Raw genomic sequence first — 57,671 nt, 5'->3', positions numbered from 1 at the left:
GTAACAAATTCACTGGAATAGTGACCGCGGAACAGCACTGTGAAAATACCGTTGACCGACGCGCGCAGACTGGTAACAGCCGCGGCCTGGGGGTTCCAGCGCTGCAGCCACTCCTTGACGACGGGCAGGTAGCGGGCATTTTCTTCCGCACTATCGATTAGAACGATGGCGTCGACGGTTGCACTGCCATTGCTGCTCGATAAGGCGTAGAAGTCTGGGTTGGCGACGAATGCGTCCAGCGCACTGACCACGGCAGACTGTACATTACCGTTAAAACTCACATTGTCAGGATAGTAGTACTCGAGGTAGTAGCCGGTACGCAGGAAATAGAACAGCTTGTTAATGCTGGAATCTCCACCAGCAGCATAATAATCAGTGGCCATCTGGCGAGCGGCGTCGGCTACAGTGATCATTTTCTGATTGGTAAAACTCGCATAACTGTCGTTGTTACCGTCATAGAGGTCATTGATACAGCTGCCCTCCGACTGCAGGATGTGATCCACCAGTGCCTGGCCACTGTTGTTGGCATAGCCGGTTACATCACAGGTAGACGTGAGTTCAGCAGTTATCAGTGAGAAAGTCTGCAGCTGGAGCGAAGATGTCTGCACCTGTTCTTCAGGGTTGTACCTGGGGTCTACCGGTGCGATGACCTTAGTGTCATTTGCGGTACTGATAGAAGGGTTAGCGGGAGCGGGCGCGGCATATACCTGCATTGAGGCCCCGAGTAGTGTTGCAGCCAGCACTGTGATCAGGCTGTGCAATGGACGTAGTATTTGATTATTTTTCATGTTCTATCTTTCTTTATTCGTTGTTGTTTCATTTCAGCGGCTGTAAAAGGGGCAACCGCTTGTGGATGTCATCAAAAGAGACTCAGCACCTCTCTGTATTTATTTATTGGGTGCAAAAACATAACATCGGACGCAAAATTTTTTGCGTGATGATCCACAGATTGGGCGTTGTTTGGCGCGATAAGCGCTAGGTGTACATGGGCTATGCTCAGACGGGATACGACGAGTGGGAGGAAGGGCCCACTGGAGGGGCCGGGGCTGGCCCCGTGGGCTAACTAAGGAAGGCGTTTGGCCGGGGCTTCTTGAAGAATCACGCACATACCGGACGATTTGTCGCCTATTTGGTTGTTATTTAGGCGCAGCGTCCCTTGTAAGGGTCGGGAATTCCTTTTCCAATCCGGGTGAATTGCCTATCATTCATGAATGGATAGTCAATTTCAGTCTACAAATTCACGGACAGCTAGGGTCGGAAGTATGGATAAGGCAAAAGAGAAGGTTCAGCGTTTTCGCGCGCGGGAGCAGCGTATCCTGGATGCGGCACTGGAGCTCCTCCTGGAGCACGGTGAAGAAAAGGTCACCGTGGAGCAGATCGCTGAGCGGGTAGATATCGGTAAAGGTACCATCTACAAGCACTTCATCTCGAAAACCGAAATCTACATGCGCCTGCTGATGGACTACGAGAAGTCCCTCACCGAGCGCCTGAAGAGTGCTGTGGCCACCGCAGAGCAGGGCGATATCACCGCGCCAGCGCGGGCCTATTTTGAGTCGCGCATGGCGGATCCAGCGCGCGACCGCCTGTTCCAGCGCCTGGAAGAAAAGATTATTGCGCTGAATTTGGCGCCGGAAATGATTGCCGAACTACACGCCTTGAGAAACTCCAACGCTTCTGCCCTGAACCGGGTATTCGAACGTCGTATGGAGCAGGGCGTACTTAAAAAGGTGCCGGCCTATTACTACTACTCCACATACTGGGCACTGGTGCAGGGGGCGGTTGAGCTGTACCACTCGAAGTCCTTCGCCGATGTCATCGAAGATCGTGAAGGTTTGATGGAGTTCATCATGGATGTGGGTGTGCATATCGGTGACATGTCAGGCCGCCGAGCCACAGGCCCCTCATCGGTTGGCGAACAGCCTCAGACGCCATCCTCCACCCCGGGTAGCAGCTTTGGCTGAGCCGCTTTTCAAGCAACTCGAGCAGTTGCAGCAGGAATTCCGTGGCCACCCGCCGGTGGCCAAATGGAATCCTGACCTTTGTGGTGACATGGACCTGGTGATTCAGGCCGATGGCCACTGGATCCATGAAGGGACCGAGATCAAGCGCCAGCCACTGGTAAACCTGTTTGCCAGTATCCTCAAGCGGGAAGGTCGCCACTATTACCTGGTTACCCCAGTGGAGAAGTGGCGAATTCGCGTGGAAGATGTTCCATTCCTGATCACCCAGGCTGCCCGTGAGGGTGACCAGATTCTTTTCACCACCAATACCGGTGATGTAATTCCCCTCGACAGCACCCACCCGCTGGTGCTGCGGCCCTTTGGCGACCCGCCGCAACCGATACCCTATATAGAAGTGCGTGACGGTTTGGATGGCCGCATGTCCCGCGATGTTTATTATCAACTGATCGACTGGGCTGAACCACGCCCGCCCCAAGAGCCTCCTGCTCGCCTGTGCCAGATGTGGCTTAAAAGTAATGGTGAAGAGTTTCTTTTGGGCGAATATTAAGAGCCCACGTAACCCGATGTAATCCCACCTCGATTCTATCTGCCTATAAAATAACCCGCAGAAATATTACAGCAATATATTTGCAGCGCAGAAGAAATATTGCCGAAACAAAAAAGCAATAAAAACTTCACGCTTCTCTATTTTTGAATCAATTTTCTCGTTTTCATCTCTGCGACTTTTATTCGTAACATTTTCGCAACAGTCCGTTCCTATAGTCCCCCTCGTCCAAATTGCTTTGGCCTTAAAAAAATTACTCACGGATTAATTCACTTTATCCTTGTTAGGGGGATCCATGAAACTTGCATCCAACAAGCTGCTACTGGCGGCGGCGATTTCTGCGGTACTGGCTGGTTGTGACAGCGGTGGTATCAACATTGCTCCGGAAAATAATGACAATTCCGTAAACAACGGCGGCACCGACGGTGGTAACGGGGGCAGCACCAACAACCCTTGTGCTTCCTACGAAAAAGCCGGTTCCGTTAAGCAGGGTGCGTTCGACTCTGCTACTGGAAACTGTACATACAACGCTGCATTCGTTGACTCCGGTAACCCGCTGACTGTTGACCTGGTGATCTCCAAGCTGGATAACGGTGGCTCTCACATTTTTGAAGGCAGCCTGTTCGTAGGCAACAACTACGACGACGACACCACTATGGGTGCTGCTGGCATCGCTGAGGGTGGTGACGGTGCGAAACTGACTGTACAGGCCGGCGCAACGGTTGCGTTCCCTAACAGCACCAAGTTCATGGTTGTAAACCGTGGTTCTCAGCTGAACGCTGTAGGCACCGCTCAAGACCCGATCACTTTCACTTCCCTGTCTGACGTAGAAGGTACCGTAGGTCCTGAAGACGTTCAGCAGTGGGGCGGTATGGTTATCAACGGCTTCGGTATCACCAACAAGTGTGCCTACGACGCTGAAATGAAAACCTCAGAGTGTCACGTGCTGGCTGAAGGCGCGGCTGGCAAAGATCAGTCCAATTACGGTGGTGACAACAATGACGATAGCTCCGGTCACCTGGAATATGTTCGCGTTAAGCATACCGGTGCGGAAGTTGCTAACGGCGATGAACTGAACGGTATTACTTTCAGCTCTGTAGGAGCTGGCACCATCGTTAAGAATCTCCAGGTTTACTCAACTTACGACGACGGCATCGAAATGTTCGGTGGTGCAGTCAGTTTCGAAAACTATCTGGCCATGTACGTTCGTGATGACTCCATTGACATCGACGAAGGTTGGAGCGGCTCCATTACTAACGCCCTGGTAATCCAGAGTGAAACCGATGGTAACCACTGTATCGAATCAGACGGTATTGGCTCCTATAAAGACACTAACGATTACACTGCGCTGATCGATGCCGGCCTGAACAGTCGCCCGGTAATTGATGGCTTGACCTGCATCATCTCTGCCCAGTCTGAAGGTACTCACGACCCGGGCGCTGGCTGGCGCTTTAGGGAAGGTATCTTCCCGATGATCACTAACTCCATGGTTATCGGTTCTTTCGCAGCAGACGAAAACGGTGCGGAAGGCAGCAACTACTGTCTGCGTGTTGAAAGCGCTGAAACTATCGCTGCTCTGGAGGCGGGCACCGAAGCCGCCATTACTTCCAACATCTTCGCTTGTGCTGACAAGACCAAGGGTGGTCCGATCGGTGCAGATGATCTGGAAACCTGGGCTACTGCCAACGGAAACCTTTTCGCCAATGTTCCGGCTGATGCTGCCCTGAACCCAACAGCTGCTGTCGACACCGGCCTGCAGCTGCTCGAAGGCCCACTGTCTGTGTTCTCTATCGACACTGCCAGCATGATGGTGAATGACGCGGCAGTGGGGATTTCCTCGATCGAACGCGCTTACCTGGGTGCCCTGAGCGCGGGTGACACTGACTGGACTGTTGGTTGGACCTACGGTCTTCACGACGGCAGCCGCGCTCAGCCGCTGTGGTTTGAACAGCAGTAAGTGCTTGACTGGTCAGGGGTTTGACTTCTGACCTGAAGGGCGCCGCCTTCACAACCTGGAGCCGGCGCCCTGTTTGATTTTGAGTTCAGGAACGATAAGAGGCCTGGGGAATGAAAAAGAACGAAAAGTTTCAGAGAGCGCCGCTGGTATTGGCTATCGCCACGGCCTCAGTCATTGCTCCTAACGCATTTGCGCAGGTAGAAATGGATACTATTGCTGGCCCACAGGCTCAGCAGCTTGAAGAAGTCATGGTTCAAGGGCGCCTGAAGGACTCTGCAGAAATGCTGGTCAGCGAGCGTCTGGAAGAGGAAGTGGTAACCGATTTCCTCGGTTCCGAAATGATTGGCCGGGTAGGGGACTCCACCGTTGCCGCGGCACTGCGCCGTGTGTCTGGTTTGTCGCTGGTCAGCGATAAGTTTGTCTATGTGCGCGGCCTTGGTGAGCGCTATTCCAGCACTACCTTGAATGGCGCTACCGTGCCATCACCGGATCTGACCCGAAACGTAATTCCGCTGGATATTTTCCCGACTTCTGTCGTGGACTCCCTCGCGGTACAGAAGTCCTATTCCGCCGATCAGGCGGCCACCTTTGGTGGCGGTAACGTAAATATTCGTACCAAGGGTATCCCCGACGCGCTGACATACTCCATCGAGATTGGCAGCGGTATGAACTCCGAAACGGACGGTGACGTACTGTCCTACAGCGGCGGTGGCGACGACAACTTCGGTACAGATGATGGCACCCGCGCGCTGCCTGTGGAGCTCCAGCAAGCGCTGCAGCGTTTCAAGGGCCGTCTTGGTGTTCAGGATATTCGCAAAGTCCTGGAGCAGGAAGGGAATGAGTATGGGTCCGCTTCTGAAGCAATCGCAGCAGCACAACAGCTGAACCGCGAGCTGGCCCTGAACCTCAATCGTGATATTGCGATTGAAGAGGACTCCAGTAACCCTGACATGGATGTAAAAGGCAGCGTGGGTAACCGCTTTTACATCAGTGATGACTGGGAGATTGGTTTCCTGGCTGGCGGATCCTACAAAAACCGCTGGCGTGAAGAGGAAACGACCAAGCGCTCTTACGGCTTGCCGGAAGAGGTCGTGGATATTGAAAATACCTCTACGTATTCTGTCGACTTGAGCGGTAACGTAAACGTTGGGATTCGTTTTGCGGATGAACAGGAAGTCTTCCTGACCAGCCTGTATTTGCGCAACACCGATGACGATACCTCTGTGCGCGATTTCTTCAACGAAAACCGTCAGGTGTCCGATGGCCGCGGCTTCCGTGAGTACACGATTAAATACGAAGAACGTGACCTGCTGGTGAACCAGGCCAAGGGTAGCCATTCCGTTGGTCCTGCCACCAAAGCACTGATTCCGGGTGGTCTGCTGAACTGGGCGCCCGAAGAGCTGACCATTGACTGGTTCTACTCTGACGCTACCGCGCAGACCGATATTCCGAATGAGGTGACAGTTAACGCTGATACCGTGACCAATGCGCAGGGCGAAACCCTTGCGTCCAGCGTAAGCACTGGCGTTAACAGCTCCGGCTTCCGTTTTACCGAGCTTGAAGACCAGGTAATCAATTACGGTTGGAGTTCTACACTTCCGCTTGAGTTCTCAAGCTCTACACTCGAGCTAAGTGGCGGTTTTGCGCGCACAGAAAAGGCACGTACCTACAAGCAGACTGAATTCCGACTCGGGGCTCTGTCTGTGGTTGACGCCGGCAGCCTGGGTGGAAGCCTGGATGAAGTATTCGGTGATGAACAGGTAGCTAATCCGGACAACAACTATGTGTTCGACCGCGCTGGCGCAAACAACCAGAGCTACATTGCAGCAACGCTGACCGATGCGGCTTTCGGTAAGGTGGACTGGACCCTGAATGAGACCTGGCGTATGTCTGCCGGTGCCCGTTGGGAGGAGTACAACCAGGTCGCACTGGATTGGAACCCCTACGGATATACTCTGGATGATCCGCAAATTACCACCGATGCCGACGAGCTGATGGACGCGACCTACACGGATGACGCGGTTTACCCGTCTCTGTCCCTGACCTACATGGGGTCTTTGTGGGCGGAAACTTTCCAGCTGCGTTTCGGTGCGAGTAAAACCGCTGTGCGTCCGGACCTGCGTGAGATTACTGACGCAATCTATATCGATCCGATTACGGATGAGCAGATCAAGGGTAACCCCAACGCACGCCCGTCTGAAATCACCAATTTCGATGTTCGCGGTGAATGGTACTTTGACAGTGGGGACAGCCTGACTGTGTCGGCGTACTACAAGGACATCATGGATCCGATCGAATTTTTCGAGCTGGCCTCCAGTGATACCAACACTGCCCGCGAAATTATTAATGCGGAATCCGGTGAGATTACCGGTATTGAAATCGAAGCGCTGAAGGGGCTCGGTTTCATGGGTGAGTTCATGGACAGCTTCTTTGTGCAGAGCAACCTGACCTTTCAGGAGACTGAACTGGTAGCGGGCACTGAAGCGGATGCGCCAACTAACCCGGTGCGTGATATGTCTGGCGCCTCTGAGTATGTCGTGAACATGCTGGTTGGTTTTGACTCCCCGGATGGGGCGCATTCAGCGACTCTTGGCTACAACGTCTTCGGTGATCGCCTGTACCTTGCCGGCCGCAATGGTGCGCCAGATGCGTACGAGCTCCCATTCCACTCTCTGGATCTGACGTATTCCTGGTACCCGACCGAGGAAATTACCATTAAAGCCAAGATGCAGAACTTGTTGGATGAGGCGATTGAGATTGAGCGCGCCGATGTGATCGTGTTTGAAGAGAAGCCGGGTCAGTCCTTCGCGCTGAGCGCTCAGTACAAGTTCTGACGTTTCGCAAAAAGAAACCGAAGCAACCTGGAAGTTGTATAAGTAATAAGCCAACAAGGATTGCTTGATCAGCCGGGCACTGGGAACAGTGTCCGGTTTTTTCGTTGTGGAACCCGCGAAACAAAAAAAGGGCACCTTAGGTGCCCTTGAAAACTGACTGGTGCCCGCTTACATGTTCGGGTAATTGGGGCCGCCGCCACCTTCGGGCGTCACCCAGACGATATTCTGGGTTGGGTCCTTGATGTCGCAGGTCTTACAGTGCACACAGTTCTGTGCGTTGATCTGGAAGCGCTTGCTGTCACCCTCGTCAATCACTTCGTAAACACCGGCAGGACAGTAGCGCTGTGCGGGCTCATCGTAGATTGGCAGGTTGTGGTTCAGCGGAATGTCACTGTCCTTGAGGGTCAGGTGACAGGGCTGATCTTCCTCGTGGTTGGTGTTGGAGATGAACACCGAGGAAAGTTTGTCGAAGCTCAGTACGCCGTCGGGCTTCGGATAGTTGATCTTTTTGCAGTCTGCCGCCGGCTTCAGCTGCGCATGGTCTGCCTTGCTGTCGCTCAAGGTCCAGGGCAGCTTGCCTTTGAACAGGTTGATGTCGATAAAGGCATACGCGGAGCCGATGATGTTGCCCCATTTATGTTGGGCGGGGCCGAAGTTGCGCTGCATGTGCAATTCTTTCCACGCCCAGCTGTTCTTGTAGCGTTCGCTGTAGTCGGTGAGCTCGTCACTGGTACGCTCGGCCGCCAGTGCCTCGGCGACAGATTCCGCCGCGAGCATGCCGGACTTCATGGCAGTGTGGTTGCCCTTGATCTTGGCGAAGTTCAGGGTGCCGGCGTCGTCGCCGACCAGCATGCCACCGGCGAAGGTCATCTTTGGCTGGGACTGCAGACCGCCTTTGACGATGGCGCGCGCGCCGTAGGCCACCCGCTGGCCGCCCTCGAGATATTGCTTGATCACTGGGTGGTGCTTGTAGCGCTGGAACTCGTCGAACGGGCTGACGTGGGGGTTGCTGTAAGCGAGATCGGTAATCAGGCCGACGACCACCTGATCGTCTTCCAGGTGGTAAAGGAAGCCGCCGCCCGCAGAGCCGGATTCATCCAGCGGCCAGCCAGCGGTGTGAACGACCAGGCCCTGCTTGTGCTTGGTGCTGTCGATCTTCCAGATTTCTTTAATGCCGATGCCGTAGTGTTGCGGGTCGCGGTCGGCGTCCAGTCCAAACTTGGCGATCAGCTGCTTGCCCAGATGGCCGCGACAGCCTTCGGCAAACAGGGTGTATTTGGCGTGCAGCTCCATGCCTTGCATGTAGCTGTCTTTTTGTTCGCCGTTCATGCCCACGCCCATATCGCCAGTGGCGATACCTTTTACGGAACCGTCATCGTTATACAGGACTTCGGCAGCGGCAAAGCCCGGGAAGATTTCTACGCCCAGTGCTTCGGCTTGTTCGGCGAGCCAGCGGCACAGGTTGCCGAGGCTAATGATGTAGTTGCCTTCGTTATGCATGGTGCTGGGCACCAGCATATTGGGGACCTTGATAGAACTTTCCGGGCCGCGCAGTACATAGATGTCATCGCCTTCTACCGCTGTTTGTAGCGGGGCGCCGCGCTCTTTCCAGTCTGGGAAAAGCTCGTTCAGTGCAGTGGGTTCGAATACAGCGCCGGAGAGAATGTGCGCGCCGACTTCTGACCCTTTCTCTACTACACAAACGGAAATGTCTTCATTGATCTGGCGCAGCTTGATCGCAGCGGCAAGTCCGGCAGGGCCCGCGCCGACGATGACTACGTCGTACTCCATTGACTCGCGTTCCACAGGTCTCTCCTCATATATGTTTAATTATTCACCGGCCGAATTATGGCAGGCCACCTATAGATTGGCGGATTATATCGGGCATTGCGTGACTGAACCAATTGCGGAAGTCTTCATTTCTGCTGGCCAAGCTGTGTATTTTGCCAGATTTTTAACAGGAAATAGCGCGTATTTATGGCCTGAAATTGATCTTGTGAATGGCTGCTAGGCTTACTATTCAACTATTGATTTTGCCTGATGAAAGGGCCAACATACACGCCGCTCAAACAACTGTTTGAACTTGTGGCTGGCTCGCAGTTGCCTTAAATCACTCGCCTCACTTATCTGGGGCGGGTACGGCAGTGCCGCCGCAGTACTCGGCCGGGAGCCTGCCCGAGTTACCCATGTTGCGCCGGAGCCTAGAGGGCGATAGGGCAGCAACTTCCAAGTAGACTACTGAGACGGGATTTTCATGAAAGTTCTTGTAGCTGTGAAACGCGTTGTCGATTACAACGTGAAGGTCCGCCCAAAGGCGGATGGTTCTGATGTGGACATTGCCAATGTCAAGATGTCCATCAACCCCTTCTGTGAAATCGCCGTAGAAGAAGCGGTACGCCTGAAAGAAAAGGGTGTGGTCAGCGAGATCGTCGCTGTATCCATGGGCCCCAAGCAGTGCCAGGAACAGATTCGCACCGCGCTGGCGCTCGGCGCTGACCGCGGTATCCAGGTCGAGACCGACGCAGAGCTTCAGCCGCTGGCGGTCGCCAAGTGCCTGAAGGCCATCGTAGAAAAGGAAGAGCCTCAGCTGGTTATCCTGGGCAAGCAGTCCATCGATGGCGATAACAACCAGACCGGCCAGATGCTGGCCGCACTGACTGGCATGGGGCAGGGTACTTTTGCTTCTGAGGTCAACGTTGAAGAAGGTTCCGTCAAGGTTACCCGTGAAATCGACGGCGGTCTGCAAACCGTTGAGCTTCAGCTGCCGGCGGTGGTTACCACCGACCTGCGTCTGAATGAGCCCCGTTACGCTTCCCTGCCAAACATCATGAAGGCCAAGAAAAAGCCTCTGGATGTGACCAACCCGGATGAGCTGGGTGTGGACATCGCCCCGCGTACCAAGACCCTGAAAGTTGAGCCGCCGGCCGAGCGCCAGGCAGGCATCAAAGTGGGTGACGTTGCGGAACTGGTCGAAAAGCTGAAAAACGAGGCGAAAGTAATCTGATGAGCATTCTTGTAATTGCAGAGCACGATAACGCCGAACTGAAAGGCGCTACCCTCAATACCATTGCTGCAGCCAAGGCTGTTGGTGGCGATATCGACGTACTGGTAGCCGGCAGTGGCTGTGGCGCTGTTGCTGAAGCCGCGGCAAAAGTCGAAGGCGTTAGCAAAGTGCTGGTAGCGGACAATGCTGCCTACGAACACCAGCTTGCCGAAAATGTCGCCAAGTTGGTGGGAGATCTGGGCAAGAACTACAGTCATATTATGGCCCCGGCGACCACGACCGGTAAAAACATGCTTCCACGTGCTGCGGCACTGCTGGATGTGCAGCCGATTTCCGACATTATTGCGGTGGAAAGCCCGGACACCTTTAAGCGCCCGATTTATGCCGGTAACGTGATTGCCACCGTACAGAGCTCCGACGCCATCAAAGTTGCGTCTGTGCGTACCACTGCATTTGATCCGGTTGCGGCGGAAGGCGGCAGCGCTGCGGTTGAGACTGTCGATATCGTCGACGATGCGGCGGTTTCCAAGTTCGTCGGTGAGGAGTTGGCCGAGTCCGATCGTCCGGAACTCACTGCCGCTCGCGTGGTCATTTCTGGTGGCCGCGGTATGCAGAACGGCGAAAACTTCGAAATGCTCAACAAGGTTGCTGACAAGCTGGGTGCAGCTGTTGGTGCTTCGCGCGCTGCGGTCGATGCGGGCTTTGTGCCAAACGATATGCAGGTCGGCCAGACCGGTAAGATCGTGGCCCCGGATCTGTATATCGCTGTTGGCATTTCTGGCGCGATCCAGCACCTTGCGGGTATGAAAGATTCCAAGGTGATCGTGGCGATCAACAAGGATGAAGAGGCGCCGATCTTCTCCGTTGCGGATTATGGTCTGGTCGCAGACCTGTTTGATGCAGTGCCCGAGCTTGAAGCAAAACTGTAACGTTTGGGTAATATACTGACATCAGAAAGAGGCGGCGCAAGCCGCCTTTTTTATTGGCGAAAGAATTGGACTGAGCATTCCGGCTACTGACTTGGTTTGATCATTTTTTGATCGCTCGGGCCGGCAACATTGCCTTTCTTGGTGCAAGCCCCGAGAATAGGCGTCCAATAAGTAGAACCAAGCTGGCTGTGGTACAGCCGAGACGGGATTCCATCATGTCATTGGTAAAGCGCACTCTATCAACGGCTCTGCAGGGGCCGGCCACGTCAGGTGGTAAAGCTGCGAAGCACAGCCTTCTGGCAACCACGCTGGTGGTTGGTAGCTGGTTGGCGGTCAATGTTATGGCGTATGGACACCTGGCTATGCCTGCCGAATCAGATGGCGGGCTTCTCGCAGACCGCAGTACCCGCAGCGTTGCGGCCTCCAGTCAGAATGTGTCCCTGCCTTCCACGGCCTTTTTCGGTGTGGCCCCAGTGAAAACTGAGGCGGAGCCAGAGCTCGATCTTGCGAATATTCCGATCACCCAGTTGAATCTGGTACTTTCCGGCGTGCTAAGCAGTAGCGTCAATGGTCACGCCAGTGCCCTGGTGGCGGAGCGGGGGAAGCCGGCGGAGCGTATTTTCGTTGGTGAGTCACTTCCGGGTGGCGCCGAGGTCTATTCCGTCGAGGTTGATCATATTATCCTACGACGCAACGGTCAGATGGAAAAGCTGACCTACCCGGATGCCGATGGGCGTCCCAGCGTCCCCAAGCAATATGCGAATTACGCGCGTCAGGCGGCCGAGGTGATCGGTGCCAATTCGTCGTCTGACCGGACGGACAAGCAGCAGTCGATCCGGGAGCGCCTGGAACAACTACGGGAAATGGCGCGTCAGCGCCAGGGCGCGAATCAACGCTAAGAGGGCGGTTTGAGGCGCGCCGCGCACCTTGGGGAAGGGTGTGTTTACAAGACCAACTATTTGCAGACCACAAAAGAATTAGAGCCAAATAAATAATGATGAGCGTGTTTCACCGACGGCTGGTCGCAGCCGCCCTGGGTATTTTGTTGTCGTTTTCGGTGCTGGCTCAGTCTTCCCCGGAGAGGGTTACTCTTTCACTGGATAACGCCGATATCCGAGACCTGATCAACTGGGCGGCGGATTTCACTGGCAAAAACATCATTGTGCACCCGAACGTCAAGGGAAAGGTCACTGTGGTTGCCGGCGACCCCATGACCCATCAGCAGGCCTTTGACGTTTTTATGTCGGTGCTTCAGGTTAACGGTTTCAGCCTGGTGGAGCAGGGCGATGCCTGGAAAGTGGTGCCGGATGCGCTTGCCAAGCAGCAGGCGATCCCGGTCATCGACGACCAGACCCGCGCGCCCGGCGAAGCACTGGTAGTGCGCACCGTTAGGGTTGAGAACATTTCCGCTGCACAGCTAATCGCAATGCTGCGCCCCCTTATCCCTCAAACTGGTCATCTGGCCGCTTACGCTGATACCAATACGTTAATCGTGGCGGATCGCGCCGCCAACATCGATCAGATCGTGCGCCTTATCAGGCAACTCGACCGGGCTGGTGCCATCGACATTGAGCTGGTACCGCTCGCGTTTGCGTCTGCAAAAGAGGTTAAGCAGGTTATCAATGAACTGTTGCAGGGCGGTGGCAAGCAGGCCGGCAACGACGTTCAGCCTTTGCGCATCGCGGTAGATGAGCGCTCAAACAGTATCCTTCTCACCGGTGACCCGGTTACACGCCAACAGCTGAAGAAGGTAATCGAGCGTCTCGACCAGCCTTTGGCCGGCGAGGGCAATACCGCGGTGGTGTATGTGCAATACGCCAGCGCTGCCGATCTGAAGCCCATCCTTGAGGGGATGAGTGGCAGCATCCAGAAAACCGAAAAAGATCAGCAGGTGGCCGATGTCGAAGTCAGCATCCAGGTCAACGAAGAGCTGAACGCGCTTGTTCTTACTGCGCCGCCCTCCCTGCTGGAAACTATGAAAGGGGTGATTGCCAAACTGGATGTGCGCCGTGCGCAGGTTCTGATCGAGGCGATCATCGTTGAGGTAACTGAGGGCACCGGCAATAACCTGGGCGTGAAGTGGATCGCTGGCAATGACGACGATGTGTTCGCCGGCTTCGAAAATGACTTTGCGCAAAATCCCATTATCGACGACGACGGCAATGTGCTTTCCGAAGTAAACCCATTTTCGCTGTCGCCCGCGAACCTGGCGCGCTCGGGTTTGAACTTGGGTTTCCTGAGTGGCACCGATGTGCGGGTGGCAGTCAACGCAATGGCGAGTGAGAACAACGCCAACATTCTGTCCACGCCCACCATCATGGCGCTGGACAACGAGGAAGCCGAAATCCTGGTCGGCCAGAACGTGCCGTTCATTACCGGTGAGCAGCTGCTGTCCGGCAGCAACAACGACCCCTTCACCACCATTCAGCGTCAGGACGTCGGTACTACGCTGAAGGTCACCCCGCGTGTAAACAACAACAATTCCGTAACCCTGGAAATTGAGCAGAAAGTCGAGAACGTGCTTCCGGTTACCGGGCAGGCGGCAGACATCGTGACCAGCAAGCGGGAGATTCGCACCAAGGTGCTGATTGATGACGGTGCGATTCTGGTGCTGGGGGGGTTGATCGAAGACAAGGTCACTGAAATCAATGACAAGGTGCCGTTGCTGGGTGACATTCCCGGGATAGGCCGCCTGTTCCGCAACTCCAAGAAAGATGTGGACAAGACCAATCTCATGGTATTCCTGCGCCCGCGTATCCTGAGCAATCAGATTGCCGGTTACGAAGAAACCCGTAAGCGCTATCGCGATATGCAGGAAAAGCAGCTGCACCTGCGCGACAACACCAGCCGTATCTGGGATTGGAACCGGGGTGAAACACTGCCAGACCTGTTGCCGCCGGCAGCCAGCTACGAAACGGAAGAGGAACAGCTTCCGATGGAGCCCGAGGACGTCAAGTGATGACGGATCTCGCGGTCAAACGTTTACCTTACGCGTTTGCCAAGCGCCACCAGGTGCTGTTGGCTGAGGTGGATGGTACTCCGGTATGCCAGTACGTCGCCCCCTTGAACCCCACGGTGCTGGCGGAAGTGCAGCGGCTCAGCGACGCCCCTCTGGGGGTCGCAGCGGTAGAGCAGGAGGTCTTCCAGGAGGCGCTACAGCGTCAGTATGAGAACCGGGAAGGCGGCAACCTTTCCGATGTGGAAGGCTTGGGTGACGATCTGGATCTCGCTGCCGTGGCCGACTCCCTGCCGGAAACCGAAGACCTGCTCGAACAGGAAGACGATGCGCCTATCGTCAAACTCATTAATGCCATTTTTGCCGAGTCGCTCAAGCAGGGTGCCTCGGATATCCATATCGAGACATTCGAAAAACGCCTGGTGGTCCGCTTCCGGGTGGATGGTGTGCTGCGCGAAGTACTGCAACCGCGGCGTGCACTGGCGCCGCTGCTGGTGTCCCGTATCAAGGTAATGGCGAAGCTGGATATTGCCGAGAAGCGGATTCCCCAGGACGGCCGAATTTCCCTGTTGATGGGTGGTCGTGAGGTAGATGTGCGGGTTTCCACCATGCCATCGTCCGCCGGCGAGCGGGTGGTTATGCGTCTGCTGGACAAGCAGGCGGGCAAAATGGATATGCGCCACCTGGGTATGGCGGAGCGGGATCTCGAGGTCATGATGGACCTGCTGTCTCGCCCCCACGGTATCCTGCTGGTGACGGGGCCAACGGGCTCCGGTAAAACCACCACCCTGTACGCCGGCCTCGCGAGTATCAATCACCGTGAGAAGAACATCCTCACCGTGGAAGACCCGGTGGAGTACAACCTGGAAGGTGTCGGCCAGACCCAGGTCAATACCAAGGCGGACATGACCTTTGCTCGCGGTCTGCGCGCCATTCTTCGTCAGGATCCGGATGTGGTGATGGTGGGCGAGATCCGTGACCTGGAAACCATGCAGATCGCCATTCAGGCGAGTTTGACGGGGCACCTGGTGCTTTCAACCCTCCACACCAATACTGCCCTCGGCGCCGTTACCCGGCTGGTGGATATGGGTATCGAGCCTTTCCTTCTGTCTTCCAGTGTTATCGGCGTGCTGGCGCAACGGCTGGTGCGTGTGTTGTGTCCGGATTGTCGCCAGCCCCATGCGGTGGACAGCTTTGAATGCAAAATGCTTGGCATTGAAGAAAGCGAAGGCGCAACGATCTATCAGCCAGGTGGCTGCGAGAAGTGTAATCACAGCGGCTATCTCGGGCGTGTCGGCATCTACGAGTTGGTGCCAGTGAATGAGAAGCTACGCCAGATGATTCACGACCGCGCATCGGAAAATGCGCTGGTTCAGGAAGCCCGCACACTGGGCCCCAGTATCCGTGACGATGGTGTAGCCAAGGTGCTCGCCGGTATCACTTCCTTGGAAGAAGTACTTCGTGTAACCCAGGAGTCATGAGATGGGTGCATTCGAGTACACCGCACTAAACAGTGGCGGCCGTAAGAATCGCGGTACCTTGGAGGCCGACAGCGCCAAAGCGGCACGCCAGCAGTTGCGTGCCATGGGTCTGATCCCGCTCGAAGTTACGGCAGCTTCTGAATCAAGCAGCGCCGGTAGCGCCAGCTTTCTTTCCGGTAGCCCGGGCCTTAGCGTCAAGGCACTGGCACTGCTCACCCGCCAGATCGCCACATTATTACGTGCCGGCATACCCCTAGAAGAAACCCTTGGCGCCATCGCCAACCAGTCGCGCAACCAGAAGGTCCGCCGCATCGTGCTCGCGGTACGCGCGAAGGTGCTGGAAGGCCACAGCTTTGCCCAGGCCCTGGCCAGTTTTCCGCGCGCCTTCCCCAAACTTTATCGCGCTACCGTAGAAGCCGGGGAGCACTCGGGCCATCTCGACGACGTGCTCGAGCGGCTGGCGGACTATACGGAAAACCAGCAGGTGTTCCGGCAGAAAGTTCAGCTCGCACTGATTTACCCGCTGGTACTGGTGGTGATCTGTGTGCTGGTGGTCACGGGCCTGATGGTTTACGTGGTGCCGGATGTCATTGAGGTATTTACTGGCACCGGCCAGCAATTGCCCTTGGCGACGCGGATACTGGTATCCATCAGCGACTTTATCTCGTCGTGGGGCTGGTTGATACCGCCGGCAATCATCGCATTGGTGGTTGGCTGGACATTGCTATTGCGCCGCCCGGGGTTTCGCTACCGGTTCCATCACCGCTTGCTCGATATGCCGGCAATTGGCTGGTTGGTGCGCGGTGGCCAGAGTGCCCGCTATGTGGGTACGCTGGCGATCCTTACCGGCAGTAGTGTGCCGCTGGTGCAGGCCATGGGAATTGCCAGTGGCGTAATGAGTAACGATTTTCTGAAAGAGCGTCTGCAGATCGCGCAGAAGTTCGTGCGCGAAGGCGGAAGTCTGCGACGGGCGCTTGAAGACGTGGAATACTTCCCGCCAATGATGACCTATATGGTCGCCAGCGGTGAGTCGTCCGGGACACTGGACCAGATGCTGGTGCGCGCCGCAGAAAACCAGGAGCGTGACCTGCAGGGCGCAGTGACCGCGTTCGTGAGTCTGTTTGAGCCCATCATGCTCCTGGTAATGGCGGGCATAGTTTTGTTTATCGTGATGGCAATCATGATGCCGATCATGAATATGAACCAGCTGGTCGTGTGAATAGGGCAGCGGTCGATCGATTTCGGGCGGGTGCCCGGATAACTTTTCTGCGAGGTGAGAAATGAAAAATCTACGCAACAACCGGGGTTTTACCCTGATTGAGATCATGGTGGTTATTGTGATCCTGGGTGTTCTGGGTGCCTTAGTGGTCCCGAATATCATGGGGCGTACCGGTGAAGCCCGAATGAAAGCGGCTACCGTCGACCTGCGTGCGATCTCCACGGCGTTGGATATGTACCGCATGGATAATTTCGTTTATCCGAGCTCCGATCAGGGCCTCGAGGCGTTGGTTAGCAAGCCTTCCGGCTTCCCGGAGGCAAAGAACTGGACCGAGCCCTACCTGAAGAAGGCGCCAAAAGACCCATGGGGCAATGAATACCAATACATCAGCCCCGGCAGCTCTGGTCCATACGACCTGTTCAGCCTGGGTGCCGATGGCAAGCCGGGCGGTGAGGGCGAAGCGGCCGACCTGTTCGCGTCCGAGCTCTGAGGCTAGCCAGAGCCACTCACATGCGCGTTGCAGCCTGCCGCCAACGGGGTTTTACCCTGATCGAACTGCTGGTGGTGATTGTTATCATCGCTTCACTGGCGGGCATGGCGACGCTGTCTCTGAATAATACCGACAGCCGTAACTGGACCGGCGAGGTACAGCGCCTCGCCAATCTGCTGCAGCTGGTGGCCGACCGCGCCTTGATCGACAAGGCCCACTATGGGGTGGTGTTCGAAGAACAGGGCTACCAGGTGGTGCGCTACGACTCCAGTTCAATGAAGTGGCAGGAAATGGACTTTTCCGGCCAACCTGCCGCCGCCAATGCGCGCCGCTTTACCGCCCACGAGCTGCCGCCCACCATGCGTCTTGAAGTTCTCTCGCAGACGGAGCTACCCGGGGCGGAAAGCAAAAACACCAGTTTTGGCGGCACTCGCCGCAGTACCACGGATACCGACAAGGATCGCTCGAGCAAGCGCAAAAAGGACGAAAAAGAGATTCTGCCGCAGTTCGCTGCACTTTCCAGTGGCGAAGTCTTGCCGGTGGAAATTGGGTTTTTCCTGATGAAGAACGGCGATATCGGCCGTGCGGCGATCATTTCATACAGCAGTCTGTATGGCATGCAGCTGGAGTGGCAGAGCGATGAGTATTAGTTTTCGCAATCGTTGCCCGTCTCGCTGCAGCCAGCGGGGATTTACCTTGGTAGAGGTGCTGGTGGCACTGGTCATCTTCGGAGTGATTGCTGCCAGCGTGCTGAAAACATTGCAGGATAGTGTGCGCCAGCAGGCGGCACTTGAGGAGCGCTTGACCGCAAACTGGGTGGCCCAGCAGGCGCTCGCCGAAATTCGGCTGCGCACCGACTGGCCACCGCAGGGGAAAAAGACTGAGAAAGTACTGCTCGGCGATCGCGAGTGGCAAGTAACCGCGGAGGTCAAAAGCACCAACGAGCCGAAGATGCGCCATATCATTGTGCAGGTCGGGCGACCAGAGGCGGAGTCACCGATCCTTACCATCGACTCCTGGATGGCGCAGTCGCTCGGTTCAGGCAGCGGGGGGGGGCGTTCATGATGCGATCCTCAAAGCTGGCCTCCGGTTTTACCCTCATTGAAATCATGGTGGTACTGGTGATCGTGTCGATCATTGGTATCGGCTCCTACTCCCTCCTGGAAACCTTCTTCACCACCGACCGGGTGCTCACCGCCCGTGCCGATGAAATGCGTCGACTCTCCATGGCCATGTATCGGCTGGACGACGATTTGCGCCAGCTCACTGTGCGCCCGGTTAAAAATGCCTACAGCGGTTATGAGCCTGCGTTCCAGGGGGTAACCAATGAATTCGAGTTTACCCGCCTGGGTGCGGCGAACCTTACCGGAGAGCCCCGCGGCAACTTGCAGCGCTTGCATTACGGTATCGGTTACGCCGAAGAGGATGTTGAGGCGCGGTTTGAGCGGGGTGCAGATGACGATACTGCGCTGTTACTGCGGAGCCGCTGGCGTGTACTTGACCGCGGGCCAGATTCCGAACCTATTGCCGAGCCAATCCTGGATGGTGTGGTCGAGCTGAATATGCGCTATTACGACCGCGACACCAAAGCCTGGCTCGCGCAATGGCCGCCGGCGTCGTCCACTACCACTCCGGGTGCGGTCGATCTGCGCCTTCCTCAGGCCGTCGAGGTGACGCTGCTCACTCGCAGCGGGGGCGAGCTGCGGCGTGTGTTCTCGCTACCAGAATACGCGGTGGTTGCCGGTACTGGCGGCTCTGGCAGTAGCAGCGGCGGCGATGACAATCGCGGTGACGGTGATGGGGGCGGTGTCGGTGATGATAGCGGCCGCGATGGCGATGAGGACAATGGCTCGGATGGAGCGCGCGAGGGCCGCGGCGAATGATTGGCGCAAGTCCATATCGTCAGCGGGGCGTCGCGCTGATTACCGTGTTGCTGGTGATGGTGATTGCCGTTGCCGCTGTGACCCACGCGGTGACGCGCAACCGTCTGGCGATTTCCAGAACCAGTGCGATCCTGGCCAACACGCAGCTCGCAGAGTTCGTACACGGTGCAGAGGCCTGGGCAATCATTGCCCTCGAAAGAGATTTTGAAGAAGATCGGGCTGCGAGCGCGGCGAGCGATAATTTGCAGGAGCCCTGGGCGCAAAAGCTGGTCGAGTTTAACCCGGATAATGGGAAGATTCGCATTAAGATCAAGGACTTACAGTCCTGCTTTAATGTGAATAATTTAACAATGGGTCGAGCATCTGGCGGCTCGGAATCTGCGGATAGCAAGGTTTTGCAGCGCCTGGTGCGCAACCTGGGAGGTAGGGCAGAAACCGCCATGGCGATAGAGGACTGGGTCGATCCCGGCGATACGCCACTCACCTCGGGCACTGAGGACAACGGATACCTCGGCCAGGAGTTGGCTCACCGTACCCCGGATACCTTCATTACCGACGTCTCTGAATTAAGTGCCGCTCAGGGTATCGAAAGCGAAGAGTGGGGCGCTATTGCCCCGGAGCTTTGCGCTTTGCCGGAATCGGGTACCAAGGTAAACGTTAATACCGCCTCTCTGGAATTACTGTCAGCGATGTTTCCATCCGCCAATATTCCTGGGCTGATCAATCAGCGCGAGAGTGGCACGCCGTTTACCCAGATGGCAGACCTGTCCGGGTTCAATGTCACCGGCGGGGCGGAACTGGATTTCAACAGCGCGTATTATGTGGCACATATTGCCGTGCAGCTTGGCCTGGAGAATCAGCAGTACTGGGAGTCAACGCTCAAGCTCGATACCAGCACTGGAGAGGTCAAAGTCATTCAGCGCCAGCGGCGCGAGTTTTCCGGGCAGTTTTTGCAGGAATTACTGGGGGATTAATTGAGCCAGGAAGTGAAATTATTAAGGCTGCGAGAGCCTGTTGCCGGGTCGCATACAGGCGATCAAGTGCAGTCAGCAGGCTGCGTGGTGCTGCAAAGCTGGCAGGATGGTGCCTGGCACTCAGTGCCTACGGATATCGCTTTCCAGCATGCCTTTGTCGCCGGCAAGCCTGAGCACGGCTACGCGATACCCGATTCCGAGCCTACCAGCAGTGATACCGCGCAATCCGATACTGGTGCCTTGTCGTTCGAGCCCATGGATCGCGCGGTGCTGCTGGTGCCTGGAAGCTGGGTTTGGAATGGCCTTGAGAGCATTCCCCGCGCAGCACGCCGGCAGAGCAGCGCCGTTGGCTATATGGTGGAGGACCAGCTCGCGGAAGATGTGGAAGACCTGCACTTTGTGTGTGAGCCGGTACAGGGAGACCTGTGCAGTGTTATGGCAGTCGCCAGCGACAAGCTGGCTGCGCTCAAGGGCCAGCTAGAGCGGCTGGGTTGGCCGATTACGGCTGCAATTCCCGAGTACCGTGTGCTCGCCGGCGCAAATAATGCTTCGTCTATCTGGCTGGATGGCGAGCGGGCACATGTCTGGATGGGGGCGGGCAAGGGGTTGTCGGTGTCGCGTCCTCTCGTCGGCGTTATCGCCGAAAGTCTGTTTGTTCCCGAAGCTGCAGAAGCGGAGAGCGCCGGCAACATCGAGGACTCGCCTGCTATTCGGGTTTTTGGCGATGTGACCGACCTGGAGCTCGCCACATTCGAGCAGTTGGGCTCCGTTGAGCGTAACGCCGATGCGCCCGAGACCGAGTTCCTCTCGCAGGTTGGCACCAATGTGCCTGGCAACCTGTTGTCTGGTGATTTTCAGATCACACTTGCCACCGACGCAGGGCCCTGGTGGAAAAAGCCCGCGATCGCGGTCGCCGCTTGTTTTGTGTTGCAACTGGTGTTTTTTGTGGGTGCCGGCACCTATTACAAGATCCAGGCAGGCCGCGCCGATGAGGCAGCTCGAGAGCTATTTAGTGAGATATTCCCCGGTGATCGCCCTGGCGCGGACCTGCGGCGACAGGTCATGGGGTACCTCAACCAGTCGTCTGGTGGTGGTGGTGAATTCGCCGGCCAGCTGCAGCAGTTGAGCAAGGTATGGCAGACCGGCAAATCGGGCGACCTTAAATTGCAGTCTCTGCGGTTTGATGGCAATCGTGGGGAGCTGGTGTTGCAGTTGCGTGCGGCCAACCTCGGCCAGCTGGACTCGGTGGTGGGCAAGCTTAGTGATGGCCAGTACCAGGCAGAGCTGCTGGCGGCCAACGAACTGGAAGATGGTGTTTCGGGGCGTATTCGATTGCGATGAATAGCCTCCTTGGACAGCCGAATGCTGAAAGAATCAGAACAAGTTCACCGAATACTATGAAGCAGATGATTGACCAGTGGCGCCAGAAATGGGCCGGGCTTCCCGCAAATGACCAGCGCGCCCTGGGTATGCTGGGCCTTTTTCTCGGCGCAGTATTTATTGTGTTTGGCTTGTTCAAGCCGGCCCAGGGTTACTTTGACAGCGCCAGAGACGACGCCGAGCAGTCCCGCGAACTGCTTACCTGGATTGAGGAGCAGCGTCCGCAGTTGGAGCGTATTCAGCGTAATAGCGGCGGCGAATCCCGGGCGCAGGGCACACTTCTGCAGCGGGTTACCGCTGCGGCCAACAACCACAAGGTCACCATCAAGCGGTTTGAGCCGGAGGGTGATGGCCGAATCCGCTTGTGGATCGACGAGGCGCGCTACCAGGACCTGCAGCCCTGGCTCAACACGTTACTGCAGCAGCGTTTTGTGATTCGCTCCGTCAGTGTCGATGCGCTCGCGGAAGAGGGCATGGTTTCGGCGCGCCTAACCCTGGAGCGCTGACGGATCGCCTGGCCCGAGGGTTGGGTTCATCAATCCTCCGCTCATCTCGGGGTGTAAATTAAGCTAAAATTCTATTTTATAGGGCTTAATTCGGCATTTTCGTCTGAAGCTATTTATAAACTAGAAGGGTTGTAAGCTCCGTCTTCTGCTGACTCTTCGGTGAGCGCTTGATCTGAAAAGAAAATTCGGCCACGAATGGCGTCATTTTCTCCCTATACTCAATGGTATTGAGAAAATACAGGGGTCTGACCATGCTGCTTCGCCATGCTGAAAGTAATCATCTTGTCGATGTCGCCGACGTCGTAACCTTAACGAATCCCTATGAACTTACTGTCGTCGGGCGGTACCTCTGGGGAGAAGAGGTCCAGGATCCTGAGGTGTTCGACAAGGCACAGCTGCAATTCCTGTCGGGTGAGGCGTTGCCGCGATGCTGGCACGACAGTCGGTATCGGGATCGTGAAGTGCGGCGGATCAAGTGCGGAACACGTATAAGCGACAGTGATTATTATCAGGGTGCCTGACCTTTAGTGGCTGCTGAAACGCGGTCCAATAGATGGGTTCATCATCCCAGTACGCCTTTTGGTTTAACCGCCGCGCGCCTGAAACAGGGGCGCGCATTTGCGCTAAATCCCCCCAAGCGCTCCAGGCCCACATTGCCTTAGTGGCTCACGTAATGCGATATGGGCTGTCAGCGCACGATTCCCAGCCAAAGTCGGCCTCTATTTCGTGGTTTCGTACCAATACCTCCTATACAATACGCGCCAATTTTTCGCCGGAAGGCTCGATTCCGGGCTTTTGCCCGCAGGCTGATCATCGCTCGGAAGCCTGGGCCTGCGGAAAACCGGTAAAAGCTGTAGCGGAAGAGTTGTGTCATGAGCTTTGAGTTGTTTGAAGAGTACTCCCTGATCGTTGGTGTCGGGGGCCTGATTCTGTTCATGGTATTTATCGTTTGGAATCTCGCCAAGGAGTCCAAGGCAGGCCGATTTGGCACTTTCATTCTGTTTATCGCCCTTGGTCTAGGCTTGCTGGGCTTCGTGTTTAAAACTGTGCTGGTTGAAGTCATGGGGCTGGGCCAGTAGGGTCGCAACGACTCCCAAGCCTGTTTCGGAAACAGGGAGCGTTCGCCGGAATTTTTTATGCCGTTATTTGATCATCCCGAACTCAAGGTGCAGAAGGACCGGCGAGTGTGCCGCAATACAGATACGCGTATTGCAAAGTACTCGCGCCGGGGCATGCTGTTCAGCCTTATTGCCTTTGCAGTTGCCGTTGCGATTGGCGAACTTCGCACCATGTCTCCCAAGCTGGTGCTGGTACTGGCCATTGGGCTTGTGCTGTTTACACTCGTTCGTGGCTACTACGTATTCCGCTTTGAGAGTCTGTACGCAACCGGCCCCAAGCGCTGGCGCCACCGCTATTTCCTCGCTTCAACGATCGGTGCGGTGTGGTGGGGGATCATTCTCCTAAGCCATGTGTTCCTCCTCGGCTTTTCACCGGCCACGCAGTTCCTTTGGATCTACACCGTCGTATTTTGTGCCAGCGTGGCGTCCGTGTTTTCCCCGTATCACCGGTTCCTGACCTGGTTTCTTGCCGGATCCCTCGTGCCTGCGGCCCTGCAGGGCTTCATGACGGCCGATATTCTCGGTGCTATTTATGGCGCATTGACCCTGGCCTTTGTTTGGCTGATGGCCCATCAGGCAAGACGAGAGTCGGAAAACTACTGGGACAGGGTTGCCGCCATGCAGGCGCTGCAGCAAAAGGCGAGCAATCTTGCCGCGGCGCGCAAACACTCGGAAGCGGCAGTCGAAGTCACCAATGAATTCCTTGCCAATGTGGGCCAGGAGTTTCGCAGCCAGCTGTCGGACACCCTGGGTGCACTGGCACTGCTCGAGGGTGACAGGCTCTCCGATCGCCAGCGTGAGTGGGTGCGTTTAGCCAAGAATGCGAGTAACCAGCAGCTCAAGCTTGTAGATAATGTGGGCATGTTTACTCGCGTGGCGCGCAAGGATATTCACCTGCGGCGCGCGCCGTTCAATCTTGTACGCACCATGGAGAAGGCGTTCAAGTTCGCGGCCAAGACGGCGCAGCGACAGCGTCTGGAGTTCAATTTCCAGATCAGTGAAGATCTCCCCGTCATGGTGACCGGCGACAATCGCAAGACCGCCCAGCTGATCCGTAATCTGGTGGACTCGGCAACGGTGATCGCACAGAGCGGTGAGCTTTGGGGCGAGGCGACATTCGAGCTGCTCAGTGCTGATGAGGGGCAGCTGACCGTCAAGTTGATAGACAGTGGCGACGGCGAAATCCTGCCGGATGAGTCTGAACTATTTGGCGCATTCTCGCGCATGGATACCACCCAGGTGACAACCGGATTGGGGTTAAATATCGCCAAGGGCCTCGCGGAGGCCATGGGTGGCTACCTGCAACTGTATTCGTCTGATGACGGCAACCGCTATCAGGCGGTGGTCAAGTTCGCCATCGAGCCCAACCAGCGCATTTACCTGCAACCAGACCGCCGCCTGCAGGACACCGAAGTTCTGCTGCTGCATCAGAAAGGCCTGTTTATCGGTGGGATCTCACAGGTCCTGCAGTCATTCGGCATGGAAGTGACCAGCAAAAACTGGGATGACGGCAGTACAGAGCCCATGGACCACCTCATGCAGGCGATGGATCGTGGGCAGCTGGTCGTCCTCGCCCCGGCCATGGGAGATGGTCGTATGTTGAGTGGTGTAACCCAGGTCATCACATCTGCCAGTAGTGAGCCGAAGAAGTTTCCGCTGCTGTGTCTGGGCGGTTATGGCCACAAGCTCGAGTTCGCGCCACTTGCCGCTGCTCTACCAGAGGCACAATATCTGGCGCGCCCGGTCACCCGTAAGGAATTCCACGATGCGGTAGTGCTGCGCCTGTTCGGCGGCATCAAAAAGGCCAGTCGCCGTGTGGCGTGCACCAATGCCGAAGCGAATCGCAAGCGGAAACTGTTACTGATTGAGGAGTCCCGTCAACACCTCGGGGTGACCGAAGAGATGCTACAGACGCTCGGATACCAGGTAGAAGTGGTGGCTGCGGTAGAAGACGCACTGGCGCGTTTACCGGAAAACAATTACGACCTGCTACTGGTCGATTGCCAGCAGAACACCACTCACAGTGCGGAAATCATCGAGCAGTTACGACACTGGGAGAGTGAATACGCTCCCGACGATCGGTTGCCGATTGTGGCACTGACGAGTACCACCGAAGAGCAGTTTGAGGGTCGCTGTCTGGCAGCGGGTATGGATGACTATCTTACCAAGCCGTTAAGCAAAGACAGTCTTGCCGAAACACTGGAACGGTGGTTGGGCGAGTAGGGCGCTGTCATCTGCTCTGGTTAGAACTTGAAAAGGCCTGTCTTGCGACAGGCCTTTCTTTTTGCCTTACTGGTTGATGTCAGCGCTGTGGTTTAGAACTGATATTTAAGCCCCAGTTTCACTCGCCATGTGGATTCCTCGGCCTGGAAGCGATCATAGTTTCTGGTGTTCAATCCCCCGAAAGGCTCGTCGTACACATACTGCCCTTCATCGTTGACGCCATAGGCAAACAAATATTGCTGCGGGTACTGGATATCGTACACCTTACCCCAGTCGTTATTGAGCAGGTTGGCGAAGTTGTCGATCGTGAAATACACCAGCCCGCGATGCTCTGGCATAAAGCCCGGTAATTCCTGGGTAATTGCCAGGTCCATGGTGGTTACCCAGGGCATGTTTGCCGAGTACTTGTCGACGAAGCCTCCGGCGGCACCGGCAACGCCCGCCTGACGAGCAATATCCATGATCTCCGCGTAGCTCAGGCCATTTTCAAAATCCACGTTGGGGTCGTCCGCACCGGAAGGGATATAGGCCAGGTAGACATCGGAGTCATCGAAGTTGGTCTGGTCACCGAGACCCGCATCGCGATAGGCATCATAGGTCCAGGAGAAAGGGCGGCCGGAACGGCGCTCGACGAACAGGTTGAAATTGGTCTCGTAGCCCTGCACGAACTCGGCGCGGTAACCCAGGTTCAATACCAGGCGGTGCTCAATTTCGTAGTAGGCGGTGCCCTCGAGCGGCTGGTTGCGGTTTTCCACCACCTCGTACTGGAAATTGGATTCCGCGGTGGAGCTGGTTCCCGGATTTACCTCGGTAATCTCCTGGTGGGTGTAGGACAGGTTGAAAGAAACACCATTATCAAACGCCTTTTCCAGTGCGGTACTCCAGATGACGCTGCGGCCACCATTGTCGACGTTGGTGAGCTCGAGGTCGTAGTTGTCTTCAAACTCGGTGCCCGCGTAAATATTGTCCCAGACGATGCGGTCACCGATACGCTCGCCACTGTCTACTCGGGAAAGGTCACGCCAGTACACACTGTTTTCACGGTCAACGTAAGTGAGCTCGGTGCTGAGGGAGAAATCTTCAGCAAAACCCGGTACATCAAAGACGTAGTCGGCCCCCAGCTGATAGCGCCAGTCGGAAGGCAGCTCGAAATCCGGGGCAATGCTGTTGGTGCTGCCGGCACCAGGAGCCAGGCTGTCCATGGCAACTTGCGGAATACGAGTAAGGTCGACGTCTGACGAATCTATATCGGTCAGGTACACCGAATCCTTGGTGGTGCCGTCGTTGGTGTAGGCATTCGATACCCAAACAAGCGGCATGCCGCCACTGAAGCGGCCTGCGCCGCCGCGCAGGGTCAGGTCGTCACGCAGGTTCCAGGTAAACCCGATACGGGGCAGGAGAATGTCGCGGCCATCGAGGTTTTCGGTGTTCGAGTAGCCGTAGGTGTCTTCGAAGTTGCTGTTGGCATTTGGTGCGCTATCGATACTGAGGGTTTCGTAGCGCAGGCCGGCAACCAGTTCGAGGCCCGCAGCCGGCTCGAATGTGGCGTCGCCATAGAACGCATAAGTGCGGCCATTGACGTCGTAGGCGATATCTTGAATGTCGTTGGTGTAGGCGTTGCTGTACTGGAAGCTTGCCGGTGAACGACTTTCAAAATCTTCGATACTGTCAAAACTCCAGGTGCCGGAGGCATGGCGGCCGTACAGGTTGTAGTTCCAGGTATCTTTGATTTCAGTACCAAAACGGTACTGCACCTCGTCGGTGTTGTAGATGCCATGGAAGCCCAAGCGCCAAACTTCGTTCTCCAGTACATTCGCGTGGCGGTTCTGGTCGGCACCGGCAACAATAAAGCCTTCTTCGGTGGCGATATTCACCTCGCCCCAGTTGCTGTTTGTCAGTGATGCCTGCTCGTAATCTTTATACGAAAGGTTTACCTCGGTGCTGAATACATCGCTCCAGTCGGAGAATATATGGCTGCTGAAGTAGGTAGTGTCCTGGGCCATGGTCCAGAGGTTGGATGACAGGTTCAGGTTCTCGTCGTCGTCCGTGAAGTTCCGCGCGGAGCGGGTTTCCTGATTACTGTAGGTGAAATCCGCACGGTGATCTTCGCTGATGTTCCAGTCCAGTTTGAACAACAACTTCTCATCGTTATCCGGGACCGGGGCCGAGCCATTTGAGTCTTGTAGGCCGTACACTTCCTGAAGGGCGCTCAGGACACGATCGCGCTCCTCGCGGGTGACATTATGGTTGCTTAGGGTGTTCAGCTCGTAGTTGAATGCAATTTCTTCTTCCCACTTTTCATAGGACGAAAAGAAAAACAGCTTGTCCTGAATTAACGCGCCGCTGAATGTCGCACCGTAGGACTCTTCCTCATTCTCGATATCGAATTTCTCAACTGAGCCGTCTTCCGGCAGGCGATCGTCTTTGGCGGTGCCGGTCCAGGGGACGGTTTCCGCAAACACACTGCCACTGAATTCATTGGTGCCGGATTTGGTAACGACATTGACGTTGCCACCGGAAAAGCTGCCCATGCGAGCGTTAAACGGCGCGTAATCGATAGAGATCTGCTCAACCGCGTCCAGTGAAATCGGTGGGCGGTTGGTCGGGTAACCATTGGACTGCAGGCCAAAGGTATCGTTGATGCCTACGCCGTCAATGGTCAGGGCGTTGTATTTGGGGTTGGTGCCGGCAATACTGAGCTCGTTGCCATCGGGACTCACGACTGCCAGCGGATTTGCCCGCACCACGTCCTTCAGGTCGCGGTTGAACGTCGCCGCGTTGCCGATCTGATCTTCCCCGAAAACGCTGTTGGTGCCGCGGTTTTGATAAGCGACCGTGTTACCTGTGACCACCACCTCTTCGAGATCGTTGACCTGCAGGTTATCGGAATCCAGGTTGATGGGTAGGTTGGTGGGGTTGCCGACACTCAGGTAAACTCCGTTGATGGTTTCCTCTCCAGCTTCAGACTGCACGCGAATGGTATAAGGGCCGCCAACGCGAAGACCGGAAACATTGAAGCGGCCGCTGTCATTGCTCTGAATGACACTGCGGCTATTGGATGGCTGGTGCACCACGGTTACGGTGGCATTTTGTACCGGGGCCCCTGCATCGCTGGTAATAAGCCCGCGAATGGCTGAAGTAGTCTGTTGTGAATGCGCGGCAGGTGCGAAGCTCACAACGGAAATGACCGCAGCAGACAAAAGTGCCTGCGGTAACTGGAAGCCTTTCATAAAACTCTCCTTTTCAGGCCCGGTTGCATCCTATTCGGCGTCTATTCCTGGGCCGTCTATGTGTGTATCTCAAGAAATGAACAGGATCGTGTGATCTGTCAGAAGCCGGGTTAACGGCGCGCACATTGTTGTTGAGAGTTTTTGCAGTGGAGTTAAGGAGATATTTCCGGAATGTCGCAAACAGGTGACAATTCAGCGCAGCACACTCCGGTAGCGAAATTGTCACAGTCGGTGGGTAACGTTTGGACCGCTAAATCCATATATAAACAAGGATGGGGGTAGGGTGTGATCCACTTTAGTTTCAGAACCGCACGTGCCATTTTATATTTTCTCTCGATATTTTGTTCGACACACGCAATGGCGTGGGGGCCGGATGGGCACCGAATCACAGGTGAAATCGCCTGGCAGCTGCTGGAGCCCCCGGTCCAGGTCGAGGTGCGCCGGTTGCTGAACCTGAAGGGCGAAAGCACGCTTGCCGAAGCGGGCACCTGGGCGGACCGTATCCGCAGCGACGACAGATACGACTGGGTGGCACCGCTGCATTACATAAATCTTCCGGTCACGTGGCAGGGCTATAGGAAGTCGAGGGATTGCCCGGAGCACGGCTGTATCGTTGAAGCAATCAAGACCTATCAGCTAAAACTTGCAGATAGATCGTTGGCCGATGCTGAGCGTGGCGAAGCACTGTTGTTCCTTGTGCACTTTGTTGAAGATGTACACCAGCCAATGCACACCGGGCTCAGGGAAGACCGCGGCGGGAATGATATGAAGGTGGAATTCTTTGACGAACCCACTAATCTCCACGCACTCTGGGATACCTACTTACCAGCGCGTTTTATTGATGACTGGAAAGCCTTCGCCCTGAGTGAAGTGGACGGTATGGACCGGAAGGAAGTCCTGGGCGCTGCGCAGGGCGAGCCGGAAACCTGGGTCGAGGAGTCCCACCAACTCGCGCATAGCAATGCTTACACCGGCAATGTTGATCTTGGCGAGGCCTATTACCAAAAAAATAAAGAGGTTGTGTCGCTGCGCCTCCGTCAGGGCGGCGTTCGTCTCGCAGCATTACTGAACGATCTTCTAAAGTAGTGACAATGAGAATGACTTGGCAGGGCGCCAGTCCCTGCCAAGTTATCAAGGTCCTTGCGTATCAAATCGAGCGCTGATCAATTCTCTTGCGGAATTCTTCGCTGCTTTCCTTGCGCTCTGAATAGCGATCGGTGAAGTAATCACGCTTGTCTTTTAGAAGGTAGGTAAACTTCATCAGTTCTTCCATCACATCGACAATGCGATCGTAAAAGGAAGAGGGCTTCATACGATCATCGTCATCAAACTCCAACCAGGCTTTCGGCACGGAAGACTGATTGGGTATGGTCACCATGCGCATCCAGCGTCCGAGAATCCGCATCTGGTTTACCGCATTGAATGACTGGGAACCACCGCATACCTGCATGACCGCTAGCGTCTTGCCCTGTGTCGGCCTAACGCCTTCCAGTGCCAGTGGAATCCAGTCGATCTGGGCTTTCATAATGCCGGTCATGGCGCCGTGCCGTTCCGGTGACGACCACACCATTCCATCACTCCAGGCGGCCAGTTCCCGAAGCTCCCGCACCCTAGGATGATCGGCCTCCGCGTCATCGGGCAACGGTAGTCCGGACGGATTGAATATTTTCGTTTCCGCACCGAGTGCTTGCAGTATCCGCTGTGCTTCTTCTGCGGCAAGGCGGCTGAAAGAGCGTTTGCGAAGCGACCCATAGAGCAACAGGATCTTTGGTGGTGTCTGATCGATGGGCGCAAGCAGTTGTTCCTGGTCCGTTGCCTTGAAGCACTCGGGATCCAGGTTTGGCATCTCTTCAGTGTTCATTTTGCACCTCACGTTGACCTTTATGCGCTATCTCGGCTTGCCCCTCGCTCGACTTGAACCAGTGTCGAGTGCGATTGGCAAACCATACCAGTGACAGCATTACGGGTACTTCTACCAGCACACCGACAACCGTCGCGAGTGCCGCCCCTGAGTTAAGACCAAACAGGGATATCGCCACGGCAACCGCCAATTCAAAGAAATTGGAGGTGCCGATCATGCAGGCTGGCGCCGCAATGTTGTGGGGCAGCCTCATACTGCGTGCAGCGGCGTAGCTGACAGCGAAGATTCCGTAGGTTTGTATCAACAGCGGAATGGCGATAAGGATGATCGCGAGTGGATTGTCGATGATGGTTTGTGCCTGAAAGCCAAATAGCAATACAACGGTCGCCAGCAATCCGGCGATGGAGAGCGGCTTGACCGTGGCCAGAAAGTTGTTCAGGCGGCTGTGATCATTGGCGGAATCCAGGGCACGGCGGGTGAGCGCTCCAGCAACTAAAGGCAGTAATACGTACAGCACTACCGACAACAGAAGGGTGTCCCAGGGTACCGCAATATCGCTAATCCCCAGCAGCAGTGCGGCGATCGGCGCAAATGCAAAGATCATGATCACGTCGTTGACCGAGACCTGCACCAGGGTGTAATTGGCATCGCCGCGGGTTAATTGGCTCCAGACAAAGACCATTGCCGTACAGGGGGCCACACCGAGCAGAATCATGCCCGCGATATATTCCTGCGCCGTTTGCGGGTCAACCAGGTCGGCAAAAATGACCCGGAAAAACAGCCAGCCGAGGGCAGCCATGGTGAATGGCTTTATAAGCCAGTTGACGACCAGCGTAAGCGCGAGCCCCTTGGGCTTGTCACCCACGTGCCGGATTGAGGAGAAGTCAACCTGCACCATCATCGGGTAGATCATCAACCAGATAAACAGCGCAACCGGCAGGTTGACATGGGCCACTTCCATGGCGGCGATGGTCTGAAACAGCTCGGGGGCCAGATTGCCGAGCAACAGGCCGGCAAGAATACACAGGCCTACCCAAAGGGAGAGGTAGCGTTCAAAAATGCCCATGATCAGTCTTCCTTGGTCGCTAGTTGGGTCAGGGACTCGAGAAGCGTATTGCCATGCTCGCGGTCTATGTCAATTTCGAGCATACGTTGCACGCGATTGATAATTTCTTTGATGGTTTCCCGGAAAGCCTCGGCCTTTTCCTCATCAGTACCTTCGAGTTTTGATGGGTCGGCAAGTCCCCAGTGTACCTTCAGCGCATCACCAAGCCAGATGGGGCAGGCTTCGCCAGCGGCACTGTCACACACGGTGACAGCAACATCGGGCACCCAGCCATCGAGGTTATCCCAGGACTTGCTGGAAAGTCCTTGCGTGGAAATTCCCTGCTCAGCCAGATATTTGAGTGAGAGTGGGTGCACTTCACCGGAAGGTTGGCTGCCGGCACTGCGTGCTTCCAGCCGCCCCTGACCGTACTGATTGGTGATTGCCTCACTGAGAATACTGCGGCAGCGGTTGTGCGTGCAGATATACAAAATTTTCATGGCGGTTTCTTTCCTGACAATAGCCTGACTTATGTCTTGAACTGTTTTATCTGGCGGTAGCGTTAACAACAGTGCCCGTCACGCACAGGGCGCGACTGCATCTGTGCGAGCGCACGTTTGTTGTCGGCAATAAATTCCGGGTTCCCGGTGAGGGTGGTTTCCATCACGAGCCTTGCCCATTCCGGCAGGGCGGGATTGAGACGGTAAAAAACCCACTGTCCCTGGCGCCGGTCACTCAATAATTCACACTGGCGCAGCTGGGCCAGGTGACGGGAAATTTTCGGCTGACTCTGATCCAGCGCTTCCATCAACTCACAGACACAGAGTTCACCCTCGTGGGCAATCAGCAGGAGGCTGCGGAGTCGGGTCTCGTCGGCGAGGCATTTGAAGAAAGCGACTGGGTTCAAGGTTTATCTCCATTGTGGCTGCGCGCAGGATATATGAAAAATCGAATATATGAAATCCCATATATGCGTGTTGAATGGAGGTTCAAGTGGTCCGTACATGGGGCTGAGCGGTACCGGGAGAGGCGCCTTTCAATGCGGGCGAGGAGGGTGAGCAGAGGGAAAAAGCGGGAAAGAGAGAGAGGCGGAGAGCACTCCGCCTCAATAGACTCAGATGTCGAATTTCGCCCAAACCGGGGCATGGTCAGAGGGACGCTCCATACCACGGATATCGTAATCGATACCGGTATCGACACATTTATCCGCCAGGCACTGGGATGCGAGGATCAGGTCGATACGCAGGCCGCGGCGAGGCTCGCGGTCAAATCCGCGGCTGCGATAGTCGAACCAGCTGAACAGATCGTCAGTTTCCGGATGCTGCGCGCGGAAGGTGTCCACCAGTCCCCAGTTGTGAATCTTCTCGAGCCACTCGCGTTCTTCCGGAAGGAAGCTGCATTTCCCGTCCCGTAACCAGCGCTTGCGGTTCGCGTCACCAATACCGATATCGAGATCCGTGGGAGAGATGTTCATGTCACCAATAACCAGAACAGGCGCCTTGCTGTCACATTCTTTGTTCAGATAGGCGTCCAGGTCGGCGTAGTACTTCTGCTTGGCAGGGAATTTGATCGGGTGTTCACGATTCTCGCCCTGGGGAAAATAGCCATTCAGTACGGTGAGGGGCTGGTCCGCCCCAATATCGAATTGCCCGACCACCAGGCGGCGCTGGGCATCATCCGCGTCGGTAGGAAAGCCATACTGCTTTTTGATAAACGGGTAGCGGGAGAGGAGGGCCACGCCGTAGTGGGTTTTTTGACCGAAGTAGATCACTTCATAACCCAGGTCGCGAATCACATCGACTGGAAAATCCTCGTCGGTGACCTTGGTTTCCTGCAAGCCGATAATGTCGGGTGACTGGCTTTCCACCAGTGCTTCCATCTGGTGCAGGCGTGCACGGATGCTGTTGACGTTAAAGGATACGACTTTCATTTTCCCTCCCCGGAAATCTTAAAAGCCGAAGCCCGCTATTCCAGAGAATACCGGGCCTCGGGTCAAATCAATTTTGTAATTGATGTTTGGCCAGTGCTATCGCTGGCTCTTGGTGTTACTCAGCTCAGGTCGTTCAGTCGAAATTAGCAACCTGGGGTGAGCTAGCGTGCTTTTTTAGGCCGATAAAATCCGCCATGATGTAGCCCGCTTCGTTCAGTACCGGATCATCTTCAAGCGTAATTTCAACCGGGCCCCCGACGGGCGCGACATCTTCGGATTCGCTCTTTTCATACGCCTCAAAGCTTTCGTATGGCTCAAGCCCTTTCGCTGCGCGTCGCTGGTTTTCCAGCGCGAGCATATCCTGATTCATTTGCTCGCGCTCCTGAATACGAGCTTCTTCATTCAGTGAAACGGTCTTGCGATTGGCGCGTTCGGTCTGGTGATCAAACTGTGCGCGCAGGTAGATAAAGTCCGGGTCTACCTCGGTACGCTTGTTATGTTTGCGTACCAGCTCTGGCACCAATTCCTTGAGATTGAAGTACTTGGCATGACGCACCGCGTGAATGCGATCCCAGGGCAGGGCAGTATCGTAGGCACTCTCACCGACGCTTTCACTGTCGATCAGCTGCGGCATATCGATGTCCGGGGAAACACCAGCGTGCTGGGTGCTGTCACCGGAAACACGATAGAACTTGGACTGGGTGATTTTCAGCTGGCCTTCTTTCAGGGGTGCCATGGTCTGTACGGTGCCCTTGCCGAAAGACTGGTTGCCCACCACAAGACCGCGGTTGTAGTCCTGAATCGCGCCGGCAAAAATTTCCGAGGCGGAGGCAGACAATCGGTTGATCAGTACTACCAGCGGGCCACGGTACATGGCGCGGGAGCGCGAGCGGTTGTGGCGAGAGATCTGTTCATTGGCATGGCGGATCTGCACCACTGGACCCTGGTCGATAAACAGGTCGGTGAGCATGGTGGCCTCCTGCAGGGAGCCGCCGCCGTTGTTGCGCAGGTCCAGGATAACGCCGTCTACACCTTCTTTCTGCAGCTCGTCCAGCAGGCGGGCTACGTCGCGCGTGGTGCTCTTGTAATTCGGGTCGCGGCGACGGTAGGCCTCAAAGTCGATATAGAAGGTTGGCAGGTTGATCACGCCAACCTTGTAGTTCTGCTCGCCATCGGAAAATTCAAAGATCGCCTTCTTGGCTGCCTGGTCTTCGAGTTTTACCTTGCTGCGCTTGATGGTAATGGTGCGATGGCTGCCGTCGCCACCGGTAGGAATGGTTTCCAGGCGCACAAAGGTGCCGGCGGAGCCGCGAATAAGGTCCACTACGTCATCCAGGCGCCAGCCGACCACGTCCACCATCTCGCCTTCCTGGTCCTGACCAACGGCCACGATCTTGTCGTTTGGCTTGATTTTGCCGGTGCGATCAGCCGGTCCGCCGGCGACGAGGCGGGCGACTTTGGTGTATTCATCTTCCATCTGCAGTACGGCACCAATGCCCTCCAGGGAGAGGGACATGCTCATATTGAAGTTTTCCAGCGAGCGAGGAGACAGATAGTTACTGTGCGGGTCGTACAGGCGGGTGAGGGAATTCATGTACAGCTCGAACACGTCGTCCGAGTTCTGCTGGCCGAGACGCTTCAGCTGGCCTTTATAGCGGCGCTTCAGCAGATCGGCGATTTCGTCATCACTTTTATCTGTGAGTCGCAAGTTCAACACGCTGGACTTCAGGCGCTTGCGCCACAGGTCATCCGCGGCGCTAATGGACTGGGGCCATTCGCTTTTTTCACGGTCCAGCTCCAGTGACTCAACTTTGGTGAAGTCGAATTTGGGCAGGCCGTTTTCCAGCTGGGAAAGAATATTGTTCAGGCGGTCGGATACCCGCAGCCGGTAGCGGTTGTAGATCTCGAACCCGCGGTCGACATTGCCGGCCCTGAGGTCGTCATCCAGTGTGTTGCGCCACTGGCGGAATTCGCTGATGTCAGACGAGAGAAAATAGCTCTTCGTTGGGTCGAGACTATCGATGTATTCGTCCCACAACCCGGTGGACATTTCGTCCCCGACCTTCATCTTGTTGTAGTGCAGCATTTCGAGCTTGCTGACGATCTCGCGGGCGGTGCCGCCCTGGTCCTCGTGAGGCTTGAGATCTTCATTTTCCGCCAGGGAAACTGGCGAGATAAGAACCAGGAGAGAGAAGGAAAGGCCGGAAATCAGGGCGGCTATTCGATTGCTAAGCATAAGGAGTCTCTTTATACGTCCTACATCAAGGCGTCCCACTGTCAGTTTGAGCCGGGCGCGGTGTCCCGGAGCAGTGGCGACTTATAGCTTAGGACAAGTATAAAGGCTGAAAGCTCCGAAAGGCATGAATTGCATCATTAACGAGGCGAAAGGTGTCCAGATTGCGGTGGGTGAGGGGACGTTTTTGCCGTCAATGCCCGATCTCAGGGCCATTGGCGCGCCTAAATCGCCAAAACGACAACTTTGAGCTGGTCAAAAAACGCACTGCCGCGAAAAAAACGACGAAAAACATCAAAACTGCGTTCAATAGAGTGGCGTGGATTCGGCTCAATGGTGAAGAGCATGGGGTGGTTGGCCCCGGTTACCGCTCTGAATCCGCCGTAGAGGCGCACTTCGCGGTATTGCGCAGGTGCACAGAGGATTGCAGCATCTCCCGCATGGCGAGTATCTGTTTCTCACCGACTTCCAGCAGGTTGTACGCGTCCGGGTTCATCAGCCAGTCCTGCAGCAGGCCAAGTACTGCGGCGTGAAGAATCGGAACCGCCAGGTCAATATTCAGGTCTGCCGGCAGTTGTCCGACTTCTACGGCTGCGGTCACCAGGCTGCGGAGACGCCTTGTGCCTTCATCGTGCCCCTCTGAACAACGTTGGTGAATCTCGCCGTTTTCCGCCACCCACTCACAGCGCAGCAGGATGATTGAGAAGATCCGACGCCACTGTTCGTTGACCATCACCTCACGGTACATGTATTGCCAGCGGTTCTGCAGTTCCCCCAGCGGATCCTTGCAGCCTTCGAGTGGAGCCTGGCAGAGCGACTCATCTGGTAGCTGAATGCGATCGGCCAAGGCGCTGAACAGGTCCGCCTTGTTCTGAAAATGGCCGTATACCGCGCCCCGGGTGACGCCCGCCAACTCGGCGATTTCCGTCAGGGAAGGGCGCGAGACACCGCGGCGGTCGAATACCTCGATGGCGGCATCGAGGATACGTTCGCGGGTTTCCAGTGCGTCTTCTTTTCTGCGTTTGGCCATGAAAGTAGATCTCGGGTTCTCTATCACTCGCTCTTGACCAGCCCCCTGAATTGTGGACCGACCAGCTCAATCTGGTGCCCAGTTTAGTTCATATACATTCATGAATAAATAGTTGATATTCATTCATGCATGTATTTAAAATGCGCACATTGGCCAGATAAGTCACGTAAGTCTGGCGTTTCGTTTGTTTTTGACCGGGCAATTCAGTCAGCCCGTCACTTTTTCAGTCATCGGCACCCCGGCAATTGGGGTGCCGATGCTGTTTTTTCATGGATTCAAATTTCAGTGGTGCCGGGCCTGGTGCCGCATTGGATGTAAGAACGAGGTGTTCATGTTGCGCAAGAAGAAGTCGTTGATCTCCGGCAGCCTGCTGCTTGCCGTGGCACTGTTGTCCGCCTGTGGTGATAAGCAGCAGGCCATGCAAGGACATACGCCCCAGGTCACCGTCGTTACCCTCTCGAGTGAGCCGGTAACCCTGACTCGCCAGCTGCCAGGCCGCACCAGCCCATACAAAGTTGCAGAAGTGCGACCACAGGTTGACGGACTGGTAAAAGAGCAGCTGTTTAAAGAGGGCGGCATGGTCGACGCTGGCTCCGCGCTCTATCAGTTGGATGATGCACGCTATCAGGCCGACCTGGACAGCGCCAAAGCCTCTCTCGAGCGTGCACAGGCAGCGTTCAACGTGGCAAAGCTGAACGCCGATCGCACCAAAGACCTGGTAAAGACAGGTGCAGTGAGCAAGCAGGACAACGACACCGCGATTGCGACACTGCAGCAGGCGAAAGCGGATGTGGCGGCGGCCAAGGCGGCCGTGGAGCGCAGCCGGGTAACGCTGGATTTCGCTCGTATCAGTGCCCCGATCAGCGGCCGCATCGGAATCTCTTCCGTGACCCAGGGGGCGTTGGTCACCGCGAACCAGGCGGCCGCTCTGGCCACGGTGCAGCAATTGGACCCGATTTATGTGGACTTGACCCAGTCGGTGAGCGAGCTGCTGAGCCTGCGTCAATCTGTGGCGTCCGGCGACCTGCAGAGCGCCGAGAACCTGCCAGTGGAGATCCTGCTGGAGGACGGCACCGAGTACCCCCACGCTGGAAAACTCGAATTCTCTGAGGTGAGCGTCGATCCCACCACAGGCAGCGTTCGCCTGCGCGTGGTGGTGCCCAACCCGGACCACCTGCTGTTGCCCGGCATGTACGTGCGCGCCTCTGTCGGTAGCGGCCAACGCGAAAATGCTGTGCTTGTGCCGCAACAGGGCGTCGCGCGCGACCCGAAAGGCAATACCACAGCGATGGTGGTGGGTGAGGGCAATACCGTAGAGGCCCGTCCGGTGAAAGTATCGCAGACAGTGGGTAGCGCCTGGTTGGTGGAGAGCGGTCTCAAGGCAGGCGACCGCGTGATCGTTGAGGGGCTGCAGAAGATCCGCCCGGGTGTCGTGGTCAATCCCGGTGAAATCGCAGAGCCCGCGCCGGTAGACCTGCCGGCACCGAGTTTGTCTGCGCAAAATGCGAATGAAAAAGCACAGAGCAACGCCAGCAAGGGGTAATCAGCAATGGCAGGATTTTTTATCGATCGCCCGATTTTTGCCTGGGTGATCGCAATTGTCGTGATGCTGTTTGGCAGCCTTGCGATCAGCAAATTGCCGGTCGAGCGCTACCCGGATATTGCACCGCCGGTGGTTTCCATTACCGGTGCCTATCCCGGCGCCTCGGCCAAGGTTATTGAAGACTCCGTTACCCAGGTGATCGAGCAGAACATGAAGGGGCTTGATGGCCTGTTGTACATGTCTGCCACCAGCCAGTCGATTGGTACCGCAGAAGTCACCCTGACGTTTGCCAATGGTACAGATCCGGATATCGCTCAGGTTCAGGTGCAGAACAAGCTGCAGCTGGCCATGCCGTTGTTACCGGAAATCGTTCAACGCCAGGGGCTGACCGTCGGCAAGGGCCGTGCCGGATTCCTGATGGTGGCGGGCTTTGTGTCGACCGACGGCAACATGAACAAAGAGGATATTGCGGACTTCGTGGTATCCAATGTGGTTGACCCGCTCAGTCGGGTGCCCGGGGTAGGTAGTATCCAGGTATTCGGTTCCAAATACGCGATGCGTATCTGGCTGGATCCGAACAAGCTCGATGCCTACAAGTTGACCCCCAACGATATCATCGCTTCTGTGCGTAACCAGAACTCGCAGGTGGCTATCGGCAGCCTCGGCGGCACGCCCGCAGTGCAAGGCCAGCAGCTCACCGCGAGTATTACCGCCCAGAGCCGTATGCAGACACCGGAAGAGTTTCGCAATGTGGTGTTGAGGGCAAACCCGGATGGCTCGGTACTCAAATTGGGTGACGTGGCTCGGGTGGAAATGGGTACAGAGAGTTACGACTTCCTAACCCGTTACAACCGCGCGCCGGCAACCGGTGTGGCCATCTCTCTCGCTACAGGCGCAAACGCACTGGAGACAGCGGCTGCGGTGAAAGAAAAGCTGGCGGAGTTGAGCCCCAACTTCCCGACGGGCCTTAAGACCGTGATTCCGTTCGATACTACCCCGTTTGTGGAAGTGTCGATTAAAGGTGTCATCCAGACTCTGGTGGAAGCGGTCATCCTGGTTTTCCTGGTGATGCTGCTGTTCCTGCAGAATTTCCGCGCAACCATCATCCCCACCATTGCAGTACCGGTTGTACTGCTCGGTACCTTTGGAGTGCTGTCCGTACTCGGCTTCTCCGTGAACATGCTCACCATGTTCGCCATGGTGCTCGCGATTGGTCTGCTGGTAGACGATGCAATCGTTGTAGTGGAGAACGTCGAGCGGGTGATGCATGAGGAAAACCTCTCACCGAAAGAGGCCACCAAGAAGTCCATGAAACAGATTACCGGCGCCCTCATCGGCATTGGCGTGGTGCTGTCCGCGGTATTCGTACCGATGGCATTTATGGACGGTTCAACCGGTATTATTTATCGCCAGTTCTCCGCAACCATCGTGGCCGCCATGACCTTCTCGGTAATCGTGGCCATCGTGCTGACGCCGGCACTCTGCGCCACCATGCTGAAGCCTGGCTCCCATGGCAGCAAGAAAGGGTTCTTCGGCTGGTTTAACCGTAACTTTGATCGCAGTGCGGCCTCTTACCAGCGCGGTGTGCGCGGGGTTCTCGCCCGCAGCGGACGCTTTATGGTGATCTTCGCACTGCTGAGCGCGCTGATGGTGTTCCTGTTTGTGCGCTCACCCAGCTCCTTCCTGCCGGAAGAGGACCAGGGTGTGCTGTTCTCACTGGTGCAGACGCCGGTTGGCGCTACGCAGGAGCGCACCATGGAGTCGGTGGAGAAGCTGGAAAACCACTTCCTCAACAACGAAAGCGAGCTGGTGGAATCGGTATTCTCGGTACAGGGTTTCAGCTTTGCCGGTAGTGGCCAGAACAACGCCATGGCCTTTATCAAGTTGAAAGACTGGGATGAGCGCGAAGAGGAATCCGAGCAGGCCAAAGCGGTTGCCATGCGCGGCATGGGTGCCCTGAGCCAGATCAAGGATGCGATTGCCTACGCCTTTTCACCGCCGGCCCTGCCGGAGCTGGGTACCTCAGCAGGATTTGCCATGTACCTGCAGGACAATGCCAACCAGGGGCATGAGGCGCTCGTCAAAGCGCGCAACCAGCTGTTGGGCATGGCCGCCCAGAGCCCACTTTTGGCTGGAGTGCGCCCCAACGGCCAGGAAGATACACCGCAGTTCAAACTCAAGGTCAACAATGCCAAGGCAGCGTCCCTGAGTGTATCTATCGGTGATATTAATAACACCTTAGGCGTTGCCTGGGGTGGTCAGTACATCGATGACTTTATCGATCGCGGTCGTATCAAGCGTGTGTACATGCAGGCTGACGCTCCTTTCCGGATGAATCCGGAGGACTTCCGCCTGTGGTCCGTGCGCAATAGCAACGGTGAAATGGTGCCGGTATCCTCCTTTGCCACCTTTGACTGGGACTACGGGTCTCCACGCCTCGAACGCTACAACGGTGTGCCGGCGGTGCAGATTCAGGGGCAGGGTGCGCCCGGGGTAAGTTCTGGTGACGCCATGGCAGAAATGGAGCGCCTGGTAAGCCAGTTGCCGGAAGGGTTTGGTCTGGAATGGACCGCACTGTCGTACCAGGAGCAGCAGGCTGGTTCGCAGACCACGCTGTTGTATGTTCTGTCCGTGCTGATCGTCTTCCTGTGTCTGGCTGCACTCTACGAGAGCTGGACCGTGCCGACGGCGGTATTGCTTGTCGCGCCGCTGGGTATTCTCGGTGCGATTGTGGCGAGTAATCTGCGCGGCTTCGAGCGTGACATTTACTTCCAGGTGGCCATGCTGACGACCGTAGGCCTGACCAGTAAAAACGCCATCTTGATCGTAGAGTTTGCCAAGCAAAACCTGGAAGCGGGTATGGAGCTGATCGAAGCCACCATGGCCGCCGTACGCGACCGCCTGCGCCCGATCATCATGACTTCTTTGGCCTTTGGTCTCGGTGTACTGCCGCTGGCAATTGCCTCAGGTGCTGGTTCCGGTGCTCAGCAGGCTATCGGAACCGGCGTCCTTGGCGGGATGATCGTGGGCACATTACTGGGTATTTTCTTTATCCCGCTGTTCTTTGTGGTAGTGCAGAAGTTGTTCGGCAGAAAAGCAGCCCAATCCGATAGCAAGGATATCGTCGGCAAGTTGGGTATTGAGACCGAAAAATCTGAGCAATATTCAGAGACCGCTTAATCGGATTTAACCAGTCTGTAAACCTTGGCCGGGTGGTGCGTAAGCAGCCCGGCCTTTTTTGTTTCTATTTTTTGCTTCTGTAGATCCAGGTCGAGATCAGCGGACAATAGCAACGGATTTGACTTGCGCCCATACCGGAGAATTTTCCTCAAGCGCCAGCTGGTGTAGCGACCGGCGAGTAACTCGGGCGATGATGTGCGTATAGCTGGCTATTGTGTCAAACCGTTGCGGGACAATTCGTACCAGCACCATCGCAGGGTCTGCGTCGGGTGTGATATCCCGTACCCGCATCGGTAGTCGATTAAGGATGCTGGACTGCTGATCTTCAGTGCGGGTCAAGCTGACATCCCGGGCGAGAATTCGAATCCGGATCCGCTCACCAAGTGACTCGCCACTGTCGCGGACCCAGAGTTCAGCGCCGGCGACACGCGCGCGTAACAGGTTCCACCTGGTGTCGCGATCAATAACTTCCGCTTCGAGGAGTACGCCAAGGTCGTCCCCGAGATGTACCGGGAAGTCGGCGCTTGACATCAATTCCGTCGCGGACCCAGCTTGCTCGATTCTTCCGTCCCTCATTAGTAATAAATGGTCCGCAAGCCGTGCGATTTCCTCTACCGAGTGGCTGACATACAAAATGGGAATGTCGAGGGACCTATGCAGCTTTTCCAGATACGGCAAAATCTCCCGTTTGCGCGCCTGGTCCAGCGCAGCCAGCGGTTCGTCCATTAGTAAAAGTCGCGGTTTTACCAGCAATGCCCGGGCGATGGCGACACGCTGCTGTTCGCCGCCAGACAAGGTATCGGGACGCTGCCCGAGTAGCGCCGTAATACCCATAAGTGCAACGATTTCATCGTACTCTTCGTTACTCACTTCCGTGGAAGCGCGCTTGCGGGCAAAGGCGAGATTATCTTTGGCGCTGAGATGCGGGAAGAGGCTCGGCTGCTGGAATACGAAACCCAGTGGACGTTCGTGAACGGCGAGGCTTCGGTTTGGATTGCCTGATTGTTGCCAGGGGGTACCGTTGACGGTAAGGCTGCCAGTTACGCAGGGCTGTAAGCCAGCGATACAGCGTAGGAGAGTCGTTTTGCCAGATCCCGACGGTCCGAAAATCCCAGTAACCCCGCTACCTGGAATTTTGAAATCAACATCCAGAGCGAAATTCTCGGTCCCACCATCCTGTTGTCTTAGCGGCAGATAAAAATTACCCGTTATTGTGTTGCTCGAGAGCTCATTGCGGGCCATAGCGCCATCCATCTGCGGACTTGCGTCGCTGTAGTAAATACAGTGCAAGTAATACGGAAAACGAAAACACCAGCATGGCGGCAGATAACCAGTGCGCCCGAGCATATTCGAGCGCTTCCACATGATCGTAAATCTGTACGGACACTACCCGGGTTTCACCCGGAATATTGCCACCAATCATCAAAATGACACCAAACTCACCGACGGTATGGGCAAAGCCCAATACGGTTGCGGTGACGATTCCCGGTTTGGCCAGAGGCAAGGTGATATGCCAGAAGCTATCCCAGGGGCCGGCACGCAATGTCGCCGCGACTTCGCCCAGATGCCGACCCTGTGCCTCTATGGCATTTTGAATGGGCTGTACGACGAACGGTAGAGAATAGAGCAGGGAGGCAATCACCAGGCCGGTGAAGGTGAATGGGAGTGTCCCAAGCCCAAGGGACTCGGTCAATTTACCCAGTGGGCCCTGGGGGCCCATAAAAATAAGCAGGTAAAATCCGAGAACGGTGGGCGGCAATACGAGAGGAAGGGTCACAACGGCACTTACTGGGCCCTTCCACCAGGAGCGCGTTTTTGCCAACCAGTAAGCAAGAGGCGTTCCCAGGACTAATAGAAGAAGCGTTACTGTGGTTGCCAGTTTCAGGGTTAACCAGATGGCGGCAAGATCGGCGTTATTCAGCATTTATGTTGTTATCAATTTTTTGCGCAGTGCGATAGCCATAGGCGCGGATGATCGCGCGCGCTTCAGCACTCTGTACAAACTCCCAGAACTCGTTCATCGCTGAAGAATCTAAGCCCCGCTGCAGAATCACGGCATCCTGCCGGATGGGGCTATAAAGATGCTCTGGAACAACCCATACAGAGCCCTTGGTTGTACTGCCATCTTGCAGAAGCTGCGACACGGCCACCAGCCCGAGGTCTGCATTGCCGCTTGCGACAAACTGATAGGTCTGGGAAATGTTCTCGCCCTGGACCTGGCGGCGGCGCGTACTTTCTTCGAGACCGAGTTGCTGTAACACCTCTACCGCCGCCGCGCCATAAGGTGCGAGCTTCGGGTTGGCGATCGCAAGTCGGTTGTAGCTACCGTGGCTCAGCACTTCACCATTTGAATCCACAAATTTCGATTTACTCGACCAGAGTGCGAGTTTACCTTCAGCATAGGTAAAGCGGCTACTGGCTTCAGCCAGCCCCAGTTCCACCAATTGTGCCGGCTTCGCTTGATCAGCAGAGAAAAACGCCTGAAAGGGCGCACCGTGGTAAATCTGGGCGAAGATTTTTCCCGTTGAGCCGAAAGCCAGCTTTACCTGGTGGCCACTGCGTTGCTCGAATTGCCGGGCAATCTGTTGCATGGGCGCGGCGAAATTTGAAGCGACAGCAATAGTGAGTTGTTCGGCGCGCGCAACCAGGCTGAATAGCATTGCCATTAGGAGTGATGCGGACTTCAGTATCCGGCGCCGTCGCAAACGGTGAATCTCATCTGGCCTAGGTTGGATCTGCACGCCTGACTACCTTTTCTCGACTATTCAATGCCGCTTGGCCGTAGCGCTATATGGTCATGTATAAACCAGGCATGTTCAAGCCGCAGCCCCGCCGTTGATGTCTCGTCAGACCCAAGGGCTGAGCGCAGCCCAAAAGGGCTACAGTGTGCGTTTTGCCAGCTTCACACCGTGGGTAATCCTCTCGCTGGGGTGCAGTACAATCGTCTCCCCGGGAGAAACACCGGATAAAATTTCTGCGACGCGTCCATTCTGGTGGCCGATTTCGACTTCCGTGCGCACCGCGCGATCCCCTACGACCTTGAACACTGCCCATGCCTTCTGGTGGCGAAACAGTGCACCGGCGGGTACCTGGACGACATCGTCCGCGCGCCAGATTTCGATGGCGGCATCAACGCGATAACCGTGGCCGAGCCTTGCCCATTGTTCCCGTGGATCAATAAAGTCCACGATCACATTGACCCGCTGCTCCTCGATTCCCAACGCGGAAATCTTGGTGAAGCCATAGGGTTCTACCAGGCGCACACGCCCGTTCAGCGCTTTGTCGCCGCCCCAACTGGTGATCGCAACGGGTGCCCCTTGTTCCACACGGACGGCGTCGCGGGAGAGCAGGTCGATCACGATTTCCAGCTGCCCCGGATTACCTATTTCCAGTAATGCGGTGCCCACAGGTACCACTCGTTCGCTTTCCTGTAATAGCTGAAGAACCCGGCCGCCTACGGGAGCGGTGACTTTTACCAGGTTGTCGTCGTCAATTTTGGGGGTATCGCGCCGTGGGGCGATAAGGGTAGCGCGCGCGTTGTCCAGCTCGCCCTCGCTCACACGTTCTGCGGCACGAGCGGTATCCAGTGCGGCTACGGCACTGTCCAGTGCAAGCTCAGTGCGCTCCAGTTCTACCTTGGAGATATGTCCTTTTAGCGACAGCTTTCGTGCGCGCTTGGCGTCGGCCTGGGCGAAAGCCAGCCGCGCCTCGGCATCCCGGCGTTCCGCCTTGGAGAGATTCAGCGCGGCCTCGGCGCTGCGAATGGCCGCCTCAGCCTGGTTGCGGCTGCGCTCATCGAGAAATTGGGGATGCGTGGGTAGGAGTTCCGCGATGGTAGTCGACCCGGCCTCAACGGTATCGCCCACTTCACTCTGGATACGCAACAGGTAGCCGGTGACCGGCGCTGAGACTACAAAGACATCGTGCACCCGGGTGTAGCCCTCATCTGCTACAGATACCTGCATGGGGCCGCGAGTAACCTGTGCCATGTCGACGGGTACCGGCTGGGGCAAAAAGGCGTACACGAAAAAGCCCAAAACACCGACCAGTATGCCGATACCCGCGATACGCTTGAACAATTTGCGCCCCATGTTACTCCCGTGTCTTCAGCACCGCGATCAGGTCCAGTCGCTGGATTCGTCGATGCACCAGAATACCCGATGCCAAGGCGGACAGTATCACGACCAGCGCTGCATAGCCGTATGTAGAGGGATTGATGATCAGTGGGATTCTGAATAATTCGGTATCGAACGACTGCACCAGCGTCCAGGCCAGCAAATAGCCAAGCAGAGCACCCAGGGGCAGTGCCAACAGTGTCAAAATGGCGAGTTCACCGAGCAAAATATAAGACACCTCGCCACGGGTTAGTCCGAGTACCCGCAGGCTGGCCAGCTCACGGCCTCGCTCGGACAGCGAAATCCGCGCGCTGTTGTACACCACACCCAATGCAATGAGGCCGGCGAACAGGGTGTTAAAGAACACGAATGTCCCCAGGCTTTCCTGTAGTGTTTCGTAAAAGGCATTCTGAGCCTGTTCTTGCAGGCTAACACCCGCGACCACCGGCGTATTCTTCAGTGCCTGATAAAAGGCATCGGTATAGTTGGGATCGATCAGCAGGTAGCTGCCGGAAATGACAAGGTCTTCCTTGAGTATCCGATTCATAAAGGCCAGATCCATATAGGCGGCGGTGCCCATATAGGTTTTAACGATACCGCTCACGACAACGTCCAGCTCTGGACGGCGTCCAGTGCGAACCTCCATCCGCAGCTCTTCACCGGCACGAATATTCAGTAGTTCCGCCAGTTTGTCTGACAGAACGATACCGGTTGGGGGCAGGGAAACCGGCTGTAAATCGGTGTCAACCAGGCGACTGAGTTCCGCCTCTGGCCGCAGGCCGATAATCCCTTCGCGGCGACTGTGTGTACCGTTGCGCAGTACCACGGGTATCGCGCGGAACGGTTCCGCGCTCATCGCTCCGGGCGCATGCAGCACATCCTGGATGGCGCGGATGTTCCTCGGTTCTACAAAGTTGACAGTAACATCCTGTCGATCGATCACATTGAAGCTGATATCCACCATATAAAGCATCGCATCCAGCGAAAAACTTGAACCGATCAAAAGCCCCATGGACATGGCGATGCCAATCGACGCCATTGCCGCACGTCGTGGCCAGCGGTACAGATGGCGCATGATCATACGGGAGGGTTGATCAACCTTTTGCGCCAGGCCCTCTAGCCAGCGTGAAGAACGACTGTAATCCGGCGGTGGAGGCGGCACCATGGCCACTGCCGGATCCAGGCGCACCACCCGTAGTACGGCACCAAAGGTACCGCCGGCGGCGATGAGAAGACTAAACCCGATGGCTACCAGATAGACATCGGGCGGGGCGTCGAATAGCAGGAAGGGAAACTTGAAATAATCCATATACATGCGTGCCAGTCCGTGTCCGAGCCACAGTCCCAGCGCAATACCAATCAGGATCCCCAGGGCGGTGATGGCGCCAATCAGCTTGAGGTAGTGCAGGGCGACATCATGGTTACCGTAGCCGAATGCCTTCAGCAGCCCGATCTGCTCCCGTTCGGTGTCCACCAGTCGCCCGATCACCACATTTAACAGGAAGGCGGCCACCAGCAGAAAAATCGGTGGCAATAGACGGCCCATGGTTTCCAGTTGCTGAATTTCATTGGTCAGGAACTGGTCGGAAATCTGCTGGTCACGGCCATAAGCGCCGGTAGCCCCGTAGCGTGTGAGCAACAGGTCCAGCTGATCCAGTAATGCTTCCTCGTCTTCAGTGCCCGAGGTGAGCAATACGACTTCATTGAAAGCGCCGTCAAGATCGAACGCATGACCGAGGGCCTCCCGGTGCATCCACAATACGCCAAAGCGTTTTTTATCCGGTACGATTTCGCCGGGAGAAATGGCGTAAACGTACTCCGGTGCCAGAGCAACGCCGGTGATGACGAGCTTTTTCTTGGTGCCATTGAGAATTGCGTAGAGATGATCCCCTGGCCCAAGGTTGTGTGCTTCGGCGAAGGCTTCCAGTGCAAGGACCTCTTCTTCGCGTACCGGATCGGGGTAGCGTCCAATACGTAAAACGAAGTCGTTGATATGGGGGCCGCGAATCGCGGGAAGGGACTGGATCTCTCCGGTAATTGGCGCAGACGCGCCCTCGACATCCAGAATGACACCCGCGCGGATACGGGTTTCGGCCCGGCGCACTCCGGGCAATTCGGTGATCTGTTCCAGCAAGGCATCGGGGGCCCGTTTTACCGGAGCCCACACATCGGCAAAACGGTAGCGTTCATAATAGGCAGCGCGGGTGTCTGCCAGCGAGGCGAGCATACCCTTCGACATCAGGTACATTCCAACACCGCAACCGATCACCAGCGCAATGGCCAGTGCCTGGCCTTTGATGGCCCAGAGGTCGCGCACCAGCTTGCGATCGAGCGGGCTCAGGAATTCAATCACGGCGACGCTACCAGCTCAGTTCCGCTGGGGCACAGGGGTGTGCGTTGATTTCCGTGTGCTGGATTTGCCCGTCGGCCATGCTCAGTACACGGTCTGCCATTTGCGCGATCGCCGCGTTATGGGTAATCACCATGGTGGTTGTGCCCAGTTCGCGATTGACCCGGGTGATGGCTTCCAGGACCACGATCCCGGTTTTACTATCGAGGGCACCGGTAGGCTCGTCACAGAGCAGTACCCGGGGTTGCTTGGCGATGGCGCGGGCAATCGCGACCCGCTGTTGTTCACCGCCCGATAACTGGGCGGGAAAGTGATCCATCCGTTTGCCCAGCCCCACCAGTTCCAACGCCTGCTCCGGGGGCATCGGATGTTGCGCGATTTCCGTTACCAGGGCGACGTTTTCCCGAGCGGTGAGGCTCGGGATCAGGTTGTAAAACTGAAACACAAAGCCCACGTATTCACGGCGAAATTGCGTTAGATGCCGATCATCAAAGGCGGTGAGTTCTTCGTGATCGAAAAACACCTTTCCAGCACTGGGTGAATCCAGCCCACCTAGAATATTGAGCAGCGTGGATTTTCCGCTGCCGGAGGGGCCGAGAAGCACGACCATTTCGCCACGGGGCACCGAAAGGCTTACGCCACGCAGAGCGTGAACGGTGGACTCTCCACTGCCGTAGGTTTTGGTGAGGCCTTCGGCGCGAATGGCGGTGAGATTATCGTTATTCATGTAGGGAAACCAACTCCCTGGGTGATCCATTTCACAGCACAGTTTGATGAGCCTGTCCGGAGCCACTCGCGATTTTATGCGCTTTGGCGCCGAAAGGCCCCAGAGTTCAATGGAGTTCGCTCCGGGCGTACTCAGTGCTTCTATTCTAGAGGGAAATTCACGGCATGAAATAAACGGCAATGAATCCTGTTGCGATCAATTGTGAGAGAGACTGAACATGGCGGAGACAGCGGCCAGTGCTATTCCTGTTGGCACTATCTCCGAAGTCCACGGGCCAGTGGTTGTTATCCACTGTGCGTTGCTCCCTCCGTTGCGTCAGGCGCTCAGAGCTTCCGTGAATTCCGATACCTATCTATTCGAAGTCCATCAGCATGTCGATCAAAGCCATGTCCGCGCGATTACCCTGCATCGTACCGCGGGGCTGAGGCGTGGGTTGCCAGTATTTGATACCGGCGCGCCGCTACACGTACCGGCGACACCCGACTGCCTGGGGCGTCTGTTGAACATTTTCGGTCAGCCGTTAGATGGTGGCGAGCCCCTGGAGCCACGTGAATTCCGCAATATCCACACGACGCCGGCACCGCTCTGGGATGTAGTGGGTACCGGCGATATCCTGCAGACAGGGATCAAAGTCATCGACCTGCTGTGTCCGTTTGTGCGCGGTGGCAAGACCGGACTGTTTGGTGGTGCCGGGGTGGGGAAGACGGTGCTGGTGATGGAATTTATGCACGCCGTGGCTTCCCTGCACAGCGGGGTATCGGTGTTTGCCGGCGTTGGCGAGCGCATTCGTGAAGGTCACGAATTGTGGCATGAAATGCGCGAAGCCGGCGTAATGGAACAGACATTGATGTGTTTCGGGCAGATGGACGAGTCCCCCGGCGTCCGCTTTCGCATCGGTCTTTCCGCGCTGGCTTATGCGGAATATCTACGCGACACGATGCAAAAGGAGGTGTTGTTCGTGATGGACAACATCTTTCGGTTTGTACAGGCGGGCAGCGAGATATCCAGCCTCCTTGGGCGCATGCCCGCCACGGTAGGCTACCAGCCCACCCTGATCAGTGAAGTGGCCGAGCTCCAGGAACGGATTCTCTCTACCCGAGAAGGGGCCGTAACCGCCGTGCAAGCGGTGTATGTACCCGCGGATGATATGACGGACCCAGCGGTGAGTGCCATTTTCAGCCATCTGGACTCGTCGGTGGTGCTGTCGCGGGAGCAAGCGGGCAAGGGCATTTACCCGGCGGTAGAACCGCTGCTTTCCAGCAGCCGCATGATGGACCGGCACACCCTCGGCGATCGGCATTACGCGGTAGCGGAAGGCGTACGAGAACATCTGGCGCGGTACCGTGAGTTGGAAGACATTATTGCGATGCTCGGCATCGAAGAGCTGTCCTCCCGGGATCGCTTGATTGTACAGCGCGCGCGCAAGCTCCAGCGTTACCTCACACAACCCTTTCAGGTGATCACCTCGCAGACCGGAATTGCCGGTGTGTCCGTGCCGCTGGAAACCACGCTGGAGGATTGCGAGGGCTTTCTCCGTGGCGACTACGACGAAGTCTCGGAAGAGGGGTGCTATATGCGGGGCGGTATGCGGGAACAAAAGCGGTGAATACGTTCACCCTGGAGTTGCTTGCCGCCACCGAGCAGCAGCAGATTGACGGCGTGGTTTCCTTTGTGGGCGAAGATGCTTCCGGCAGCTTCGGGATTCTGCCAGGACACGAGCGGGCAATGACGGTGCTGTTATTCGGGCTGGCGCGCTTTCGCAGTATGGACAGTGACTGGCAGTATCTGGCGATCCCTGGAGGGCTGCTCTATTTTGTCGATAACCATCTGCAAATATGCACCCGGCACTATCTGATCGACAGCGATTATGAACGCATCTCCCTGACGCTGCAGCAGCAACTGCTGGCAGAAGAACGGGACCTGCATCAGATGAAGGAGGGGTTGCGGCGCATGGAAGAATCCGTATTGCGTCGGCTTTGGGAACTGGGACGCCCGGGCGGGGAATAAACCACACAAACTGGATTGCCATGGCCAGCGATAAAAGGAATAGAGACGAAGAGCTGCGTGAACAGGTCAAGCGCCAGGCCAGAAGGATGAAACAGGCCGAGCACGACCGCCGCACGTTGCTGGCGCAGACCATTTATATCGGCACCCTGGGGCTGGTATTCGTGTTACCAGTAGTGGCGGGTGCCTATCTGGGACGCTGGATCGACGAGCTGGCCGCGGGCTATTCCACCCGCTGGACACTCAGCCTGATTTTTCTCGGCGTGGTGGTGGGTGGCGTCAATGTCTATCTGCTGATCAGGGACTGAGGGTAAATTGCAGTGAATGGCGGCGAATTGTCTCCGGCGGTAGTTTTTACTATCGGAGCGCTGCAGCTCACCAGCACGACGCTGACCACACTGGGTATTGTTGCAGTACTTGGCGTTGTAGTTTGGTTGCTCTCGCGTCGCTTACGGAATCAGCCGGGGGCGATTCAAACATCCGCGGAAGCGGTATTTCTGGCGATAGAAGACTCTATCCGTGCGGTGGCGCCGGATCATGTAAAGTTGTTGCTGCCCTTTGTCGGCACCTTGTGGATTTTCCTGGTGGTGGCCAATCTCACCGGGTTGATACCCGGTCTGCATTCTCCCACGCGGGACTTATCCGCCACTGCCGCCCTGGCGATACTGGTATTTCTTTCAGTGCACTGGTTCGGTATCCGCGACCAGGGGCTGCGCCGCTATCTGCGTCACTACGTTTCGCCAAACCCTATACTGCTACCGTTCCATATACTCAGTGAGATTACCCGCACCGTGGCCCTGGCAGTGCGTTTGTTCGGCAACATGATGAGCCTGGAAATGGCGGCTTTGCTGGTCCTGCTGGTGGCGGGTTTCCTGGCTCCGATCCCGATACTTATGCTGCATATCGTAGAGGCCCTGGTTCAGGCCTACATTTTCGGCATGCTGTCGCTGATCTATGTGGCCGGTGGCCTGCAACTGCAGCAGCTTAAACAGGCATCGCAAGGCAATAATGAAATAGGAGAAAACCGTGAGTGATATGACCTGGTTTACCGGACTGTCCACGGTGGCCGCAGTGATCGGCATTGCCATCGGCGTACTCGGTCCGGCTTTTGCCATGGGCCGTGCCATCAGTAGTGCTCTGGAAGCCATGGCGCGACAGCCGGAGGCGGAGAAGTCCATCATGCGCACCCTGTTTATCGGCCTGGCGATGATCGAGTCTCTGGCGATTTACGTGCTGGTTATCATCCTTATTGTCCTGTTCCGCAACCCGTTGCTGGAATACATCGCCAAGGGATAGAGCTGCGCCCCATGGAACTCAACTGGACGACCTTCCTGCTCGAGATCCTCAACTTCCTGGTATTACTGTGGTTACTCAAGCGGTTTTTCTACAAACCGGTACAGGCGGCCATCGTGCGCCGCCAGGCGGCGATACAGCAGCAGCTGGATGATGCGCAGAAAATGAAGGAGGACGCACAACAGTTGCAGCAGTCCTATGAACAGGATCGTGCGGCGCTCGAACAGATACGTGAAGAGGCCCGGGCAAAATTGCAACGTGAGCTCGATGACGAACGCAAGCAGCAGGAACAGAAGCTGGCGGAGCTATTTGAGGAAAAGCGGCAGCAAGCCGAAGTCGTCGAGCAGCGCCAGCTGCGGGAGTCGCAGCGCCGGCAGGAACAGCAGGCACTGGAGCAGGGCAGCCGCTTTGCGACGCGGCTCCTGCAGGCGGGTGCGGGGCGGGAACTTGAATCGGGATTGCTGGATATTTTGCTCGACGGGCTGCGCAAGTTACCGCCTGAGCAACGCGCGACAGTGCAGCAGACCCTTTCCGAACAGCACGGCCCCGTAGAGGTGATGAGTGCCTTTCCGTTATCCACCGATGATCGCGAGCGTATCAACGACACCCTCACTGAAATATTTGACAGCGAGGTTCCCAGCCATTTTCTGGAAGATTCCGATCTGATGGCGGGGCTCCGCATTGCCATTGGCCCCTGGGTGGTGGGTGCCAATCTGCGTGATGAGCTGGAGGCATTTGCCCATCTGGAAACGGTGGGTCCCAATGACTGACAGTTTGCTGGAGCGCCGGGAGAACTGGCTGAAAAAATACCGACCACGGCTGCGCATTTACGAGCAGGGGCGGGTGGTATCGGTGGGAGACGGGATCGCGTGGGTAGCGGGTTTGCCCACAGCGGCCATGGACGATCTGCTGGACTTTGATGACGGTAGCCGGGGACTGGTGTTCGACCTGACCGGTGATCTTGTCGGGGCGATTTTACTGGAAGAAACGGCGGGACTCACCGCCGGCACCAACGCGCGACTACAGGGAAAGCCGCTCGGTATCGCAGTGGGTGACGCGCTGCTTGGACGCATTATCGATCCCCTCGGCAATCCACTGGATGACGGCGGCATTCCGGAGTGCAGTGGCTGGCGGCCGCTGGAGCAGGGTTCTCCCGGGATTGTTGCGCGGGACTTTGTCAGCCAACCGCTCTACACCGGTAGCAAGGTACTGGACACCCTGATTCCCATCGGCCGCGGCCAGCGGCAATTACTGGTGGGAGACGAGGGCCTGGGGCGCAGTTCGCTGGCCCTGGATACGGTGATCAACCAGCGCGAACAAGGCGTGCATTGTGTCTATGTGCTGATCGGCCAGAAGCGTTCCGCGGTGGTAAACACCATTGAGTTGCTCCGGGACTACGGTGCCCTGGATTACACGACGCTGGTGGTGGCGGAGGCCAGTGCTCTGCCGGGCCTGCAACATCTGGCACCATTTGCCGGTTGCAGCATCGCCGAATACTGGATGCGCAGGGGGCTGCATACCCTGGTGGTGTACGACGACCTTTCCACCCATGCAAAGAATTACCGGCAGCTTTCGCTGCTATTGCGGCGGCCGCCCGGTCGTGAGGCCTATCCCGGGGATATCTTTTCGGTGCATGCGGGCTTGCTGGAGCGGGCCACCAGCCTCAACGCGGCCAATGGCGGCGGTAGCATGACGGCACTGCCGATTATCGAGACCCAGCAGGGTGAGATTGCCGCCTATATCCCCACTAATCTGATCTCCATTACCGATGGCCAGGTGTACCTGGACCGTGAACTGTTCGCCGGCGGTTTCCGGCCGGCAATCGATATTGGTAAATCTGTATCCCGTATTGGTGGTCGCGCACAGCATTCGGCGATCAAAAAGGAGGCGGGAAGGATGAAGCTCGATTACCTGCAATTTCTCGAACTGGAAATGTTCACCCGCTTTGGCGCCAAACTGGAAGAGAGCATGGAGAAGGCCATCCATCGCGGACGCATACTGCGTGAGATTTTGAAGCAGGAGCGACTGTCACCGCTGCCGATCGAATTCCAGCTCGCATGGATGGTGGCGTTTAACGATGGCTTGCTAGACACGCTGGCACCGGAACAGGTCCCCGAACAAATGGAGGAATTACAGCGGCGTGTCGCGAGATCCGGGTTGAGCCTGGAAGAGGAACGCGGTCACTGGCACCGCCTGGTGCAGAGCTGTCTTGGGAAAGAGACCGGGCCCCGGGAAAGTGTATGAGCCGGCGCCGCGAGCTATTACATCAATGCAAAAAGCTGGGTGAAGCGCGGGAGATTGTCTCGTCGATGAAATCCCTGGCGTTTATGGAAAGTCGCCGCCTGGACAATTTCCTCGACATTCAGCGACAGGTGGTAAAGACCATGGAAACGGCGGCAGCGGATTTCTTGCACTTCCACCCGCAGCCGCTGACTGGCGCCGACGGATCCGGTACGCCAGCCCAGCACCTGTTTCTATTGCTGGGATCGGAGCGCGGCTTTTGTGGCAACTTTAACGAAAGCCTTGTGGGCGTGCTGGATGACGTCTTTGCGAAGCAGGTCGAGAATCAGGAAGGTATCGGCGTGATTGCTTGCGGACAAAAGCTCTACGGCAGGCTGGAAGGGCATCCACATCTGATTGCCGGTATTGATGGTGCGGCAGTGCTGGACGAAGTCACCGGCACCCTGAACCGGCTGGTGGACACGCTGAACGATCTTCAGCGCGGCGAAAACACACTGACACTGACGGTGCTTTATCACGATCCGGATCGGGAATCCGTGGTTGTGCGCGATTTGTTACCCCCTTTTCAGAAACTGCCAGCCCACAATACGGGATTGAACGGGTCACCCCAGTTGAACCTCCCTCCAGCCCAATTCCTGATAGCCCTGGTGGATCAGTATCTATTCGCCACCCTGCACGAGATTCTCTATGTATCCCTGATGGCGGAAAATCTGCAACGTATGCAACACCTGGAAGGCGCGGTGCGCTACCTCGACCAGAATCTGGATTCGCTTCAACGCCGGGGTAATCAGTTACGGCAGGAAGAGATTACCGAAGAGATCGAGGTGATTCTGCTCAGCGCCACCAGTGTCGAGCCACCGAAACCGGGTTGATAAGTAGATAGTCTGCGGCAGGGCCGTGTGACGGGCAACGGCCCTAAAAAGATACGGGAAGGCGATTTATACAAGCAATTGTGGGAAAAGAAGCATGATTATGCCGAGCAACAGCATCACCAGTCCACTGATACATTTGAGCCAGCGACCGCCACGGTGGGATAACTTCCGGCTACCCAAAGCTATTACCGCAAGGCTCACCATCAGCGCGTCGTCAGCGATGTACGCAAGAATATAGAGACCCAGGTAGCCGTAATATGTGGGGCCGCTCAGATCATGCTGTGCGAGGACCGCGGTATAGAATGCCGGCAGTCCGGCGGTACACAGCAGCTCGATGAAGTTCACCAGCACCGCGAGTAGCGCGACACCAATCATTGATGCAGCGAGCCTGTCTGTGCGCAACACATTGCGTATTCGCGCGTAAATCCCGGGTTTGGCGGATTCCGGAATGGCCAGGGTGTAGCTGCGGTTGTCGTCGAAAAAATCCCGTAGATTGACGAGACCGATGGCGATGGCAATGGCTGCGAGCAGCCACCGTAGCCATTGGTAAAAGCCCACGAGCAGAAACAGATTGAGCCAGGCGACCATAAATGCGTAGTAGATGGCTCCGCTGACGAAAACAAAGGTTCCGGCGATCAATGCCATGCGACGCCGATCCTGTAACCGCACCAGAATAGACAACAGGAACAGCAGAACCCACATGGCGCAGGGGTTGAACCCGTCCACCAGTCCCAGGGCAATGGTGAACAATGGGAGGCCGAGCCGGTCGGCACTCAGGCCGCCAAACCCGACTTCTTCAGTCTTTCCCGGCGGTGCGGAGCCTCCGGCAATCAGTCGTTCGAGTTTCGGTCCGGTGTCTGCCGCGCTGACGAATCCCACCAATACGCGCCCCTCGACCACGAAGGTGGGTACCCCCGGAGGCCACTCGCCCACACGGCGGGAGTGTCGTTCAAGGTCGTCTGCCGCGCGCGGGTCGGTATCCAGGGACCGATAAACGATCCGCAGGTGGGGGTAGCGCTTTTTAAGTCGTGGCAGATACTTTTTGGCATCCGCACAGTGAGGGCAGCCGTCGCGTACAAAAATCTCGAGTGTCTTGGTTGGGCTTGAGGGTGCATCGGCCAATCCAGGAGTGGATGCCAGTGTCAGGGCCAGGACCAGAAATAGTGAAAAGCTCACGGTCACGAGTAAGAGAAAACTACCGTTTGGCGGATGTCGCGTATTCATCGGGCATCTTTTACTGGAGTCGGAATGTACAGTGCTATACACAAACCATAGTCAGTGCCGGGCATCGCTCAGGGTAAAGTAAAGCTCCTCTTCCTGGGCGAAGTGCAGTCGCACGATTGCGATCAGGCTCAGCAGTACACGTCGCAGCTCCTGTAGCTGTAGGTCATCCGGCGGCTCGTCGGCGAGCTCCTCTGCCAGCTGTTCATAGCGGCGGGCAAGGCGGAAGATTTCCCGGTGAGTGTGGCTCATCGCTCCCATCGGATCGAATCCACGTACCATTTTCGCCAGCGCGGGATACAGATTCTCCTCATCCTCGCGCTCATGGGGTAGAAGTTCTTCTCTGATCACCGAGGCCACGGTTTGTATTTCCTCGTTGATATCTGTGCGGGGTTTTTGATTGCTATTGGCGCTGCCGTTAAAGAAATGGCCCGCGGCCTCCAGACGATCAAGCACTGGTTGCAGCTCACTGTGCTGGCGTTGCAGGTGCGCGACAAGCCCCGTGGGCAGTCGGGCTTCCGGCTCGTTTTCCGGAGCCGGGCGCAGGGCACGCAGCGCGTTGAGAATCACGGCTACGTCGATGCCTTCCTGTACCAATGCTCCCAGTACCGGCGGCAGGTAGCCGAATGCGGCGACCAGCATCGCCAATATCGACAAGGCCATACCGGCGACCACGCTCTGTACGGCAATCTGGCGGCCGCGACGGGCGATACCCAAACCATCTGGCAGGCGGTCAAGCCTGTCTACCAGCAGTACCACATCTGCCGCCTCCGACGATGCTCCGGCACCGCGGGCGCCCATGGCAATGCCCACATCCGCCGCCGCCAGGGCGGGGGCATCGTTGACACCATCGCCCACCATGCCGGTGTTACCGCGTCGACACTCGGACTTGACCGCCGCCACCTTGTCGGCGGGCGACCGCTCGGCGAGCACAGCGTCAAACCCCAGGGAGAGTGCCACCGTTTCCGCCACATCCTGACGATCACCGCTCAGCATGATAGTGCGATGAATACCCGCCCTGTGTAGCGCCCGCAGTGCCCGCGGCGTATCGAGGCGAATCTGGTCTGCCAGTAACAACACCCCGGCCATACGTCCGTCAATACTGACGAAAGCACCAGACAGGCCCCGCTGGGCCATATGCCGCAAGCGGGATTTGGTCCAGCGATCAGTACTGGCGCCGTCCAGTATTAGTGCAAGGCTGCCCACGGCAACGCGGTGTGTTTCCACTTCACCGGTGAGTCCTTCGCCCGGTTCCTCGGTTACCCGTTGCGGGATACTGAGGGTGAGGTTTCTTCTTCGAGCTTCCGCCACCAGGGATTGTGCCGTGCTGTGCTGGG

49 protein-coding genes (2 of these 49 only partly in view) are annotated in these 57,671 nt (G+C 56.5%); 31 read left to right on the top strand and 18 right to left on the bottom strand.

What is annotated here, in order from left to right:
* Window positions 1-788, bottom strand: the 5' portion of a protein-coding gene (locus tag LC059_RS07335) for a M9 family metallopeptidase (RefSeq protein WP_226703151.1). Its footprint begins 1,750 nt before the window's first position; 788 of the gene's 2,538 nt are visible here — the first part of the coding sequence; its start codon is at window positions 786-788; its stop codon lies beyond the left edge, outside the window.
* Between the two features lie 474 nt (window positions 789-1,262).
* On the opposite strand from LC059_RS07335, the gene LC059_RS07330 reads away from it, so the two are divergent.
* The 4 genes from LC059_RS07330 (at window position 1,263) to LC059_RS07315 (ending at window position 7,296) form a co-directional block, all read left to right on the top strand.
* Window positions 1,263-1,961 carry a TetR/AcrR family transcriptional regulator gene (locus tag LC059_RS07330; RefSeq protein WP_226703150.1) on the top strand — a complete coding sequence of 233 codons (699 nt, stop codon included), beginning with the start codon at window positions 1,263-1,265 and terminating at the stop codon, window positions 1,959-1,961.
* Window positions 1,954-2,508 (top strand): DUF1285 domain-containing protein, encoded by a 555-nt coding sequence (locus tag LC059_RS07325; protein ID WP_226703149.1) that lies wholly within the window; start codon window positions 1,954-1,956, stop codon window positions 2,506-2,508. The genes LC059_RS07330 and LC059_RS07325 overlap by 8 nt, the downstream gene beginning before the upstream one ends.
* Window positions 2,509-2,800: 292 nt before the next feature.
* Window positions 2,801-4,462, top strand: coding sequence for a serine/threonine protein kinase (locus tag LC059_RS07320; protein ID WP_226703148.1), 1,662 nt, complete (start codon window positions 2,801-2,803; stop codon window positions 4,460-4,462).
* 110 nt (window positions 4,463-4,572) lie between these two features.
* Window positions 4,573-7,296, top strand: coding sequence for a TonB-dependent receptor domain-containing protein (locus LC059_RS07315; protein WP_226703147.1), 2,724 nt, complete (start codon window positions 4,573-4,575; stop codon window positions 7,294-7,296).
* 168 nt (window positions 7,297-7,464) lie between these two features.
* On the opposite strand, the gene LC059_RS07310 is transcribed toward LC059_RS07315, so the two are convergent.
* On the bottom strand, window positions 7,465-9,087 hold the full coding sequence (locus LC059_RS07310) for an electron transfer flavoprotein-ubiquinone oxidoreductase (RefSeq protein WP_226703198.1): 1,623 nt from the start codon (window positions 9,085-9,087) through the stop codon (window positions 7,465-7,467).
* A gap of 463 nt (window positions 9,088-9,550) precedes the next feature.
* Between LC059_RS07310 and LC059_RS07305 the strand changes: the two genes are divergently transcribed.
* The 16 genes from LC059_RS07305 (at window position 9,551) to LC059_RS07230 (ending at window position 25,459) form a co-directional block, all read left to right on the top strand.
* Window positions 9,551-10,300 carry an electron transfer flavoprotein subunit beta/FixA family protein gene (locus LC059_RS07305; protein ID WP_226703146.1) on the top strand — a complete coding sequence of 250 codons (750 nt, stop codon included), beginning with the start codon at window positions 9,551-9,553 and terminating at the stop codon, window positions 10,298-10,300.
* Window positions 10,300-11,229, top strand: a complete 930-nt coding sequence (locus tag LC059_RS07300) for an FAD-binding protein (protein ID WP_226703145.1) — start codon at window positions 10,300-10,302, stop codon at window positions 11,227-11,229. The genes LC059_RS07305 and LC059_RS07300 overlap by 1 nt, the downstream gene beginning before the upstream one ends.
* A 215-nt stretch (window positions 11,230-11,444) precedes the next feature.
* Window positions 11,445-12,128 (top strand): type II secretion system protein N, encoded by a 684-nt coding sequence (locus LC059_RS07295; protein WP_226703144.1) that lies wholly within the window; start codon window positions 11,445-11,447, stop codon window positions 12,126-12,128.
* Between the two features lie 95 nt (window positions 12,129-12,223).
* Window positions 12,224-14,188, top strand: a complete 1,965-nt coding sequence (gspD, locus tag LC059_RS07290; RefSeq protein WP_226703143.1) for a type II secretion system secretin GspD — start codon at window positions 12,224-12,226, stop codon at window positions 14,186-14,188.
* Window positions 14,188-15,666: a type II secretion system ATPase GspE gene (gene gspE / locus LC059_RS07285; RefSeq protein ID WP_226703142.1), complete on the top strand. Its 1,479-nt coding sequence runs from the start codon at window positions 14,188-14,190 to the stop codon at window positions 15,664-15,666. Before gspD ends, gspE begins: the two co-directional genes overlap by 1 nt.
* Before the next feature lies 1 nt (window position 15,667).
* Entirely contained in the window at window positions 15,668-16,885 is a 1,218-nt protein-coding gene (gspF, locus tag LC059_RS07280; RefSeq protein WP_226703141.1) for a type II secretion system inner membrane protein GspF, read from the top strand.
* Window positions 16,886-16,946: 61 nt separating this feature from the next.
* Complete coding sequence (gspG, locus tag LC059_RS07275) at window positions 16,947-17,375, top strand: type II secretion system major pseudopilin GspG (RefSeq protein ID WP_226703140.1); 429 nt, start codon at window positions 16,947-16,949, stop codon at window positions 17,373-17,375.
* Between the two features lie 20 nt (window positions 17,376-17,395).
* Window positions 17,396-18,025, top strand: a complete 630-nt coding sequence (locus LC059_RS07270) for a prepilin-type N-terminal cleavage/methylation domain-containing protein (protein ID WP_226703139.1) — start codon at window positions 17,396-17,398, stop codon at window positions 18,023-18,025.
* Window positions 18,015-18,440, top strand: coding sequence for a type II secretion system minor pseudopilin GspI (gene gspI, locus LC059_RS07265; protein ID WP_226703138.1), 426 nt, complete (start codon window positions 18,015-18,017; stop codon window positions 18,438-18,440). Before LC059_RS07270 ends, gspI begins: the two co-directional genes overlap by 11 nt.
* Complete coding sequence (gene gspJ, locus LC059_RS07260) at window positions 18,437-19,258, top strand: type II secretion system minor pseudopilin GspJ (RefSeq protein ID WP_226703137.1); 822 nt, start codon at window positions 18,437-18,439, stop codon at window positions 19,256-19,258. The genes gspI and gspJ overlap by 4 nt, the downstream gene beginning before the upstream one ends.
* Window positions 19,255-20,232, top strand: a complete 978-nt coding sequence (gspK, locus tag LC059_RS07255; RefSeq protein ID WP_226703136.1) for a type II secretion system minor pseudopilin GspK — start codon at window positions 19,255-19,257, stop codon at window positions 20,230-20,232. The genes gspJ and gspK overlap by 4 nt, the downstream gene beginning before the upstream one ends.
* A gap of 66 nt (window positions 20,233-20,298) precedes the next feature.
* The gene (gspL, locus tag LC059_RS07250; RefSeq protein WP_226703135.1) at window positions 20,299-21,573 is read left to right on the top strand and encodes a type II secretion system protein GspL; all 1,275 of its coding nucleotides are present in this window, start codon (window positions 20,299-20,301) and stop codon (window positions 21,571-21,573) included.
* A 56-nt stretch (window positions 21,574-21,629) separates the two neighbouring features.
* Window positions 21,630-22,118, top strand: coding sequence for a type II secretion system protein GspM (gene gspM / locus LC059_RS07245; protein WP_226703134.1), 489 nt, complete (start codon window positions 21,630-21,632; stop codon window positions 22,116-22,118).
* 251 nt (window positions 22,119-22,369) lie between these two features.
* Window positions 22,370-22,639 (top strand): acetyltransferase, encoded by a 270-nt coding sequence (locus tag LC059_RS07240; protein WP_226703133.1) that lies wholly within the window; start codon window positions 22,370-22,372, stop codon window positions 22,637-22,639.
* 351 nt (window positions 22,640-22,990) lie between these two features.
* A complete protein-coding gene (locus LC059_RS07235) occupies window positions 22,991-23,197 on the top strand; it encodes a DUF2788 domain-containing protein (protein ID WP_226703132.1) in 207 nt (68 codons plus the stop codon).
* A gap of 57 nt (window positions 23,198-23,254) precedes the next feature.
* Window positions 23,255-25,459, top strand: a complete 2,205-nt coding sequence (locus tag LC059_RS07230) for a hybrid sensor histidine kinase/response regulator (protein WP_226703131.1) — start codon at window positions 23,255-23,257, stop codon at window positions 25,457-25,459.
* Between the two features lie 92 nt (window positions 25,460-25,551).
* Here LC059_RS07230 and LC059_RS07225 read toward each other — a convergent pair whose 3' ends face one another.
* The gene (locus LC059_RS07225; RefSeq protein ID WP_226703130.1) at window positions 25,552-28,689 is read right to left on the bottom strand and encodes a TonB-dependent receptor; all 3,138 of its coding nucleotides are present in this window, start codon (window positions 28,687-28,689) and stop codon (window positions 25,552-25,554) included.
* Between the two features lie 357 nt (window positions 28,690-29,046).
* Between LC059_RS07225 and LC059_RS07220 the strand changes: the two genes are divergently transcribed.
* Window positions 29,047-29,775 (top strand): S1/P1 nuclease, encoded by a 729-nt coding sequence (locus LC059_RS07220; RefSeq protein WP_226703129.1) that lies wholly within the window; start codon window positions 29,047-29,049, stop codon window positions 29,773-29,775.
* Window positions 29,776-29,836: 61 nt separating this feature from the next.
* On the opposite strand, the gene arsH is transcribed toward LC059_RS07220, so the two are convergent.
* From arsH to LC059_RS07185, 7 genes are all read right to left on the bottom strand, one after another.
* The gene (arsH, locus tag LC059_RS07215) at window positions 29,837-30,550 is read right to left on the bottom strand and encodes an arsenical resistance protein ArsH (protein ID WP_226703128.1); all 714 of its coding nucleotides are present in this window, start codon (window positions 30,548-30,550) and stop codon (window positions 29,837-29,839) included.
* Complete coding sequence (gene arsB, locus LC059_RS07210) at window positions 30,540-31,616, bottom strand: ACR3 family arsenite efflux transporter (protein ID WP_226703127.1); 1,077 nt, start codon at window positions 31,614-31,616, stop codon at window positions 30,540-30,542. The genes arsH and arsB overlap by 11 nt, the downstream gene beginning before the upstream one ends.
* A gap of 2 nt (window positions 31,617-31,618) precedes the next feature.
* Window positions 31,619-32,095: an arsenate reductase ArsC gene (locus tag LC059_RS07205; RefSeq protein WP_226703126.1), complete on the bottom strand. Its 477-nt coding sequence runs from the start codon at window positions 32,093-32,095 to the stop codon at window positions 31,619-31,621.
* A 62-nt stretch (window positions 32,096-32,157) separates the two neighbouring features.
* Window positions 32,158-32,502, bottom strand: coding sequence for a metalloregulator ArsR/SmtB family transcription factor (locus LC059_RS07200; RefSeq protein ID WP_226703125.1), 345 nt, complete (start codon window positions 32,500-32,502; stop codon window positions 32,158-32,160).
* 207 nt (window positions 32,503-32,709) lie between these two features.
* Window positions 32,710-33,525, bottom strand: coding sequence for an exodeoxyribonuclease III (gene xthA / locus LC059_RS07195; protein ID WP_226703124.1), 816 nt, complete (start codon window positions 33,523-33,525; stop codon window positions 32,710-32,712).
* Window positions 33,526-33,658: 133 nt separating this feature from the next.
* On the bottom strand, window positions 33,659-35,761 hold the full coding sequence (locus LC059_RS07190; RefSeq protein ID WP_226703123.1) for a carboxy terminal-processing peptidase: 2,103 nt from the start codon (window positions 35,759-35,761) through the stop codon (window positions 33,659-33,661).
* Window positions 35,762-36,122: 361 nt separating this feature from the next.
* Entirely contained in the window at window positions 36,123-36,788 is a 666-nt protein-coding gene (locus LC059_RS07185) for a TetR family transcriptional regulator (protein WP_226703122.1), read from the bottom strand.
* Window positions 36,789-37,119: 331 nt separating this feature from the next.
* Here LC059_RS07185 and LC059_RS07180 point away from each other — a divergent pair, with 331 nt between their 5' ends.
* Both LC059_RS07180 and LC059_RS07175 read left to right on the top strand, forming a co-directional pair.
* Complete coding sequence (locus LC059_RS07180; RefSeq protein ID WP_226703121.1) at window positions 37,120-38,331, top strand: efflux RND transporter periplasmic adaptor subunit; 1,212 nt, start codon at window positions 37,120-37,122, stop codon at window positions 38,329-38,331.
* 6 nt (window positions 38,332-38,337) lie between these two features.
* Window positions 38,338-41,511: an efflux RND transporter permease subunit gene (locus LC059_RS07175; RefSeq protein WP_226703120.1), complete on the top strand. Its 3,174-nt coding sequence runs from the start codon at window positions 38,338-38,340 to the stop codon at window positions 41,509-41,511.
* A gap of 96 nt (window positions 41,512-41,607) precedes the next feature.
* Here the strand turns inward: LC059_RS07175 and modC are convergent, their stop codons facing one another.
* The 6 genes from modC to LC059_RS07145 all read right to left on the bottom strand — a co-directional run bounded on the left by modC (window position 41,608) and on the right by LC059_RS07145 (window position 48,703).
* Entirely contained in the window at window positions 41,608-42,753 is a 1,146-nt protein-coding gene (gene modC / locus LC059_RS07170) for a molybdenum ABC transporter ATP-binding protein (RefSeq protein WP_226703119.1), read from the bottom strand.
* Window positions 42,740-43,435, bottom strand: coding sequence for a molybdate ABC transporter permease subunit (gene modB, locus LC059_RS07165; RefSeq protein ID WP_226703118.1), 696 nt, complete (start codon window positions 43,433-43,435; stop codon window positions 42,740-42,742). The genes modC and modB overlap by 14 nt, the downstream gene beginning before the upstream one ends.
* Window positions 43,425-44,177 (bottom strand): molybdate ABC transporter substrate-binding protein, encoded by a 753-nt coding sequence (gene modA, locus LC059_RS07160; RefSeq protein ID WP_226703117.1) that lies wholly within the window; start codon window positions 44,175-44,177, stop codon window positions 43,425-43,427. Before modA ends, modB begins: the two co-directional genes overlap by 11 nt.
* Window positions 44,178-44,390: 213 nt before the next feature.
* Entirely contained in the window at window positions 44,391-45,602 is a 1,212-nt protein-coding gene (locus tag LC059_RS07155) for an efflux RND transporter periplasmic adaptor subunit (RefSeq protein WP_226703116.1), read from the bottom strand.
* Between the two features lies 1 nt (window position 45,603).
* Window positions 45,604-47,979, bottom strand: coding sequence for an ABC transporter permease (locus tag LC059_RS07150; protein WP_226703115.1), 2,376 nt, complete (start codon window positions 47,977-47,979; stop codon window positions 45,604-45,606).
* Window positions 47,980-47,986: 7 nt separating this feature from the next.
* Window positions 47,987-48,703: an ABC transporter ATP-binding protein gene (locus LC059_RS07145; RefSeq protein WP_226703114.1), complete on the bottom strand. Its 717-nt coding sequence runs from the start codon at window positions 48,701-48,703 to the stop codon at window positions 47,987-47,989.
* A gap of 217 nt (window positions 48,704-48,920) precedes the next feature.
* Here LC059_RS07145 and atpD point away from each other — a divergent pair, with 217 nt between their 5' ends.
* From atpD to LC059_RS07105, 8 genes are read left to right on the top strand one after another with little or no spacing between them, the layout of a single operon-like run.
* Window positions 48,921-50,309 carry a F0F1 ATP synthase subunit beta gene (gene atpD / locus LC059_RS07140; protein ID WP_226703113.1) on the top strand — a complete coding sequence of 463 codons (1,389 nt, stop codon included), beginning with the start codon at window positions 48,921-48,923 and terminating at the stop codon, window positions 50,307-50,309.
* Window positions 50,306-50,710, top strand: a complete 405-nt coding sequence (locus LC059_RS07135) for a F0F1 ATP synthase subunit epsilon (RefSeq protein ID WP_226703112.1) — start codon at window positions 50,306-50,308, stop codon at window positions 50,708-50,710. The genes atpD and LC059_RS07135 overlap by 4 nt, the downstream gene beginning before the upstream one ends.
* A gap of 20 nt (window positions 50,711-50,730) precedes the next feature.
* Complete coding sequence (locus LC059_RS07130) at window positions 50,731-51,015, top strand: AtpZ/AtpI family protein (protein ID WP_226703111.1); 285 nt, start codon at window positions 50,731-50,733, stop codon at window positions 51,013-51,015.
* Window positions 51,016-51,027: 12 nt separating this feature from the next.
* Window positions 51,028-51,741 (top strand): F0F1 ATP synthase subunit A, encoded by a 714-nt coding sequence (locus LC059_RS07125; RefSeq protein WP_226703110.1) that lies wholly within the window; start codon window positions 51,028-51,030, stop codon window positions 51,739-51,741.
* Between the two features lies 1 nt (window position 51,742).
* The gene (atpE, locus tag LC059_RS07120) at window positions 51,743-52,003 is read left to right on the top strand and encodes an ATP synthase F0 subunit C (RefSeq protein ID WP_226703197.1); all 261 of its coding nucleotides are present in this window, start codon (window positions 51,743-51,745) and stop codon (window positions 52,001-52,003) included.
* 11 nt (window positions 52,004-52,014) lie between these two features.
* Window positions 52,015-52,770, top strand: a complete 756-nt coding sequence (locus LC059_RS07115) for a F0F1 ATP synthase subunit delta (RefSeq protein ID WP_226703109.1) — start codon at window positions 52,015-52,017, stop codon at window positions 52,768-52,770.
* Window positions 52,763-54,244 (top strand): F0F1 ATP synthase subunit alpha, encoded by a 1,482-nt coding sequence (locus LC059_RS07110; RefSeq protein ID WP_226703108.1) that lies wholly within the window; start codon window positions 52,763-52,765, stop codon window positions 54,242-54,244. Before LC059_RS07115 ends, LC059_RS07110 begins: the two co-directional genes overlap by 8 nt.
* Window positions 54,241-55,113 carry a FoF1 ATP synthase subunit gamma gene (locus LC059_RS07105; protein WP_226703107.1) on the top strand — a complete coding sequence of 291 codons (873 nt, stop codon included), beginning with the start codon at window positions 54,241-54,243 and terminating at the stop codon, window positions 55,111-55,113. Before LC059_RS07110 ends, LC059_RS07105 begins: the two co-directional genes overlap by 4 nt.
* A 66-nt stretch (window positions 55,114-55,179) precedes the next feature.
* Here LC059_RS07105 and LC059_RS07100 read toward each other — a convergent pair whose 3' ends face one another.
* Together LC059_RS07100 and LC059_RS07095 are read right to left on the bottom strand one after the other, a co-directional pair.
* Complete coding sequence (locus tag LC059_RS07100) at window positions 55,180-56,337, bottom strand: glutaredoxin domain-containing protein (RefSeq protein ID WP_226703106.1); 1,158 nt, start codon at window positions 56,335-56,337, stop codon at window positions 55,180-55,182.
* 51 nt (window positions 56,338-56,388) lie between these two features.
* Window positions 56,389-57,671: the 3' portion of a heavy metal translocating P-type ATPase gene (locus tag LC059_RS07095; RefSeq protein ID WP_226703105.1), read on the bottom strand. Its footprint extends 1,096 nt past the window's final position; only the last 1,283 of its 2,379 coding nucleotides appear in the window; the start codon falls outside the window, past its right edge; it ends in the stop codon at window positions 56,389-56,391.

Origin of the sequence: Microbulbifer elongatus, assembly GCF_020524885.1 — a bacterium.
In the GTDB taxonomy this organism is placed as follows: Bacteria; Pseudomonadota; Gammaproteobacteria; order Pseudomonadales; family Cellvibrionaceae; genus Microbulbifer; species Microbulbifer elongatus_A.
Note: the sequence above shows the minus strand (reverse complement) of the source record. Positions and strands in the feature narration are given on the sequence as shown.

Bases quoted from the DNA above. Each gene is read 5' to 3' on its own strand.
- LC059_RS07190 (WP_226703123.1), bottom strand. From the start codon at position 35,761: ATGCTTAGCAATCGAATAGCCGCCCTGATTTCCGGCCTTTCCTTCTCT.
- LC059_RS07300 (WP_226703145.1), top strand. From the start codon at position 10,300: ATGAGCATTCTTGTAATTGCAGAGCACGATAACGCCGAACTGAAAGGC.
- LC059_RS07295 (WP_226703144.1), top strand. From the start codon at position 11,445: ATGTCATTGGTAAAGCGCACTCTATCAACGGCTCTGCAGGGGCCGGCC.
- arsB (WP_226703127.1), bottom strand. From the start codon at position 31,616: ATGGGCATTTTTGAACGCTACCTCTCCCTTTGGGTAGGCCTGTGTATT.
- modA (WP_226703117.1), bottom strand. From the start codon at position 44,177: ATGGCAATGCTATTCAGCCTGGTTGCGCGCGCCGAACAACTCACTATT.
- LC059_RS07320 (WP_226703148.1), top strand. From the start codon at position 2,801: ATGAAACTTGCATCCAACAAGCTGCTACTGGCGGCGGCGATTTCTGCG.
- LC059_RS07220 (WP_226703129.1), top strand. From the start codon at position 29,047: ATGGCGTGGGGGCCGGATGGGCACCGAATCACAGGTGAAATCGCCTGG.
- xthA (WP_226703124.1), bottom strand. From the start codon at position 33,525: ATGAAAGTCGTATCCTTTAACGTCAACAGCATCCGTGCACGCCTGCAC.
- LC059_RS07205 (WP_226703126.1), bottom strand. From the start codon at position 32,095: ATGAAAATTTTGTATATCTGCACGCACAACCGCTGCCGCAGTATTCTC.
- LC059_RS07130 (WP_226703111.1), top strand. From the start codon at position 50,731: ATGGCCAGCGATAAAAGGAATAGAGACGAAGAGCTGCGTGAACAGGTC.
- atpD (WP_226703113.1), top strand. From the start codon at position 48,921: ATGGCGGAGACAGCGGCCAGTGCTATTCCTGTTGGCACTATCTCCGAA.
- LC059_RS07115 (WP_226703109.1), top strand. From the start codon at position 52,015: ATGGAACTCAACTGGACGACCTTCCTGCTCGAGATCCTCAACTTCCTG.
- LC059_RS07270 (WP_226703139.1), top strand. From the start codon at position 17,396: ATGCGCGTTGCAGCCTGCCGCCAACGGGGTTTTACCCTGATCGAACTG.
- gspJ (WP_226703137.1), top strand. From the start codon at position 18,437: ATGATGCGATCCTCAAAGCTGGCCTCCGGTTTTACCCTCATTGAAATC.
- modC (WP_226703119.1), bottom strand. From the start codon at position 42,753: ATGGCCCGCAATGAGCTCTCGAGCAACACAATAACGGGTAATTTTTAT.
- modB (WP_226703118.1), bottom strand. From the start codon at position 43,435: ATGCTGAATAACGCCGATCTTGCCGCCATCTGGTTAACCCTGAAACTG.
- LC059_RS07235 (WP_226703132.1), top strand. From the start codon at position 22,991: ATGAGCTTTGAGTTGTTTGAAGAGTACTCCCTGATCGTTGGTGTCGGG.
- atpE (WP_226703197.1), top strand. From the start codon at position 51,743: ATGACCTGGTTTACCGGACTGTCCACGGTGGCCGCAGTGATCGGCATT.
- LC059_RS07105 (WP_226703107.1), top strand. From the start codon at position 54,241: ATGAGCCGGCGCCGCGAGCTATTACATCAATGCAAAAAGCTGGGTGAA.
- LC059_RS07110 (WP_226703108.1), top strand. From the start codon at position 52,763: ATGACTGACAGTTTGCTGGAGCGCCGGGAGAACTGGCTGAAAAAATAC.
- LC059_RS07185 (WP_226703122.1), bottom strand. From the start codon at position 36,788: ATGGCCAAACGCAGAAAAGAAGACGCACTGGAAACCCGCGAACGTATC.
- LC059_RS07305 (WP_226703146.1), top strand. From the start codon at position 9,551: ATGAAAGTTCTTGTAGCTGTGAAACGCGTTGTCGATTACAACGTGAAG.
- gspE (WP_226703142.1), top strand. From the start codon at position 14,188: ATGACGGATCTCGCGGTCAAACGTTTACCTTACGCGTTTGCCAAGCGC.
- LC059_RS07240 (WP_226703133.1), top strand. From the start codon at position 22,370: ATGCTGCTTCGCCATGCTGAAAGTAATCATCTTGTCGATGTCGCCGAC.
- LC059_RS07315 (WP_226703147.1), top strand. From the start codon at position 4,573: ATGAAAAAGAACGAAAAGTTTCAGAGAGCGCCGCTGGTATTGGCTATC.
- gspI (WP_226703138.1), top strand. From the start codon at position 18,015: ATGAGTATTAGTTTTCGCAATCGTTGCCCGTCTCGCTGCAGCCAGCGG.
- LC059_RS07230 (WP_226703131.1), top strand. From the start codon at position 23,255: ATGCCGTTATTTGATCATCCCGAACTCAAGGTGCAGAAGGACCGGCGA.
- LC059_RS07100 (WP_226703106.1), bottom strand. From the start codon at position 56,337: ATGAATACGCGACATCCGCCAAACGGTAGTTTTCTCTTACTCGTGACC.
- gspM (WP_226703134.1), top strand. From the start codon at position 21,630: ATGAAGCAGATGATTGACCAGTGGCGCCAGAAATGGGCCGGGCTTCCC.
- gspF (WP_226703141.1), top strand. From the start codon at position 15,668: ATGGGTGCATTCGAGTACACCGCACTAAACAGTGGCGGCCGTAAGAAT.
- gspK (WP_226703136.1), top strand. From the start codon at position 19,255: ATGATTGGCGCAAGTCCATATCGTCAGCGGGGCGTCGCGCTGATTACC.
- LC059_RS07155 (WP_226703116.1), bottom strand. From the start codon at position 45,602: ATGGGGCGCAAATTGTTCAAGCGTATCGCGGGTATCGGCATACTGGTC.
- LC059_RS07175 (WP_226703120.1), top strand. From the start codon at position 38,338: ATGGCAGGATTTTTTATCGATCGCCCGATTTTTGCCTGGGTGATCGCA.
- LC059_RS07310 (WP_226703198.1), bottom strand. From the start codon at position 9,087: ATGGAGTACGACGTAGTCATCGTCGGCGCGGGCCCTGCCGGACTTGCC.
- LC059_RS07330 (WP_226703150.1), top strand. From the start codon at position 1,263: ATGGATAAGGCAAAAGAGAAGGTTCAGCGTTTTCGCGCGCGGGAGCAG.
- LC059_RS07225 (WP_226703130.1), bottom strand. From the start codon at position 28,689: ATGAAAGGCTTCCAGTTACCGCAGGCACTTTTGTCTGCTGCGGTCATT.
- gspD (WP_226703143.1), top strand. From the start codon at position 12,224: ATGATGAGCGTGTTTCACCGACGGCTGGTCGCAGCCGCCCTGGGTATT.
- LC059_RS07180 (WP_226703121.1), top strand. From the start codon at position 37,120: ATGTTGCGCAAGAAGAAGTCGTTGATCTCCGGCAGCCTGCTGCTTGCC.
- LC059_RS07145 (WP_226703114.1), bottom strand. From the start codon at position 48,703: ATGAATAACGATAATCTCACCGCCATTCGCGCCGAAGGCCTCACCAAA.
- gspG (WP_226703140.1), top strand. From the start codon at position 16,947: ATGAAAAATCTACGCAACAACCGGGGTTTTACCCTGATTGAGATCATG.
- arsH (WP_226703128.1), bottom strand. From the start codon at position 30,550: ATGAACACTGAAGAGATGCCAAACCTGGATCCCGAGTGCTTCAAGGCA.